General features: G+C 66.2%; 49 protein-coding genes and 2 pseudogenes (1 of these 51 running past the window's edge). 25 read left to right on the top strand and 26 right to left on the bottom strand.

What is annotated here, in order from left to right; translation table 11 throughout:
• On the bottom strand, positions 1-7 hold the 5' end (the start) of the coding sequence (gene gspF / locus WDB66_RS12160; protein WP_339398859.1) for a type II secretion system inner membrane protein GspF. The gene continues 1,205 nt to the left of window position 1, outside the view; the window shows 7 of its 1,212 coding nt (coding positions 1-7); the start codon lies at positions 5-7; the stop codon falls past the left edge of the window.
• A gap of 126 nt (positions 8-133) precedes the next feature.
• Here gspF and aceK point away from each other — a divergent pair, with 126 nt between their 5' ends.
• The 3 genes from aceK (at position 134) to WDB66_RS12145 (ending at position 3,291) form a co-directional block, all read left to right on the top strand.
• Complete coding sequence (gene aceK, locus WDB66_RS12155; RefSeq protein WP_339398858.1) at positions 134-1,879, top strand: bifunctional isocitrate dehydrogenase kinase/phosphatase; 1,746 nt, start codon at positions 134-136, stop codon at positions 1,877-1,879.
• A 50-nt stretch (positions 1,880-1,929) separates the two neighbouring features.
• Positions 1,930-2,823 carry a class I SAM-dependent methyltransferase gene (locus tag WDB66_RS12150; protein ID WP_339398857.1) on the top strand — a complete coding sequence of 298 codons (894 nt, stop codon included), beginning with the start codon at positions 1,930-1,932 and terminating at the stop codon, positions 2,821-2,823.
• Between the two features lie 171 nt (positions 2,824-2,994).
• On the top strand, positions 2,995-3,291 hold the full coding sequence (locus tag WDB66_RS12145) for a hypothetical protein (RefSeq protein WP_339398856.1): 297 nt from the start codon (positions 2,995-2,997) through the stop codon (positions 3,289-3,291).
• Between the two features lie 73 nt (positions 3,292-3,364).
• Here WDB66_RS12145 and WDB66_RS12140 read toward each other — a convergent pair whose 3' ends face one another.
• Positions 3,365-4,888 (bottom strand): YifB family Mg chelatase-like AAA ATPase, encoded by a 1,524-nt coding sequence (locus tag WDB66_RS12140; RefSeq protein WP_339398855.1) that lies wholly within the window; start codon positions 4,886-4,888, stop codon positions 3,365-3,367.
• An 88-nt stretch (positions 4,889-4,976) separates the two neighbouring features.
• A complete protein-coding gene (gene ubiK, locus WDB66_RS12135) occupies positions 4,977-5,222 on the bottom strand; it encodes a ubiquinone biosynthesis accessory factor UbiK (protein WP_339398854.1) in 246 nt (81 codons plus the stop codon).
• Positions 5,223-5,338: 116 nt separating this feature from the next.
• Here ubiK and glnK point away from each other — a divergent pair, with 116 nt between their 5' ends.
• Positions 5,339-5,677 (top strand): P-II family nitrogen regulator, encoded by a 339-nt coding sequence (gene glnK, locus WDB66_RS12130; protein WP_339398852.1) that lies wholly within the window; start codon positions 5,339-5,341, stop codon positions 5,675-5,677.
• 19 nt (positions 5,678-5,696) lie between these two features.
• Here glnK and WDB66_RS12125 read toward each other — a convergent pair whose 3' ends face one another.
• The 5 genes from WDB66_RS12125 to WDB66_RS12105 form a co-directional block, all read right to left on the bottom strand.
• The gene (locus WDB66_RS12125; protein WP_339398851.1) at positions 5,697-9,041 is read right to left on the bottom strand and encodes an ankyrin repeat domain-containing protein; all 3,345 of its coding nucleotides are present in this window, start codon (positions 9,039-9,041) and stop codon (positions 5,697-5,699) included.
• Entirely contained in the window at positions 9,038-9,325 is a 288-nt protein-coding gene (locus WDB66_RS12120; RefSeq protein ID WP_339398850.1) for a YcgL domain-containing protein, read from the bottom strand. Before WDB66_RS12120 ends, WDB66_RS12125 begins: the two co-directional genes overlap by 4 nt.
• A gap of 166 nt (positions 9,326-9,491) precedes the next feature.
• A complete protein-coding gene (gene pepP / locus WDB66_RS12115) occupies positions 9,492-10,814 on the bottom strand; it encodes a Xaa-Pro aminopeptidase (protein ID WP_339398849.1) in 1,323 nt (440 codons plus the stop codon).
• Positions 10,815-10,850: 36 nt separating this feature from the next.
• Positions 10,851-11,390: a UPF0149 family protein gene (locus WDB66_RS12110; protein ID WP_339398848.1), complete on the bottom strand. Its 540-nt coding sequence runs from the start codon at positions 11,388-11,390 to the stop codon at positions 10,851-10,853.
• Positions 11,391-11,430: 40 nt separating this feature from the next.
• Positions 11,431-12,447 (bottom strand): 3-oxoacyl-ACP synthase III, encoded by a 1,017-nt coding sequence (locus WDB66_RS12105; protein WP_339398847.1) that lies wholly within the window; start codon positions 12,445-12,447, stop codon positions 11,431-11,433.
• Positions 12,448-12,624: 177 nt separating this feature from the next.
• Between WDB66_RS12105 and WDB66_RS12100 the strand changes: the two genes are divergently transcribed.
• Together WDB66_RS12100 and WDB66_RS12095 are read left to right on the top strand one after the other, a co-directional pair.
• The gene (locus tag WDB66_RS12100; RefSeq protein ID WP_339398846.1) at positions 12,625-12,993 is read left to right on the top strand and encodes a BlaI/MecI/CopY family transcriptional regulator; all 369 of its coding nucleotides are present in this window, start codon (positions 12,625-12,627) and stop codon (positions 12,991-12,993) included.
• Positions 12,983-14,548: a TonB family protein gene (locus WDB66_RS12095; RefSeq protein ID WP_339398845.1), complete on the top strand. Its 1,566-nt coding sequence runs from the start codon at positions 12,983-12,985 to the stop codon at positions 14,546-14,548. Before WDB66_RS12100 ends, WDB66_RS12095 begins: the two co-directional genes overlap by 11 nt.
• Before the next feature lie 156 nt (positions 14,549-14,704).
• Here the strand turns inward: WDB66_RS12095 and WDB66_RS12090 are convergent, their stop codons facing one another.
• The 4 genes and pseudogenes from WDB66_RS12090 to WDB66_RS12075 all read right to left on the bottom strand — a co-directional run bounded on the left by WDB66_RS12090 (position 14,705) and on the right by WDB66_RS12075 (position 20,160).
• Positions 14,705-17,059 carry a DPP IV N-terminal domain-containing protein gene (locus tag WDB66_RS12090; protein ID WP_339398913.1) on the bottom strand — a complete coding sequence of 785 codons (2,355 nt, stop codon included), beginning with the start codon at positions 17,057-17,059 and terminating at the stop codon, positions 14,705-14,707.
• A 136-nt stretch (positions 17,060-17,195) separates the two neighbouring features.
• Entirely contained in the window at positions 17,196-18,398 is a 1,203-nt protein-coding gene (locus WDB66_RS12085; RefSeq protein ID WP_339398844.1) for a M24 family metallopeptidase, read from the bottom strand.
• A gap of 160 nt (positions 18,399-18,558) precedes the next feature.
• Positions 18,559-18,972, bottom strand: a pseudogene (locus WDB66_RS12080) (transposase); the annotation flags it as partial.
• Between the two features lie 181 nt (positions 18,973-19,153).
• A protein-coding gene (locus WDB66_RS12075; protein ID WP_489670859.1) for an IS5 family transposase occupies positions 19,154-20,160 on the bottom strand; the annotation gives its coding sequence in 2 pieces (ribosomal slippage) (positions 19,154-19,215 and positions 19,215-20,160; 1,008 coding nt in all).
• Positions 20,161-20,322: 162 nt separating this feature from the next.
• Between WDB66_RS12075 and WDB66_RS12070 the strand changes: the two genes are divergently transcribed.
• The gene (locus WDB66_RS12070; protein ID WP_339398842.1) at positions 20,323-21,069 is read left to right on the top strand and encodes a CAP domain-containing protein; all 747 of its coding nucleotides are present in this window, start codon (positions 20,323-20,325) and stop codon (positions 21,067-21,069) included.
• Positions 21,070-21,131: 62 nt separating this feature from the next.
• Positions 21,132-21,626: a TspO/MBR family protein gene (locus tag WDB66_RS12065; RefSeq protein WP_339398841.1), complete on the top strand. Its 495-nt coding sequence runs from the start codon at positions 21,132-21,134 to the stop codon at positions 21,624-21,626.
• A 278-nt stretch (positions 21,627-21,904) separates the two neighbouring features.
• On the opposite strand, the pseudogene WDB66_RS12060 reads toward WDB66_RS12065, so the two are convergent.
• Both WDB66_RS12060 and WDB66_RS12055 read right to left on the bottom strand, forming a co-directional pair.
• Positions 21,905-22,216: pseudogene (locus tag WDB66_RS12060) on the bottom strand (DUF4156 domain-containing protein); the annotation flags it as partial.
• A gap of 93 nt (positions 22,217-22,309) precedes the next feature.
• A complete protein-coding gene (locus WDB66_RS12055; RefSeq protein ID WP_339398840.1) occupies positions 22,310-25,141 on the bottom strand; it encodes a M16 family metallopeptidase in 2,832 nt (943 codons plus the stop codon).
• 150 nt (positions 25,142-25,291) lie between these two features.
• On the opposite strand from WDB66_RS12055, the gene trpD reads away from it, so the two are divergent.
• The 3 genes from trpD (at position 25,292) to WDB66_RS12040 (ending at position 30,229) form a co-directional block, all read left to right on the top strand.
• Positions 25,292-26,341, top strand: coding sequence for an anthranilate phosphoribosyltransferase (gene trpD / locus WDB66_RS12050; protein WP_339398839.1), 1,050 nt, complete (start codon positions 25,292-25,294; stop codon positions 26,339-26,341).
• Complete coding sequence (gene trpC, locus WDB66_RS12045) at positions 26,338-27,138, top strand: indole-3-glycerol phosphate synthase TrpC (RefSeq protein ID WP_339398838.1); 801 nt, start codon at positions 26,338-26,340, stop codon at positions 27,136-27,138. Before trpD ends, trpC begins: the two co-directional genes overlap by 4 nt.
• Positions 27,139-27,256: 118 nt before the next feature.
• Positions 27,257-30,229: a diguanylate cyclase gene (locus tag WDB66_RS12040; protein WP_339398837.1), complete on the top strand. Its 2,973-nt coding sequence runs from the start codon at positions 27,257-27,259 to the stop codon at positions 30,227-30,229.
• A 159-nt stretch (positions 30,230-30,388) separates the two neighbouring features.
• Here the strand turns inward: WDB66_RS12040 and crp are convergent, their stop codons facing one another.
• Positions 30,389-31,078, bottom strand: coding sequence for a cAMP-activated global transcriptional regulator CRP (crp, locus tag WDB66_RS12035; RefSeq protein ID WP_487932460.1), 690 nt, complete (start codon positions 31,076-31,078; stop codon positions 30,389-30,391).
• A gap of 174 nt (positions 31,079-31,252) precedes the next feature.
• Here crp and speD point away from each other — a divergent pair, with 174 nt between their 5' ends.
• Positions 31,253-32,083 (top strand): adenosylmethionine decarboxylase, encoded by an 831-nt coding sequence (speD, locus tag WDB66_RS12030; RefSeq protein ID WP_339398836.1) that lies wholly within the window; start codon positions 31,253-31,255, stop codon positions 32,081-32,083.
• Between the two features lie 126 nt (positions 32,084-32,209).
• Here speD and WDB66_RS12025 read toward each other — a convergent pair whose 3' ends face one another.
• Positions 32,210-32,953 carry a glycine zipper 2TM domain-containing protein gene (locus WDB66_RS12025; RefSeq protein ID WP_339398835.1) on the bottom strand — a complete coding sequence of 248 codons (744 nt, stop codon included), beginning with the start codon at positions 32,951-32,953 and terminating at the stop codon, positions 32,210-32,212.
• 147 nt (positions 32,954-33,100) lie between these two features.
• Between WDB66_RS12025 and trmL the strand changes: the two genes are divergently transcribed.
• On the top strand, positions 33,101-33,574 hold the full coding sequence (trmL, locus tag WDB66_RS12020) for a tRNA (uridine(34)/cytosine(34)/5-carboxymethylaminomethyluridine(34)-2'-O)-methyltransferase TrmL (RefSeq protein WP_339398912.1): 474 nt from the start codon (positions 33,101-33,103) through the stop codon (positions 33,572-33,574).
• Between the two features lie 20 nt (positions 33,575-33,594).
• Here trmL and WDB66_RS12015 read toward each other — a convergent pair whose 3' ends face one another.
• Both WDB66_RS12015 and secB read right to left on the bottom strand, forming a co-directional pair.
• Complete coding sequence (locus WDB66_RS12015; RefSeq protein WP_339398911.1) at positions 33,595-34,614, bottom strand: NAD(P)H-dependent glycerol-3-phosphate dehydrogenase; 1,020 nt, start codon at positions 34,612-34,614, stop codon at positions 33,595-33,597.
• 4 nt (positions 34,615-34,618) lie between these two features.
• The gene (gene secB / locus WDB66_RS12010; protein ID WP_339398834.1) at positions 34,619-35,134 is read right to left on the bottom strand and encodes a protein-export chaperone SecB; all 516 of its coding nucleotides are present in this window, start codon (positions 35,132-35,134) and stop codon (positions 34,619-34,621) included.
• A gap of 184 nt (positions 35,135-35,318) precedes the next feature.
• On the opposite strand from secB, the gene aroE reads away from it, so the two are divergent.
• Entirely contained in the window at positions 35,319-36,152 is an 834-nt protein-coding gene (aroE, locus tag WDB66_RS12005) for a shikimate dehydrogenase (protein ID WP_339398833.1), read from the top strand.
• A gap of 22 nt (positions 36,153-36,174) precedes the next feature.
• Here the strand turns inward: aroE and WDB66_RS12000 are convergent, their stop codons facing one another.
• Entirely contained in the window at positions 36,175-36,720 is a 546-nt protein-coding gene (locus tag WDB66_RS12000; protein WP_339398832.1) for a gamma carbonic anhydrase family protein, read from the bottom strand.
• Positions 36,721-36,797: 77 nt separating this feature from the next.
• Complete coding sequence (gene radC, locus WDB66_RS11995) at positions 36,798-37,472, bottom strand: RadC family protein (protein ID WP_339398831.1); 675 nt, start codon at positions 37,470-37,472, stop codon at positions 36,798-36,800.
• 210 nt (positions 37,473-37,682) lie between these two features.
• Here radC and coaBC point away from each other — a divergent pair, with 210 nt between their 5' ends.
• The 3 genes from coaBC to WDB66_RS11980 all read left to right on the top strand — a co-directional run bounded on the left by coaBC (position 37,683) and on the right by WDB66_RS11980 (position 41,794).
• The gene (gene coaBC, locus WDB66_RS11990; RefSeq protein ID WP_339398830.1) at positions 37,683-38,900 is read left to right on the top strand and encodes a bifunctional phosphopantothenoylcysteine decarboxylase/phosphopantothenate--cysteine ligase CoaBC; all 1,218 of its coding nucleotides are present in this window, start codon (positions 37,683-37,685) and stop codon (positions 38,898-38,900) included.
• The gene (gene dut / locus WDB66_RS11985; protein ID WP_339398829.1) at positions 38,897-39,388 is read left to right on the top strand and encodes a dUTP diphosphatase; all 492 of its coding nucleotides are present in this window, start codon (positions 38,897-38,899) and stop codon (positions 39,386-39,388) included. The genes coaBC and dut overlap by 4 nt, the downstream gene beginning before the upstream one ends.
• A gap of 96 nt (positions 39,389-39,484) precedes the next feature.
• Complete coding sequence (locus WDB66_RS11980) at positions 39,485-41,794, top strand: phosphomannomutase/phosphoglucomutase (RefSeq protein ID WP_489670861.1); 2,310 nt, start codon at positions 39,485-39,487, stop codon at positions 41,792-41,794.
• Between the two features lie 273 nt (positions 41,795-42,067).
• Here the strand turns inward: WDB66_RS11980 and WDB66_RS11975 are convergent, their stop codons facing one another.
• Entirely contained in the window at positions 42,068-43,759 is a 1,692-nt protein-coding gene (locus WDB66_RS11975) for a serine/threonine-protein kinase (RefSeq protein ID WP_339398827.1), read from the bottom strand.
• A gap of 150 nt (positions 43,760-43,909) precedes the next feature.
• Positions 43,910-45,340: a phospholipase D family protein gene (locus WDB66_RS11970; RefSeq protein WP_339398826.1), complete on the bottom strand. Its 1,431-nt coding sequence runs from the start codon at positions 45,338-45,340 to the stop codon at positions 43,910-43,912.
• Positions 45,341-45,449: 109 nt separating this feature from the next.
• Here WDB66_RS11970 and WDB66_RS11965 point away from each other — a divergent pair, with 109 nt between their 5' ends.
• Genes WDB66_RS11965 through WDB66_RS11945 form a run of 5 tightly spaced genes read left to right on the top strand, consistent with a single transcriptional unit; the run spans position 45,450 to position 48,750 of the window.
• Complete coding sequence (locus tag WDB66_RS11965) at positions 45,450-46,760, top strand: tryptophan--tRNA ligase (RefSeq protein WP_339398824.1); 1,311 nt, start codon at positions 45,450-45,452, stop codon at positions 46,758-46,760.
• 4 nt (positions 46,761-46,764) lie between these two features.
• Positions 46,765-47,058: a hypothetical protein gene (locus tag WDB66_RS11960; RefSeq protein WP_339398823.1), complete on the top strand. Its 294-nt coding sequence runs from the start codon at positions 46,765-46,767 to the stop codon at positions 47,056-47,058.
• Between the two features lie 42 nt (positions 47,059-47,100).
• On the top strand, positions 47,101-48,051 hold the full coding sequence (locus WDB66_RS11955) for an MBL fold metallo-hydrolase (protein ID WP_339398822.1): 951 nt from the start codon (positions 47,101-47,103) through the stop codon (positions 48,049-48,051).
• 46 nt (positions 48,052-48,097) lie between these two features.
• Positions 48,098-48,349: a hypothetical protein gene (locus WDB66_RS11950; RefSeq protein ID WP_339398821.1), complete on the top strand. Its 252-nt coding sequence runs from the start codon at positions 48,098-48,100 to the stop codon at positions 48,347-48,349.
• Entirely contained in the window at positions 48,346-48,750 is a 405-nt protein-coding gene (locus tag WDB66_RS11945) for a TA system VapC family ribonuclease toxin (RefSeq protein ID WP_339398820.1), read from the top strand. Before WDB66_RS11950 ends, WDB66_RS11945 begins: the two co-directional genes overlap by 4 nt.
• A 151-nt stretch (positions 48,751-48,901) precedes the next feature.
• Here the strand turns inward: WDB66_RS11945 and WDB66_RS11940 are convergent, their stop codons facing one another.
• Entirely contained in the window at positions 48,902-49,513 is a 612-nt protein-coding gene (locus WDB66_RS11940; RefSeq protein WP_339398819.1) for an OmpW/AlkL family protein, read from the bottom strand.
• A 165-nt stretch (positions 49,514-49,678) separates the two neighbouring features.
• A complete protein-coding gene (locus WDB66_RS11935) occupies positions 49,679-50,473 on the bottom strand; it encodes a S1/P1 nuclease (protein ID WP_489670860.1) in 795 nt (264 codons plus the stop codon).
• A 336-nt stretch (positions 50,474-50,809) separates the two neighbouring features.
• Here WDB66_RS11935 and WDB66_RS11930 point away from each other — a divergent pair, with 336 nt between their 5' ends.
• The 3 genes from WDB66_RS11930 to WDB66_RS11920 all read left to right on the top strand — a co-directional run bounded on the left by WDB66_RS11930 (position 50,810) and on the right by WDB66_RS11920 (position 54,506).
• Entirely contained in the window at positions 50,810-52,591 is a 1,782-nt protein-coding gene (locus WDB66_RS11930; RefSeq protein ID WP_339398817.1) for an acyl-CoA dehydrogenase C-terminal domain-containing protein, read from the top strand.
• 114 nt (positions 52,592-52,705) lie between these two features.
• Entirely contained in the window at positions 52,706-53,926 is a 1,221-nt protein-coding gene (locus WDB66_RS11925) for a plasmid pRiA4b ORF-3 family protein (protein WP_339398816.1), read from the top strand.
• A 61-nt stretch (positions 53,927-53,987) separates the two neighbouring features.
• Positions 53,988-54,506, top strand: a complete 519-nt coding sequence (locus WDB66_RS11920) for a TnsA endonuclease N-terminal domain-containing protein (RefSeq protein ID WP_339398815.1) — start codon at positions 53,988-53,990, stop codon at positions 54,504-54,506.
• 28 nt (positions 54,507-54,534) lie between these two features.
• On the opposite strand, the gene WDB66_RS11915 is transcribed toward WDB66_RS11920, so the two are convergent.
• Together WDB66_RS11915 and WDB66_RS11910 are read right to left on the bottom strand one after the other, a co-directional pair.
• The gene (locus tag WDB66_RS11915) at positions 54,535-55,359 is read right to left on the bottom strand and encodes a rhomboid family intramembrane serine protease (RefSeq protein WP_339398814.1); all 825 of its coding nucleotides are present in this window, start codon (positions 55,357-55,359) and stop codon (positions 54,535-54,537) included.
• 125 nt (positions 55,360-55,484) lie between these two features.
• Positions 55,485-56,462: a TerC family protein gene (locus tag WDB66_RS11910; protein WP_339398813.1), complete on the bottom strand. Its 978-nt coding sequence runs from the start codon at positions 56,460-56,462 to the stop codon at positions 55,485-55,487.
• Positions 56,463-57,155 lie beyond the last annotated feature (693 nt).

The raw sequence follows: 57,155 nt of genomic DNA, 5'->3' as shown, positions 1-57,155 counted from the left end.
CGGGCATGGCGCGCAGTCTATCCGCTCCGCCGCCGTGCGATCAGGCCACATCGCGATGGATTCGCACCGCGTGCCCGCCGGCGCGCGGCGAGGGCTGCGGTAGCATGGCCCCGCGCCCCACCAGGACTTCCCCATGCAGGTACTTGCCGATGGCGTCGCGGCCCGCATCCGCAACGGTTTCGAGGATTACCACGCGCGTTTCGCGGCGGTCACGCGGCGCGCGAAATCACGCTTCCAGCAGCGCGACTGGGCCGGCATGCGCGCCGATCTGGTGGAACGCATCGAGCTGTACGACGTCTGCGTGGCGCAGATGCAGGGCTGGCTGGAACACGTGCTCGGCGACCAGGCCCAGACCCGCCCGTTGTGGGCGAAGATCCGCGACGCCTACGCGCTGGAAGTGGCCGGCCTGCTGGACCAAGAGCTCTACAAGACCTTCTACAACACCCTGACGCGGCGCTTCTTCGGCACCCGCGGCGTCGACCCGGCGATCGAATTCGTGGCGTTGGACATCGAGCCGACCGACCAGATCAGCCACCCGGTCGCGCGCCACAGCCACGCCGTGCACGGCGATATGGCGGCCGTGTTCCGGCGCGTGCTGGACGGCTACCAGTTCGATCTTCCCTACGCCGATCCACAACGCTGCGCCGAAGCGATGGCGGCCACGGTGCACGCACGCTTTGCGCACTGGGGCGAACACCCGCTGGTGCAGGTGGAGCTGCTGGAAACCGTGTTCTACCGTGAGCAGCGCGCCTTCCTGGTCGGGCGCGCACTGGGCGAATACCGGCACACGCCGTTCACCATCGCGCTGGCGCATGGCGAAGACGGTCTGTATGTGGATGCGCTGCTGACCGATCGCGATCATCTGGCGCAGCTGTTCGGCTTCACCCGCAGCTATTTCTTCGCCGACCTGCCGACCGTGGGTGATGCGGTGGTGTTCCTGCGAGCGATGCTGCCGCACAAGCCGCTGGACGAGCTCTACACCGTGCTGGGCCGCGCCAAGCAGGGCAAGACCGAACGCTATCGCGCCTTCTTCCGACATCTGGCGCAGCGCCCGGACGAGCAGTTCGTGCATGCCGACGGCGAGCGCGGCATGGTGATGCTGGTGTTCACCCTGCCCTCGTATCCGCTGGTGTTCAAGCTGATCCGTGACAGCTTCGCCTGGCCCAAGGAGATGGCGCGCGAGGAGGTGATGGAGAAGTACCGCATCGTCTCGCGCCACGACCGCGCCGGCCGGCTGGTGGACGCGCAGGAATTCAAGTTCCTGCGTTTTTCCCGCGACCAGTTCGCGCCCGAATTGCTGGATGAACTGTTGCAGGGCTGCACCGCCAGCGTCTATGCCGAGGGCGAAGACATCGTCATCGCGCACTGCTACATCGAGCGCCGGCTGCGGCCGTTGAACCTGTATCTGAAGGAAGTGCCGCGCGAGGATGCGCTGCGTGCCGTGCTCGACTACGGTCAGGCGATCCGCGACCTGGCGCGTTCGGATATTTTCCCTGGCGATCTGTTGCTGAAGAACTTCGGCGTCACCCGCAACCACCGCGCCATCTTCTATGACTACGACGAGCTGTGCCTGGTACGCGACTGCCGCTTCAAGCGACTGCCGCAGGCGCGCAACGACGACGAGGAAATGCGCCACGGCGCCTGGTACTACGTCGATCCGAACGATGTCTTCCCCGAGCAGTTCCCGCGCTTCCTCGGGCTGGACCAGGAACAGTTGCAGGCGCTGCTGGCCGAACACGGCGAAATCTTCGACATCGACTGGTGGACCACGCTGCAGGAATCCCTGCGCCACGACGGCCATGCCGATGTGCCACCCTATCCGGATGCCACACGGCTGCAGCGGACCGGCACGCCGGCCACCGCTGGCGGAACGCGATGACGCGACCTTTCGACCCACCACACCACCGTTTTTTCCAGGAGAACCTCACGATGCGTCCTTCCCATTCCCTGCTCGCCCTGGCCTGCGCCCTTGGCCTGGCCGCCTGCCAGCCGCAGGCCGAAACACCCGTGCCGACAGCGGCGCCTGATCCGGCTCCGGCTCCGATGCCAGAACCCGCGCCGGCCATGGTTGATGCCAGCCAGGAGATGCGCCAGCGCCTTGAAACCGTGGCCGCCGGCGAGCACCGCAAGGACACCGACCGCGCCCGCGACCGCTACCGCAACCCAGTTGAGACGCTGCTGTTCTTCGGCCTGAAGCCTGATTCCACGGTGGTCGAAATCACTCCCGGCGGCGGCTGGTACAGCGACATCCTGGCGCCGTTCCTGCGCCCGCACGGCACCTACATCGGCGCAATCTGGGATGACACCCTGCCCGACCAGCCGGCGTATTACGCTCGCCTCAACACCACCCTGAGCGAGAAGATCGCCGCCGCGCCGGAGGTCTATGGCGAACCGACGCTGCTGCGCTTCAACCCGCAGGCACCAGCCTTCGGCGAGCCGGCATCCGCCGACATGGTGTTGACCTTCCGCAACGCCCACAACTGGATCGGCGCCGGCACGGCGGAGGCTTACTTCAGCGCCTTCTTCGACGTGCTCAAGCCCGGCGGCGTACTCGGCTTCACCGACCACCGCGCCAAGGGCGACACGCCCACCGACGGCAAGTCCGGCTACGTCACCGAACAGCAGATCATCGACCTTGCCACCGCGGCCGGCTTCCAGCTGGCCGAACGCAGCGAGATCAACGCCAACCCGAACGACAGCGCCGACCACCCGCGCGGCGTCTGGACCCTGCCGCCGAGCCTGGCGCTGGGCGACGAGGACCGGGAAAAGTACCTGACCATCGGTGAATCGGATAGGATGACGTTGAAGTTCGTCAAACCCTGATGTCGATAAATCCTGACGGAAGCCGCAGCTGAAGGTTCCAGCCGCGCCAGAGATCGGAGTGGCAAGGTTGCAGATCGGCGGTGGGCGAATGCGCACTGCCGATCAACCCGCTGAAGCTCCGCATCCGCAAGACCGGCACATCACACTTTTGCCAGCCCAGGAGTCGTGGCAATGCAGGCCTTCCAGACCAGACGATCCATACCTTCCCGGGTCATGATCGTGAATGCCGTGCTGGCGATATCGGGCGCCCTGCTGTTCCTTGGGTATTTCGGAGGTTGGCTTGAAGGATCCGGCTTCGTCGGAGGGCTGCTGCTGTTGTTTGGCTCAGGGTGTGCGGCAGAAGGCGTGTTGAGGCGCATTGGATGGCTGGCTGGGTCGGGTCATCCAACATCGCGGATAGCACCGTGGCTGGTCCTGTTCGGGGCGAGCATGATGGTTGGGGGCGTTCTGATGCTGCTTGGGAGCTGAGCAACGCCTCCAGCGCGGGCTTTGCCATTGCCGGCTTCGCGCACCGTCGGTGAACCAGGGCCAGGCGCGAATATCAGCCACCACCATCCAGCCTGCGGTAGCCGATCGCTTCGGCCAGATGGGCGCTGCCGATGTTCTCGGCGCCGGCCAGGTCGGCGATGGTGCGGGCCACGCGCAGGATGCGCTGGCTGGCGCGGGCCGAAAGATGCAGCTGGTCGATGGCGCGTTCCAGCAGTTGCCGGTCGCGCGCTGCGAGCAGGCAGTCGCGTTCGGTCAGGGCCTGCGGCAACGCGGCATTGGGCACGCCGGCGCGCTGTTGCTGACGCTGGCGCGCGGCCTGCACACGGGTGCGCACAGTGGCACTCGATTCGCCGGGAGTGCCGTCCGGTCGCAGTTCGGCGGCGGCCACGCGCGGCACTTCGATCTGGATATCGATGCGATCCAGCAGTGGGCCGGAGATGCGTCCGCGATAGCGCGCGATCTGTTCGCGGCTGCAATTGCAGCGGCCGGACGGATCACCGGCCCAGCCGCAGGGACAGGGATTCATCGCCGCGACCAACTGGAAGCGGGCCGGGAATTCGGCCTGACGCGCGGCCCGCGAAATCACGATACGGCCCGATTCCAGCGGCTCGCGCAGCACCTCCAGCGTGCGCCGCTCCCATTCGGGTAATTCGTCCAGGAACAACACACCGTGATGCGCCAGGCTGATTTCGCCCGGGCGCAGCGACGCGGCACCCCCACCGCCGGTCAGCGCCACCGCCGTCGCGGTGTGGTGCGGCGCGCGGAATCCGGGACGGCGCCAGCGTGAAAGATCCAGCGGCTGGCCGCAAAGCGAAGCGATCGCAGCACATTCCAGCGCCTGGGCTTCGTCGTTGAGCGGCAGCAGCGTCGGCAGGCGCATCGCGAGCATGGATTTGCCACTGCCCGGCGGGCCGACCATCAACAGGTTGTGGGCGCCGGCCGCGGCCACTTCCAGCGCCCGTCGCGCGAGCGGCTGACCACGCACTTCGGCCAGATCCGGCGCATGGCTGTCCGTCTCCGGCTTGGCGCCGATGTCTTTGAACGACGCCGGGCCGGGCAGTTCGCGCCCGCTCTGCAGCAGGGCGCAGACTTCCAGCAGGGTGCGTGCGAACCGGCTGCCCGGGTGTCCGACCAGCGAGGCTTCTTCGCGATTGGCGGCCGGCAGGATGATGTCGCGCCCGGCGCGCGCGGCCGCCAGTACCGCCGGCAACGCGCCTTCGATTGGACGCAGTTCGCCGGTCAAGGCCAGTTCGCCGTAGAACTCCACATCGCGCAGCGCCTCGCGCGGCAACTGCCCGGAGGCCGCCAGGATGCCGAGCGCGATCGGCAGGTCGAAGCGGCTGCCGTCCTTGGGCACGTCGGCCGGTGCCAGGTTGATCGTGATGCGGCGCTGCGGCAGTTCCAGCTGCGCGCATTGCAGCGCGGCGCGCACCCGGTCGCGGCTTTCGCGCACCGCGGCATCCGGCAAGCCGACGATCGACACCGCCGGCAGACCACCGGCGATATGCACTTCCACGCGCACTTCCGGCGCCTGGACGCCGGCCTGGGCGCGGCAATGGACAAGGGCAAGCGACATCGCGGAACTCCGGGCAAGCGTCGCCCGTCGCGGGCCGGAGCGGCCCACGTATGGCAACAGGAAAAAGGAAAGGATTCGCGGCGGGCGGTCAGCCCGGTGGAACCTGCTGTTCGGCCAGCTGGCGTTCGAGCGCGTCGAGCTTTTCGCGGGTGCGCAGCAGCACCGCGCGTTGCACTTCAAATTCCTCGCGCGTCACCAGATCCAGGCGTTGCAGCCCGGCCTGCAGCGCGGCGCGGAAGTTCTGTTCCAGGTCGGAACGGGCCTCGGACAGGCCCGGCGGCAGCAGCGCGCCGAGGCGGCGGGCCAGGTCGTCGATCAGTTGCAGGTTCACCATTGCGAAGATTCCTTGGCGGTCAGGATCATCCTGCCACGCGCGCGGCATTGCCGCAGTCGGAGGACGTACTAAAATCGTCTGGGAAAATTCCTAACCGGCCCAGACGGGGACACAACATGAAAATGGTGATGGCGATCATCAAGCCGTTCAAGCTCGACGATGTGCGCGAGGCTCTGTCGGATGTCGGTGTGAACGGCGTGACGGTGACCGAGGTCAAGGGTTTCGGTCGCCAGAAGGGCCACACCGAGCTGTATCGCGGGGCCGAGTACGTGGTCGATTTCCTGCCCAAGGTGAAGATCGAGGTGGCGGTGACCGAGGACCAGCTGGAACGCGTGGTCGATGCAATCCAGCGTTCGGCCAACAGCGGCAAGATCGGCGACGGCAAGATCTTCGTATCACCGTTGGAACAGGTGATCCGCATCCGCACCGGCGAGCTGGACGCGGACGCACTCTGATCCGGCAACCGCCGGCAGCTCAGTAACGCGGGTCGTCGCTGTCGCGCGGCTCGCGCAGGAAGCGGGCAATCGACGGCGCTGGCGCGCTTGGCGCGAATTCGCCGGCGATGTCGATGTAGCCGCGCATCAGCGCGATTTCGGCCGGGCGCCGGTTCAGCACATCGCGCTGATCCGGATCGGCACCGGCCGCCAGCAGACGCCGCACCACGCGGCCCAGGCCATGCAGCGCAGCCAGGTGCAGGGCGCCGAAGCCACGCCGTTCGCGCGCACGCAGGTCCACGCCGTGCGACAGCAGCACATCCAGTTGCGCCAGGATCACGTCCTCACGGCAAGCGGTGCCCGGTTCAAAACTGGCACCCAGCAGCAGCAGTAGCGGGGTTTCATGCACCGCATTGATGGCGTTGACATCGGCATAGGCGGCCAGCAGGGATTCCCAGGCCGCCACGACGGATTCCGCATCCCGGGTACCGAATCCGAACTGCGCCAGCGCGTGCAGCACGGTGCCGCCATGGCTGTCGCTGGCGCGCGCGTCGGCGCCGTGTGTCAGCAGGGCGCCGATGGCTTCGTGCTGACCCAGCGCGGCCGCGATCATCAGTGGGGTGATGTCGCCGGGCAGGCGCTGGTCGACCTGCACCCGGTTTTCCAGCAAGGCCCAGACCACTTCGCGCTGGCGCGCGGTCAGCGCAACGCTCAGGCAGGTGGCGCCGGAATTGGCCGCGACGCCAGCATCGGCACCGCGTGCCAGCAGGCGCCGCACCAGTTCCACATGACCGCCGCCACAGGCGCGTAGCAAGGCGGTGCAGCCCTGCGGATCGGTGGCGTTCAATGACAGGCCAAGATCGAGCAGACGCTCAACCGCGTCCGCATCGCCGCGTTGTGCGGCCGCGACCAGATCGGTATCGCGCAGCGCGCGACGCGGCAGCCGCCAGTGCGACCAGTCCATCCAGCGCGCCAGATGCGGGCGGCCCAGCGCCAGCGCCAGACCATGCGCGGTCTGGCCGTCCGGGGTGCGGGCCGAGGGTTGCGCGCCGTGCACCACCAGACGCCGCACCGCGTGTTCGTTGTCGAGCTGGCAGGCCAGCAGCAGCGCGGTGACGCCATGCGCATCGCGGGTTTCCGGATCGACGCCGCAGGCCAGCAGCGCATCGAGCAAGCGACGCCAATCCAGCCGCAAGGCCTGCAACAGCGGCGCGGCGCCATCGGCACCAGCGCCGAAAGGGTCGGCGCCACGGGCGAGCAATTCCAGCGCCAGCGTTTCGGCATCCGGGCGCAATTCGGCATCCAGCAGTGCTGCATTCAAATAGCGCGCCAAGCTGCCATGACCGACCGGTGCCGCTCCCTTTTCCAGCAGTGCCACCAGTGCCGGCCCGGCGCCCGGCCCCAGGGCCAGCACCTGCCAGACCAGCGCCTGGCCGTCTTCATCGCAGGCGTGCGGGTCGAGCGCATCAGCCAGCACCTGGGCGGCGCCACGTTCCAGCCCCGGTGCCTGATCCAGATAGAAGGCGACACGTTCGGCCACAGTGCCGAGTGCATACGGAAGCAGCTCGCGGGCGGTGGCGTAACTTTCCCGGTCCAGTGCCAGGCGCAGGCGCATCAGCGGTGGCGCGTCCTGCAGTTCCTCGTCGTTCTCGGCCAGACAGGCCGGCAGCACGTAACCCGGATCCAGTAGCGCGACATGCGCCCAGCGTCCGGCCGATACTGCGTGGTCGATGGCGCGGCGGCCATCGGCTGCGGGTTGCTGCGGGTCCACGCCCAAGGCCAGCAGCGCCTTGACCGTAGCCGTATCGCAGCTGGCGGCCTGGCAGGCGATCGCCAGCGCATTGCGGCCATGGGCATCACGGGTATCGGGTGCGACACCGGCAGCGGCCAGCCGTTCGACGCAGGCGCTGGCACCGGCGCGCACCGCTTCCAGCAACGGAGTGACGCCTTGTTCGTCGGCCAGATCGGGATTGGCGCCGGCATCCAGCAGGGCTTCGACGATGCGCAGATTGGCGTTCAGGCAAGCGGCATGCAGCGCGGTGCGTCCGAGCCGGCCGCGTGCATCGAGGCGAGCCTTGTGGCGCAGCAGCAGATGCAGCATCGCCGGCTCATCGTCCTCACGCGCGGCCGCCAGCAACAAGGCCGGTTCGCCACCGCGCGGCTCGGTGCCGGCGCGGCGTTCGAGCAGGTAACGGGCGACCTCCACATTGCCGTGCCCGACCGCGATGCCAAGCGGGCTGACGCCCTGCGCATCGAGCGCATCCAGCGGTGCGCCGGCATCCAGCAACAAGGCGGCAATCGCCGGATCGGCGGCACGCGCGGCAGCATGCAGCGCGGTCTGCCCTTCCGCATCGGCCGGGCGCGGATCGGCGCCATTGGCCAGCAGCATCAGCACCGCATCCGGGCGGCCGTGGTAGCTGTCGCGCACGGCGGCCAGCAGCGGTGTCAGACCACCCTGGACCAGATTCAGATCGACCCCGGCGGCGATCAGCGCGCGCAGCAGGCGAAGATCGGACAGCACCGCGGCCAGCATCGGCAGGCTGCGCTGGTCGCGTGCGTCGGCTGCCGGCAACGCCCAAGGATCGGCGCCCATGTCCAACAGCGCCAGCGCCTCGTCGACCCGGCCGGCACGCGCGGCGGTATACAGCGCGGCGTCGACGCTGGGGCCGGGGGCATAGGAGGTCAGCGGCGTCTGCGCCGCGACCTGCAGGGCCAGATCCTGTTCGACCTTGGCGCGGGCCTGCGCCAAATGGCGACGCGAAGCCGCCAGCGCCAGCCATGCCAGTACCGGCGCCAACAGCAGCGCGTACGCCAGCAGCGCCACGCTGCGCATGCCCGTCTGCGGCCACAGCGCTGGCCAGAGCAGTGCCAGCGTCGCCAATGCCAGCGCCATGATCCAGATCGCGCAGAGCCAGCCATGGGCGCCGGTAAGCAGCAGCGGCGCGAGCGGACGCAGGCGCGCCAGACCGGTCTGTTCGTCGGCTTCGGCCAGCAACGCCGGCAACGCGGCGAAACGGAACACCAGCACCAGCCCGATACCGATGCCGGCACTGCCCATCAGTACCGCACCCAGCCCACCCCCCTCCAGCAGGCGCTGGGCCGGCCAGTACAACCAGGCCGCCAACGCCAGGATCAGTGCCAGTGCCAGCCAGGCGCCGCCGTGCAGCGGCCGCAACCAGCCCGCCAGCACCGGTTCCGGGCGCGAACCGGTGGCGGCCGCCATCAGGTACAGCGCGAACGCCGGCAGCAACGCGACGGCAAAGGCCGGATGCCACGGCGCCAAGGCTAGCAACGCCACTGCGATCGCCGGGAAAAAGGCCACGATGCGCCGCAGCAGGCCCGGAGCATCCGCTGGATCAGGCGGCAGCGACGGCATCGGGTTCATTCCGGCTCGAACGGGGAAGGCGGCAGTTGCAGATAACAGCCGCTCTCGCGCAGTGCACGGATCACGCTGTCCGCATCCGCGCGCGCCAGCTTCCGGCCCGGCAGCAGATCGAATTCCAGCGCCGCCTCCAGCACGCCCAAGCGTTGCCGCAACGGCTCGGGCATCGCCTCGAAACCGTCCTTCTGCGCGAGATAGACATAGGTATCCGGCCGGGTGCGGCTCTTGTAGACGTAGCAACGCATGGGAACAGGCACGACAGTCAGACGAATGGCAGCGGGCAGCATAGCGGTCGATCCGCCCACGGTGAAATCCGGATTGCGCGATCCGGGCGGAAGGCATGTCCGCAGCCCGGCACTGCACAGGGCACGGCGCATCGAAAAGTTACAGGCATGCCGGCAACACAAGCCGATTGTCGCCCGGTGCCGGAAGCGGCGGCCTCGTCGCAGGCGCTCAGGCTTGCGCCATCAGTTCCTGGATCTCATCGGCATCGCGCGGGACATCGCCGGTGATGATCTGCACGCCCTGGCGCGTCACGATCACATCGTCTTCGATGCGGATGCCCTGGCCGCGCCATTTGGCTGCCACACCCGGCGCGTCGGGCGGGATGTAGATGCCCGGTTCGATCGTGAATACCATGTCCGGCTCCAGCAGGCGGTATTCCCCATCAATGCGGTAATCGCCGACATCGTGCACATCCAGCCCGAGCCAGTGGCCGGTCTTGTGCATGTAGAAGCGCAGATAGGCCTGATCCTTCAGGCATTGCTTCAGCGTGCCCTTGAGCAGGCCCAGGCGCAGCATGCCCTCGGTCAGCACCTCGACCGCGGCCTCGTGCGTGGCGATCCATGACACACCCGGCGCCACCACCGAAATCGCCGCCGCCTGAGCTTCCAGCACCACGTCGTACAGCGCGCGCTGGGCCGGGCTGAAGCGGCCGTTGACCGGGAAGGTGCGGGTGATGTCCGAGGCGTAGCCGTGCACTTCGGCGCCGGCGTCGATCAGCAGCAGGTCGCCGTCTTCCATCTTCGCGTCGTTGCTGACGTAGTGCAGCACGCAGCCATTGGCGCCGGCGCCGACGATCGGGGTGTACGAGGGCACCGCGCCGTGACGGCGGAAGCGGTACAGCAGTTCGGCCTCGATCTCGTATTCGTACATGCCCGGGCGCGCGGCCTTCATCGCATCCACGTGCGCCTGCGCCGCGATGCGCGCAGCTTCCTTCATCAGGCGGCGCTCGGCAGCGCTCTTGAACAGGCGCAAGTCGTGCAGCAGGTGCCCGAGTTCCTGGAATTCGTGCGGCGGCTGCGCGCCCTGCTTGACCTGCGAGCGCACCCGCTTGACCCAGCCGATCAGGGTCAGATCGAAATCGGTATCGCGGCCGAAGTGGTAATAGACCCGGTTCCGGCCTTCGATCAGGCGCGGCAGGATTTCATCCATGTCGGCCCAGGGATAGGCATCGTCCATGCCCAGGGTTTCGACCGCGCCTTCCGGCCCGAGCCGGGCGCCATCCCAGGTTTCGCGCTCGGGATTGCGTTCACGGCAGAACAACAGGGTTTCTCCGGCGGCGCGGCCGGGCACCAGCACCAGCACGGCTTCCGGTTCGTTGAACCCGGTCAGATACCAGAAATCACTGTCCTGACGGTATGGGTAATGGCTGTCGTTGCTGCGCACCTTTTCCGCAGCAGCCGGCAGGATCAGGATCGCGTCCGGGCCGGCCATGCGCATCAGCTGGCGACGACGGCGGGTGAACTCGGCAACGGTGATTCCGGTGATCGGCATGGCGGTGTTCAGAAGGATCGGCAGGCGGGAACGGGATCAGTGCAGGCGGGTGTTCCCATCGCGCGGCGGGCGGGTGTCGCCGTGGATCAGCAGCACCGCGACACGCACGAATTCGGCGATTTCCATGAATGCCTGTTCGTCCTGATCCTCATCGCTGACCCGGAACGCTGCGATGCGGCTGATGTCTTCCAGCGCTTCACGCGCGTCCTCGTCCAGCGATGGCGCGACCGGCACCAGCGCGAAACCGGCAACGAAGCCCTGACACCACAGAAACAGATGGTCGATGCGCTCGGCCAGCGCCGCTTCGTCATCGGGCAACAGCAGCTCGAAACCCAGATCCGGGTCTTCCAGCGCGAAACGCGTGACCTGCAACAGAGTCTGGAGGATCGGCTCGATCGGGCCGCCGGCATCCGCATCCACATGCAGTTGCGCCAGCCAGCCATCCTCGTTGAGCGCACCACCGGCGGCCAGATAGCCGCTCATCAGGCCATGCAGTTCAGGTGCATCGACACCCAGGCGCTGGCGCACCAGCGCGGCATCCACCTGATCGAATCCGGGCAGTTCCCTGTTGGGCATCAGAACGCTCTCCGATATCGCCGCCCGGTGTGCAACCGGTTCACCACACCACTTCGGCCATCGAACAGTTCAGGCCTGAGCCGATACCCAGCAGCGCGATGCGGCTGCCCTTCTTCAGGCGACCCATTTCCTTGAGCTTGGACAGCACGATCGGCACCGAGGCCGGACCGATGTTGCCGTGCTCGGCGAAGATCGTGAAGACCTTCTTCGGATCGATGCCGATGGTCTTGATCAAGGTGTTGGTGTGCACCTGGCTGACCTGGTGGATCACGAATTCGTCCAGTTCATCGACCGCCCAGCCCAGCGCCTGGCGCGCCGCCTGGAAGGTCTTGGCGGCCAGCTTCATGCCTTCGATCATCAGCATGCGGGTGTCGGTGACCATGCGGTCCAGATTGCCGCGGCACAGCGTGTTCCACTCGGTGGCCGCGCGCGAAATGCCGCCCTTGTACTGCGGTGCGTCCGGCGCCAGATCACGGCGCGACAGCACCATCGCCACGGCACCGCAGCCCAGCGTCAGCGTGGCCAGCTCCTGGCGGAACTGCTCGTCGGTGACATCCGGGGCGAGCAGGCGCTCCATGGTCTTTTCGTAGGCCAGATTGGCGGTTTCGCCATCGACCACCAGCGCGTATTCGATCTCGCCGCGCTCGATCATGCGGCTGGCGATGTCCATGCCGTTGAGAAAGGCCAGACAGGCGTTGGCCACGTCGAAATTCTGGCACTGGTCGGACAGGCCGAGGTTGCCGCAGACGATACTGGCGGTGGACGGCTCCAGATAGTCGCGGCTGACCGAGGTGTTGATCAGCAGGCCGATCTTCTCGCGCGGGACATCCAGTTCGGCCAGCGCCTTCTCGGCCGCGAGCGTGGCGGCATCGGAAGACTCGGTGCCGTCTTCCCAGAAGCGGCGCGAATGGATGCCGGCGATATCACCCAGCACATCGGCGCGGATGCCCAGACGGTCCAGCGTCGGGCGCAGCCGCTCGTTGATTTCCACAGAACTGAGCGTGCGCGGCGCATCGATGTGCGCGAGGCTGGCGATGGAAACGTTCTGGAACAGCATGAGCCTGCCGAAAATGAGGAAAACAGCCGCAGAACGCTACAGGCATACGCCCGAGGGCGCAACCCAAACCCCGTGACGGATTGGGCCACAGCGGCACAGCGCACGGTTCCGGCAGGCTTGACAGGCATCGTTTACAGGCGTAAACATTGAATCATCGATTACACACGTAAACACGACATGCAGATCAGCGAAGCCGAAAGCCGGGTGATGCAGGTGCTCTGGGAACGCGGCCCCAGCACCGCCGACGAAGTGATGCAATCGCTGAGCGGCGTCAGCGACTGGCAGGACGCCACCGTCAAGACCCTGCTCAACCGGCTGTTGAAAAAGGGCGCGCTGGCCGCCGACGCCGAAGGCCGCCGTTATCGCTACCAGCCGCTGCTGGCGCGCGAAGCCTATGTGCTGGAAGAAAGCCGCAGCCTGGTCGAACGCCTGTTCGATGGCCGCATCGCGCCGCTGGTGGCGCATTTCTCGCGCCACGGGCAACTCGATGCCGATGACATCGCCGAATTGCGCCGCCTGATCGAGGACATCGACGATGAGCGCTGAACTTCTCGCCCTGCTGCGCGACAGCAGCATCGCCATCACCTTGGCGCTGCTGCTGGTGCTGGCACTGCGCCGGCCGATCCGTTCCGCATTCGGTGCCGGCTGCGTGCCGCTGCTGTGGGCACTGGTGCCGCTGGCGCAACTGGCGGTGCTGCTGCCGGCGCCACGCACTTCCCACACCGCCAACTGGATCACAGTGCCGCTGGAAACGATGCCCGGTGCGGTCGTCACGGAAGCCATGCCGGCACTCGTGCAGAACTGGTCGTGGCAGCCGTGGCTGCTCGCGATCTGGTTGGCCGGTGCGCTGGCGATGACGCTTCACCTGTGCCTGCTGCAACGCCGTTTCCTGCGCAGCCTTGGTCCGCTGACGCCGTTGTCGCCGGGTGTTTTCATCGCCGCACATGCCGATGCCGGTCCGGCGGTGATCGGCCTGCTGCGCCCGCGCATCGTGCTGCCGGCCGATTTCCACCAGCGCTTCACCCCGCAACAACAGATCTTGATCCTGAGCCATGAACGCAGCCATGCGCGTCGTGGCGATGTGATCGCACAGGCCATCGCCAGCGTTTTGCGCTGTATCCACTGGTTCAATCCGCTGCTGCATGTCGCGGTGCCGCGCCTGCGCCACGACCACGAACTGGCCAGCGATGCCGACGTGCTGCGGCAATACCCCGATTCGCGCCGGCGCTATGCCGCCACGCTCCTCGATGCGCAACTGGCCGTCCCTGGACTGCCGGCCGGTTGCCTGTGGCAGTCCAGCCATCCCTTGAAGGAACGCATCATGCTCCTGAAGAACGTCCAACCCTCGCGCCTGCGCCGCCACAGCGGCCTGGTCCTCGCACTCACTCTGGCTTGTGGCGGCTCGTTTGCCGTCTGGGCCGGCCAACCGGCGCAACCTGCGGCCAGCACCGCGCCAACGCTGTACCTGGTCAATATGGAAGTAGCGCTGGGAGATTCGGTATCCACACCGGAACTGGTTGTCACCGCCGGCAAACCGTTTTCCATCGGCATCGGCAACAACACCGACGGTGGCGGGTGGCGCGGCGAATTCGTCTACGACGGCGACACCGGGCAGCTGACCCGGGCCGATATCGAAGTGGACGGCACGCTCGAAGTGGACAGCACGTTGCTCGACGCGCTCAATGCCGGCCATACCGTGCAGCTGACCACGACAGGCGGTGAGGAGTTGTCGTTGCGTATCGCGGTATCGGTGCCGCCCGACAGCGACATCCGTCAGGTGGACACGCCCGCACCAGCCTACCCGGCACAGGCCGCAGCGCAGGACCAGGGCGGCCGCATCCTGCTCAAGGTCAAGGTCGATGAGCTGGGCCGCGCAGCGGATATCGAGGTCGAAGCCTCCGAGCCTGCCGGCGTGTTCGATGCAGCGGCGGTGTCAGCGGTGCAGGATTGGCGCTTCCGCCCCGCGATCCGCGATGGCAAACCGATCGAAAGCTGGGTACGGGTGCCGATCTGCTTCGCTCCAGATGGCGCCTCGGAGGAATCCTGCGAAGTGGCACAGTTCGGAAACCCGCCGGAAAGCCCGGCAACCAGCGGCAGTTGAGATGTCCGCCCACAGTTGAGCCGGCAACCCACGCACCAGGTAGCCCGGGTCAGGCGTAGCCGCACCCGGGAGTGGCTTTCCCGATAACGCTGATTCTGGCTGTGACCTTCCCGATAACGCTGACCCCGGGTGCGGCTACGCCTGACCCGGGCTGCGTCACTGCGGTTTGTTCCAATCCGGCGTTTTGGCGCCCATCAAATGCCGTACGAAGAAGTCGAACATGCGCCGGTGCACATAATCGATCGGTTCTTCCGAACGGCCCACGGCGTGGCCGCCGCCGGGCACCACGAGCAGGTCGAAATCCTTGCCGGCGCGGATCAGTGCGTCGGCCACCTGGTAGGTGGAGGCCGGATCCACGTTGGCGTCCTGTTCGCCCAGGATCATCAGCAACTGCCCTTGCAGCCGGTGCGCGTTGTCCACGCCGGAGGCGCGCGCGTAGCTTTCATCCACCGGCCAGCCCATCCACTGCTCGTTCCAGCTGAGCTTGTCCATGCGGTTGTCGTAGCAGCCGTTCATGCCGACCGCGACGCTGTAGACATCGCCGTGGAACAGCAGCGCCGACAACGCATTCTGGCCGCCAGCCGAGGCGCCGTAGATGCCGATGCCGCCTTCGATGTCATAAGAAGAATCGCGCGCGGCCAGCGCCCGGTGCCAGGCGATACGGTCCGGAAAACCGGCATCGCCGAGGTTCTTCCAGGCCACATCGTGGAAGGCCTTGGAGCGGTGCATCGTGCCCATGCCGTCGATCTGCACCACGATGAAACCCAGATCGGCCAGCGCCTGCATGCCGATGGGCTTGTCGCCACCGCTGTGATAGCCGAACGGCCACCAGGTCTTGGGAACGAAGGCATCGTGCGGGCCGGCGTAGATGTTTTCGATCACGCGGTAACGCCGCGCCGGGTCGTAATCGGCGGGGCGCACGATGATGCCGTGGATCGGCGTGACGCCATCACGCCCCGGTGCGACGAACGCCTCCGGCGGGCGATAGCCGGCTGCCGTCAACGCCGAGACATCAGCCTGTTCCAGCGTGGCGAGCAGGCGCCCATCGCGCGCATCGCGCAGCTGCATTACATCGGGCTGGTCGATGCGCGACCAGGTATCGGTGTAGTGCAGCCCATCCGGCGACAGTACGACCTCGTGCCAGCCGTGGTCCGGGGTCAGATGCAGCAGGTTTTCGCCATCGAAATCCACGCGGTAGACATGCTGCAGATACGGATCGCCCGGCTCGCGGCCGCTGGCGGCGAACCACACTTCGCGCCGCTCCTCGTCCACCCGCAACACCTGCCGCACCACCCATTCGCCACGCGTGAGCTGGCGCGGCTGGCCGGTTTTTCCGTCGAACAGGTACAGATGGTTCCAGCCGTCGCGCTCGCTCATCCACAGGATTTCTTCACCGCGCCTGCCCACATCGTGGAAGAAGCTGCGGTGCCACCAGTCGTTGACGAAGGTATCGGCGGTTTCCTCGATGACGCTGCGGGTCTTGCCGCTTTCCGCGTCGATTTCGATCAGCCGCACGCGCTTGCGGCTGCGCTCCACATAGCGAAACGCCAGTGTCGCGCCATCGGCACGGAAGTACAGCGGCGAGAGCTGGTACGGCAGCGGGAACAGCGCGTTATCCACCTCGATCCGGCTGCCGTTTTCGATGTCGAACAGCACCGGCGTTTCGATATCCACCGCATCGCCGGGCTTGGGATACAGCTGGCTTTGCAGGTGCGTGTGGAGCTGGCCGGCGGGCGCACTTTCCACCCGGAAAACCTTGCGCTGGCTGCCCGGTTTCACCCGGTAGATCGCCACCCGGCGCGAATCCGGCGACCACACCAGCGATTGCGGATCGTGGAAATCGCGTGCGCTGCCGTCATCGCTCAACGTGCGCACTTCACCGCTGTCTCGCTGGCGCAGCATCAGATTGTGGTTTTCGACGAAGGCCTCATAACGCCCGTCCGGCGAGAGTTTCGGCGTGCCATCGGCCAGCACCGTCAAATCCCGCACTACACCCCAGGCGCGGGGCTGGCCGCGCGTTGCGGCGACAGATTTTTCGCAGGACACAGGTGCCAAGGTGCAGCGCCAGCGGCCATCGTCCAGCTGGAATTCGATCATGCGGCCCTCATCCACCGACTGGAAACCGGCGAACGGCAAGCGCAGCGGGGCAATCGTTTCACCGCGCGCCTGCCCCAGCGCCCGCGCGAGCGCGGCATGGTCGAACGCGGGCCGTGCGCCCTCCTCGCCTACACGCCGTTCGACGAACTCGAAGCCGCCGCGCACGCTGCGCCGGTAGACGAAACGCTGCGCATCCACCCACGTCACCGCACCGGGAACGCCTTCGGTCAGATACATCCAGTTTTCGCGCAGGCCGAGCGAACGCGCGTAATCCGCCGCATCCGGCCCCGCGCCAGGCGAAGCCGGCGTGTCAGGCGCGGCCGCCGCGACGGTGCCGACGCACATCAGCAGACACGCCAAAAGAACCGCGCCGAATCGCAACCGGCCGACGGCCACTTCTTCCCTTCTTTCCATATCCATCGGTTCCAGACCCATCGTTGGAGCGGCGCTGCCACCCCGGCGCGGCGTCACCACCACCGGGATCATCGCATCACGCACCGCGCTGAGAAGCTGCCGCATCAAGCCGCGTGTCCCTCGCCACGTGCCGACTTCATGCAAACGGCTGGTCGATCGCCACCGACAGCGGCGTGAACCACTGCGCGCCATCTTCGGTGACGTGGAAGTGATCCTCCAGCCGCACCCCGAATTTGCCCGGCAGCCCGATCATCGGCTCGTTGCTGCAACACATGCCTGGCGCCAGCGGCAGGGTGTTGCCGCGCACCAGATACGGCGCTTCGTGGATCGACAATCCACAGCCGTGGCCGGTGCGGTGCGGTAGTCCGGGCAGCCGATAATCCGGGCCAAGACCGGCCGCTTCCAGCACCCGGCGCGCGGCTGCGTCGATATCTTCACAGGCGATGCCGGGACGCACCGCATCGAACGCCGCCTGCTGCGCAGCGCGTTCCAGATCCCAGATGCGGCGCTGCTCAGCGTCCGGCTCGCCCCAGATCCAGGTACGCGTCACATCCGAGTTGTAGCCCTGCACGCTGCAACCGGTATCGATCAACACCAGCTCGCCTTCGCGCAGATGCTGCACACCGGGCACGCCGTGCGGAAACGCAGTGGCCTGCCCGAACTGCACGATGCAGAAGGTGGAACCGCCATCGGCACCGAGCGCGCGATGCGCCTCGTCGATGAAGCGCACCAGCTCATCAGTGCCGATGCCTTCGCGCGTGATGCCGGCCGCCAGCCGATGCACTTCCAATGTCATGTCGCAGGCCTGCTGCATCAGCGCCAGCTCGGCCGGCGATTTGCAGCGGCGGCAACCCTCGATCACCGGCGCGGCATCAACAATGGCCGCCGCACCCAGCTGCGCAGCAAGCCCGGTATGGATGCGGAACGCCGCGTCCGGGTCCAGCGCCAGCGTGCCCGCGCCGCGATCGGCCATGACCTGCGCCACCAGCGCGTGCGGATTCTCGTGTTCTTCCCACAGGCGCTTTTGCACCGGAATGGTCAGCACCGCATCGAGCGAACCTTCCTCGAATACCGGCGCGATCAACACCGGCTCGCCGCTGGCCGTCAGCAACAACGCCACCAGCCGCTCGCTCGCACCCCACGGCACCCCGGCGAAATACCGCAGCGACGCACCAGCACTGACCAGCAACGCATCCACACCCAGCCCGTGCATCAAGCGACGCGCGTGTTCCAGCCGTTGCAGATACTCATCGGCCGCAATCGGCGCCGCGCGATTCGTCCAAGGCACAAGCCGCGTCCGCGCCTGTTCGGGAGTGAGGTGACCAATCTGTGTATTCATCGCTTCGCCTGCCGTGCCCTAAGGAAAAACCTGACGCCGCCGCCACTGCCCGCGCAGCACCACCCGCCATCCTCGCCGCCGATGCGTTGCATGGCTAGAGGAATTGCACAGTGATGGCGGGAAAATATGCACGAAACCTCTTCCCCGGCTTGCTTGCCGCACCCTTCTGAAACGTCAGGCCGCGTGCGTGCAGGTGCGCATTCACTGCGGCGAACATCTGTGCGGCCAAGTCGTGTGTTTCCAGCAGGCGGCGGAAGTTGAGGGTCGTGGTTTCATCCGGCATGGCGCCGGTCATCGGCAGCCGCGCGAACTGGCGCAGCGGCACGATCTCGTACAGCGCTTCCTCCATCCCCGGATCGCTCAGACCGAACCAGTTCTGCATCAGGTGAACGCGCAGCATCGTCGCCAGTGGATACGGCCTGCGACCGCGACCGGCCTTGGGGTACACCGGCTCGATCAGTGCCAGCAACGCCTCCCACGGGATGACCTGTTCCATTTCCTCGAGGAAAATCTCGCGTCGTGTACGCTTGCGCTTGCCAAGGTACTCGGCATCGCCAAAAGTAAGCTGGTTCATGTGGTCATTGTCGCCCATCCGGGCTGGAAGTGGTGGGGGGCAAGGGCTGGAGACTTGTTCAGACCTTCCCTAAGGAAGGTCTGAACAAGCCCCTCCGCTCCGCGTCCATGTCCTCTTCGGATCATGGTTGAAGCGGCCTTTCGCGATATTGGTCAACCCTTGACCAAATATCGACCGTTTTTCATGTTCCCGGGCGTTCTTTCGCCCGGTGTGCGCCCATCAGGCGCAACTTCCCTGCAGATACAGCAGTTTCCGCCGCGCCATCCACAGGTTCGACAGCGCGAACAAGGTCAGCACTTGGCCGTGGTTCTTCGCCAGTCCCTTGAAACGCACTTTCACATAGCCAAACTGCCGCTTGATCACCCGGAACGGGTGTTCCACTTTCGCCCGAACCTGCGCCTTGCGCCGTTCCAGTTCGCGCCAGGCACCTTGCGCGATCCCTTCCGGCAGCTGCTTTTGCTTGCCGCGCTTTTCGGCAATCGAATATTTCAATTTCCGCTTGATCCGCTTCTCCACACCCGTGAAGCCCGCGTCGCCGTGCAAGTGCGTTTCCTTGCCATGCAGAAGATGCTCGGCCTGGGTCACATCGGCCACGTTCGCGGCCGTAGTCGTCACCGTGTGCACCATGCCGGAATCTGCGTCTACGCCAATGTGCGCCTTCATGCCGAAGTACCACTGATTGCCCTTCTTCGTCTGGTGCATCTCCGGGTCGCGCTTGCCTTCGCGGTTCTTGGTCGAGCTGGGCGCGTGGATGATCGTGGCATCCACGATCGTGCTCTTCTGAAGGGTCAGGCCGCGTGCGTGCAGGTGGGCATTCACCGCAGCGAACATCTGCGCGGCAAGGTCGTGGGTTTCCAGCAGGCGGCGGAAGTTGAGAATCGTGGTTTCATCCGGCAGCGCGTCGGTCATCGCCAGCCCCGCGAACTGGCGCAGCGGCACGATTTCATACAGCGCCTCCTCCATCCCCGGATCGCTCAGGCCGAACCAGTTCTGCATCAGGTGGACGCGCAGCATCGTCGCCAGCGGATAGGGCTTTCGGCCACGACCGGCCTTGGGGTACACCGGCTCAATCAGCGCCAGCAGCGCATCCCAAGGGATGACCCGTTCCATTTCCGCGAGAAACACTTCCCGCCGTGTGCGCTTGCGCTTGCCGAGGTATTCGGCATCGCCAAAAGTAAGCTGGTTCATGCGGTCATTGTCGCCCATCGGGCTGGAGGTGGTGGGGGGCAAGGGCTGGAGACTTGTTCAGACCTTCCCTAAAGTGCTGGAGCTTGCGACATTCGGGGTTTAAGCTGGACTTCTGCAGGCCTGACTGACAACTCGCACGGGTGTCGGGGTTCGGCTGTTTTGATGGATGTGATCTGCATTTACCCGGGGGTTGTTGAGATGCGTATTCTGCTAATGATTTTTCTGTTATCACCGCTGTTTTCAGTGATGATGCCAAGTGATGCGCGAGCACAAATGACGGATGAAACCCGTGATTTCATTGTCTCCGAGCACAATCGTCTTCGTCGCGACGCGATCGGACCCGGCGGGCCCGATGTTGTTTCTACCGTCACAGCGACAGCCATGCGGGAGATCGAGTACGACATGAAGCTCGAATGCGTGGCCCAGGGCTACCTCGATTCATACCCCGGCGGAATTCCCGGGCACAACTCGAACAGAGATGCCGATTACTTTGCTTGCGGTGGATCCGGCTACGTCGGTGAAAGTCATTACAGCGGCCATCCGCAATATGGTGTTGCCGGCGGCGCAACCCGCGCGTGGGTTGATTTCATCTGGCCGATGGCTTGGGGCGGTAACGACTGTTCCGAACGGCAAAACTATCATGGAGACGGGGGTTGTTCCGGCAGTACTGGCCACTATACCCAGGTGCTTTGGTCGAGCACATACAAGGTCGGCTGCGGCTATACACCTGCCGTTGGCACCGTGTGCAACTACTCGCCCGGCGGTAACCACGTGGGCCAGTCGCCTTTCACCATTGGAGAGGCGTGTTCGGCCTGTCCGACGTCCCACCCATTTTGCAATGACGGCCTTTGCTCTTCGGTACCGTCGGGTGACCCGATATTCTTGAATGGTTTCGAGCTGTTGCCCTGACGTCAGTGTACATGCCCGTATCGTGCAATGATGTTTTCCGATAGCAACGGAAGGAGTGCGATATGGGATTTTCCACCAAGAAGCAGGTCGGCGGTCTGTTGTTCTGGCTGGGTGTGACGTGCGTGGCGACGGTGATCGGCAGCATGGCGTCGATCCAGGCGGGCAGTTTCTACCTCGGATTGGAACAACCCTCATGGGCGCCGCCGGGCAGCGTGTTCGGGCCGGTGTGGACGGTGTTGTATCTGCTGATGGGCATCGCGGCGTGGCTGGTGTGGCGCGAGCGCGGCTTTCAGGGAGCGCGCACGGCGCTGGTGCTGTATCTGGTGCAGCTGGTGCTCAATGCGCTGTGGAGCTGGCTGTTTTTCGCGTGGAAGATGGGTGGGCCGGCGTTCGCCGACATCCTCGTGCTGTGGGCGTTGATCGTGGCCACGCTGATCGCGTTCTGGCGGATCAGGCCACTGGCCGGCGCGCTGTTGCTGCCGTATCTGCTGTGGGTGAGCTTTGCCTCGGCACTGAATTACACGGTGTGGCAGCTCAACCCGCAGATTCTCGGATAGCGCGCCGCGCTTTCCGCCAGCGGGCGCGTGCCGGACGTTCCGGCACGGCTGCAAGCAGTGCTGCGCTGCTTGCGGTGTGTTTGAAGCGGGGGTTCCCGCTGCCGGACCGGTGCGGTCCCGCTCATGCGGTCGTGTGTGGGGGTGGTTGGCGGAACTGAAGTGCCGGCAGCACGTCAGTCCTCGCGCACCGGGTAGGTTTCGGCTTCTTCCAGCTGCAATGGCTGGCTCGCGGGCGGTGCCGGGCGCTGCGTCGTGTTGCGGGTGGGCATGGCACTGCCGCAGCGGAAGGCGGTGAAGCGCTGTTCGCCGGCGACCGGTTCGCCCAGCGGCTGCACCGCGTCGGCGCCGAGGCCAACGGCTTCGTTGCGGGCCATGGTTTCCAGTTCGTCGCGCACCTTCAGATCGCTGCGGCGGTACAGGCCGACCTTGTCCTTGACCGAGACGCCGATTTCACCGCGCGTGGTGCAGGCGCTGGTGACGGCATCAGCAGCAAGTACCCGGATGCGCGCGCCTTCAGGTTCCATCTTGACCCAGGTGCAGGCACCCAGCGTCAGCGTGGCTGCGGCGATGACGGGAAGGAATCGGTTCATGGCGGGCTCCGCAGGTTCTGGAAAAAGGACGGGCGGAGTATGTCACTCCGCCCGTCGCGCCACATGGCTGTGTGATGAATTGTCGGCGGCAGCTCAGCGCAGTTTCTTGCCGTCCGCATCCAGCACGGTGACCTCGCCCAGTTCCAGTTCGCGGACCGGGGCTTCGATCGTGGACAGGTCACCAACGATCACCCAGGTCAGCGCCTGCGGCTTGATCTGAGCGGCGGCGGCGCGAACCGCAGCGGTGTCGATGGCTTCGGTGCGCTGCTTCTGTGTGATCACGTAATCGTCCGGGCGCTCGAAGCGCACGATGCCGCCGATCGCGCCCATCACCGCACCGGCGGTTTCGTAGGCACCGGGGAGGCGACGCACGTTGTTGAGCTTGATCGTTTCCACTTCGGCATCGGTGGCCGGTGCGCTGCCGCTGGCAAAGCCGGCGATTTCATTGCGCATCTCGACGATGGCATCGGCGGTCTTGTCGATTTGCACCGGCGCGTAGGCGATCCACGGGCGCTGGCCACGGGCGCCGCTGGTGTAGCTGTAGGAACCGTAGGCCCACTGCTTTTCTTCACGCAGCTTCATGTTCAGGCGCGCGCTGAACATGCCGCCGAGCACGCCGTTGGCGATGTCGAATTCCAGCGCTTTGGGATGCATCGTGGAATCCACGACCTGGCCGACGAGGATGTTGGCCTGGATCGCACCGGGCTGGTCGACCAGGAACACGCGCGTGGCTTCGGGCAGTGCGACCGGCTCCACCTTCGGCAGCTTGAGTGCGCTGCGCGGCGCCTTCCATTTGCCGAAGCGGGCGTCGAGCAGCGGCAGGATCTCCTTGAGCGTGGTGTCGCCCACGACGATCAGGGTGGCGTTGTCGGCGCGGATCAGGTCGCGGTGGAAGGAAACCAGATCGTCACGCGTCAGCGCGCTGATCGATTCCTCGTCGCCGGTGCCGCTGAACGGGATCGCGTAAGGGTGGCCGGCGCCGTACATCAGCGGCGGCAGCAGGCGGTTGGCGACGCCGTTGGGACGGGTCTTTTCCTGGCGGATGCCGGCCAGCCAGGTCTGGCGCACGCGCTCGATTTCCTTTTCCGCGAAATCCGGGCGCAGCACCACGTCGGCGAGCAGGTCGAGCGAGGGCGCGAGCTTGTCCTTGAGCGCGGACAGGTAGACGTTGCTGCCGTCCAGCGAGGCACCGGCACCGATGTTGGCGCCCAGCAACTGGGCACGATCAGCCAGCGCGAGTGCGTCCATGCCGGCGGCGCTTTCGTCCATCATCGCCATCGCGAAACTGGCGGTGCCGAGCTTGCGCCCGACATCGGCGGTGTAGCCGCCGGCGAATTCCATGCTGACCTGCACCACCGGGATTTCATGGCGTTCGGCCAGCACCACTTCGATGCCATTCTTCAGCTTGGCGCGCTGCAGCGGCGGGAAGCGCAGATCCGGGAAGCTCTCGGTCGCCGGCACTCCCTTGGAGCGGTCGACATCGGTCTTGATGACGGTGAACTTCGGGTCCGGGGTCAGCACGGTGCTGTTGTCGGCCGCATCTTCGCTGGCCACGTGCGGGGCGTCTTCGGGTGCCGGTGGCTTGTCGCCGGGCAGCACGACGAGGGTGTGGTCGCCCTTCGCCAGCCAGTCGGCGGCGGCTTTCTGCAGCGTGGCCGGGGTGGCCTCGCGCAGGGTCTTCATGCTGTCGCGGAAGCAGCCGGGGTTGCCGCTGAAGGTGGCGCATTCGGCCAGGGCGTCGGCCTTGCCGCCGAAGCCGCCGATGCGTTCGATGCCGCGCACGAAGCCGGCTTCGAACACGGTGCGCACGCGCTCCAGTTCTTCCGCGCTGACGCCGTCGGCGATCAGCTTGCTGATTTCCTCGTCGAGGATCTTCTCGATCTTCTCGACATCGGCCGGGTCACGCGCGTTGACCATGACGATGAAGTTGGAGCCCAGTTCCGAACCCCAGGCGCCAGCGCTGACGCTGTCGGCCAGACGCTCCTCGTGCACCAGGCGCTTGTCCAGACGCGAGGATTTGCTGCCACCGAGCACCTGCGCCACCAGTTGCAGTGCGGTCAGGTCCGGGTGGCCGTACTGAGGCACGTTCCAGATGCGGTGGATGCGGGCCTGGGCGACGCGGTCGCTCATGGTTTCGCGGGTGGAGGTGGTGCGCGCGGCGATCTGCGGCTGCATCTTCGGCACCGTGATGCTGGCCGGGATGTCACCGAAATAGCGCGTGACCTTTTCCTTGGCGGTGGCCACGTCGATGTCGCCGGCCAGCACCAGCACGGCGTTGTTGGGGCCGTACCAGTCGCGGAACCAGCGCTTGACGTCTTCCAGCGAGGCGGCGTTGAGATCGGACATCGAACCGATCACCGAATGGTGGTACGGATGGCCCTTCGGATAGGACGCGCGCGACAGCGCATCCCAGACCAGACCGTAAGGCTGGTTCTCGCTCTGGCGCTTTTCGTTCTGCACCACGCCGCGCTGCTCATCCAGCAGTTCCTGCGTGACCGCGCCGAGGAAATGACCCATGCGGTCCGATTCCATCCACAGCGCCATGTCCAGCGCGGTGGTCGGCACGTTCTGGAAGTAATTGGTGCGGTCCTGGTTGGTGGTGCCGTTCTGGCTGGTGGCGCCGACCTTTTCAAACGGCTCGAAGAATTCGCCGCGATGGTTTTCCGAACCCTGGAACATCAGGTGCTCGAACAGATGCGCGAAACCGCTCTTGCCGGCCGGCTCGTTCTTGGAGCCGACGTGGTACCAGATGTTGACTGCCACCACCGGCGCCTTGCGGTCCTCGTGCACGATCACGCGCAGGCCGTTGGGCAGGGTGAATTCCTCGTAGGCGATATCCACCTTGACGCTGGCGGTCACCGGTGCGGCACCAACGCCGAGCACCAAAGCGAGCGCCAGGCAGGCGCTGCGGGAAAAACCAATCATCAAATTGCTCCGGTAATCGGGTTCAGGTGCGGATTCTACCGGTGTACCGGCCCGGCCCGCGTGGGCCATCGGTCATTGTGGGCACGGCAGGGCCTACAATGGCGGTTTCCGTTTCCGCCTGCTGGCGGCCCATCTGTTCCGGACCCGACCATGACCATCACGCCCCAGGAAGCACTGCAACGCACGATCGAACACCGCGAGATTTTCCACGATGAAATGGTGCAGCTGATGCGCCAGATCATGCGCGGCGAAGTGTCTGCGGTGATGACGGCGGCGATCCTGTCCGGGCTGCGGGTGAAAAAGGAAACCGTCGGCGAGATTGCCGGCGCGGCGCAGGTGATGCGCGAGTTCGCAGCGAAAGTCGAGGTGCCGGACGTGGAGAACTTCGTCGATATCGTCGGCACCGGCGGCGATGGCGCCAACACCTTCAATATTTCCACCGCCAGCATCTTCGTGGCCGCCGCCGCTGGCGCCAAAGTGGCCAAGCACGGCGGGCGCAGCGTGTCCTCCAGTTCCGGCAGCGCCGATGTGATCGAGGCGCTGGGCGCGGTGGTCGATCTGCAACCGGCGCAGGTGGCGCAGTGCATCGAAGAAGCGGGCATCGGTTTCATGTTCGCGCCGATCCACCACCCGGCGATGAAGAACGTGGCGCCGGTACGGCGCGAGATGGGCGTGCGGACGATGTTCAACATCCTCGGCCCGCTGACCAATCCGGCCGGCGCGCCGAACATCCTGATGGGCGTGTTCCACCCGGATCTGGTCGGCATCCAGGTACGCGTGCTGCAGCGCCTCGGCGCACAGCGCGCACTGGTGGTCTGGGGCCGCGACGGCATGGACGAGATTTCGCTGGGCGCCGGCACCCTGGTGGGAGAACTGCGCGATGGCGTGGTGCGCGAATACGAGATCCATCCGGAGGATTTCGGCATCGCGATGGCGGCCAGCCGCAACCTGCGGGTGGAAAGCGCCGAGCAGTCGCGCAGCATGTTGCTGGAAGCGCTCGACAACGTCGACGGCCTGCCGCGCGAGATCGTGGCGCTCAATGCCGGCGCGGCGCTGTATGTGGCCGGGCGCGCCGATTCGATCGCCGACGGCATCGCGCTGGCGCGGCAGACGCTGGCGTCGGGCGCGGCGCGCCAACGCCTGGACCAGTTCATCGCCACCACGCGCCGGCTGCGCGATGAGGAAGGAGCAGCGGCATGAACGACATCCTGGCGCGGATCATCGTGCGCAAGGTCGAGGAGGTGGCGCAGCGGCGCCGCACGGTGTCGCTGGACTCGCTGCAACAGCAGGCCGCCACGATGCCGCCGGCACGCGGTTTCGCGGCTGCGCTGGAGGCCAAGATCGCAGGCGGCAAGGCGGCGGTGATCGCCGAGGTGAAAAAGGCCAGCCCGTCCAAGGGGCTGATTCGCGCAGATTTCGATCCGGCGCAGATCGCCGCCAGCTACGAGGCCGGTGGCGCGGCCTGCCTGTCGGTGCTGACCGATGTGGATTTCTTCCAGGGCGCCGATGCCTATCTGCAGCAGGCCCGCGCCGCGTGCGCGCTGCCGGTCCTGCGCAAGGATTTCACCATCGACCCGTATCAGGTGGTCGAGGCGCGCGCGCTGGGCGCCGATTGCATCCTGCTGATCGTGGCGGCGCTGGACGACGAAGCGCTGCACGCGCTGGCCGCACTGGCGCTGTCGCTGGGACTGGACGTGCTGGTGGAAATGCACGACGCCGAAGAACTGAGCCGCGCGCTGGCATTGCCGGCGGCGCCGGGTCTGGTGCTGGGCATCAACAACCGCGATCTGCGCAGCTTCCGGGTATCGCTGGACACCACGCTCACGCTGAAGACACAGGTGCCGGCGGGGCGCCTGATCGTCACCGAGAGCGGCATCCTGGAGCGCTCTGACGTGGCGAAGATGCGCACCGCCGGCATCGATGCCTTCCTCGTGGGCGAAGCCTTCATGCGTGCGCGCGAGCCGGGGCAGGAACTGGCGCGCCTGTTCGGCGAGTGACACACGGCGGGGTGCGGCGGCCGGCATGAATCGACAGCCGCAGCACTTCCTGCAACCATTCCTCACCGCCGAGTGTCAAGCCACGGCGCCCGCAATCGCCGCCTGATTCGATGCAGCCATGCTCCTGTTCCGGATGATCCGCCTGCTGCTGACCGCCAGTGTGTTCCTGGCCTGTCAGGCGCATACCGCGTGGGCGCTGGACCCGAACCGCGGTGTCGACGAATACACCGTCACTTCCTGGTCGATGGAAGACGGCCTGCCGCACAACCTGGTGCACGACATCGTGCAGGACCGCGAGGGTTATCTGTGGGTGGGTTCGTGGGAAGGCGCGGCGCGCTTCAACGGGCGCCAGTTCAGCCGCTTCGACACCGAACACCTGCACGGCCGCTCAACGGTCGGGGTGCGCAAGATGGTGGTCGATGCCGATGGCAGTCTGCTGATGGGCACCGCCCAGTTCGGCGTGATGCGTTTCACCAACGGTATCTGGTCGGCACTGGAAGCCACCGCCACGCAGCGGCTGCGCGTGCTGAGCCTGGCCCGGGTCGCCGATGGCGCGCTGTGGATCGGGACCGAGGATTCGGCCTGGCGCCTGGCAGCGGACGGGGAGCTGGTGGATGCGGCCACGTTGGGGCTGCCGCAGGGCGCGATCTATGCGCTGCTGGATCTGGGCGCCGAGGGCGTGCTGATGGGCGGCGATGCCGGGCCGTTCCTGTGGCGCGATGGCGCGATCCACCGTTACGGCGAGGATCTGGACATCGCGGACATGCATGTGCGGGCACTGTTGCTGCGCCGCGACGGAAGTCTGGTGCTGGGTGGCGACCACGGTGCCGTGGAGCTGGATGCGGCACGTTCTTCGGTACGGAAAATCCTCGATACACGGGTGGAGTCGCTGCTGGAAGACCGCGACGGCATGCTCTGGCTGGGCACCTCGGCCGATGGCCTGTTCCGCTACCACCAGGGCCGTACCGAGGTTATCGACCGGCGACTGGGCCTGTACGGGCGCGGCAGCCCGGCACTGATGGAAGACCGCGAAGGGCTGTTGTGGATGGGCACCACCAACGGCCTGTTCCGCATCGCCGACGGCCCGGTATTCGGGCTGGATGCCGAACGCGGGCTGAGCGACAACTATCCGCGCGTGATCCTGCCGCATGCCGATGGCGGGGTCCATATCGGCCATGCCGGCGGGCTCGACCACTGGTACCAGGGCCGGACGGTCGCGGTGCCGTTCGGGGTGCCCTCGTCCTCGGTGCTGTCGCTGGCGCCGGCGCGCGATGGCGGGCTGTGGGTCGGCACCTACGACCAGGGCGTGGTGTACCTGCCGGCCGATCAGGATCTTGCCCGCATCCGGACCATCGACAGCGACGACGGCCTGCCTTCGCGCCATGTCCGTGGCCTGTGGGAGGACGCCGATGGCCGGCTCTGGATCGGCACCACCAATGGGCTGCTGCGGCTGGATCCGGATGGCGGACGCAAGCTGATCGACAGCGACGACGGGCTGCCGGGCAGTTTCATCCGGGGTCTGATGCCGGCTCGCGGCGGCGGGCTGTGGATCGCCACTTCCAGCGGCATGGCGCGGCTGCACGCCGATGGCCGGGTCCAGGCCTGGAGCGTGGACAGCGGATTTCCCGGCATCGGCAGCTTCGATTTTCTCGAAGAAGAAGACGGCGACCTCTGGGTCGGCACCGATACCGGCCTGCTGCGCCTGCGCGACGGCGCCTTCACCGTTTACGACCGCACTGCCGGGCTGCCGAACGAATCGATCTTCCGGGTGCTGAAGGACACGCGTGGCGCGTTCTGGCTGTGCAGCAACCAGGGCGTGTTCCGGATCGAGGCCGGGCAGTTCGCGCAGTACGACCAGGGCCGGCTCGAACGCCTGCGGGTGGATGTGCTGCAACACGCCGACGGCATGCCCAGCAGCCAGTGCAACGGCGGCAGCGCACCGGCCGGCAACCGTGATGTCCAGGGCCGTCTGTGGATGCCCACCGCGCAGGGCGTGGCGGTGATCGACCCGGACCTGACGGTGTCGCAGGCGCTGGTCAAGGTGCCAGTGCAGATCGAACGGGTGCAGCTGGATGCGCGCGAACTGCTGCCGCAGCCGCAGTTGACCCTGGGCGCCGGCGTGCGGCGCGTGGTGATCCACTACGCCGGGCTGCATTTCCGTGCTCCGCTGCGGGTCCGTTACCGCTACCGGATGCTGGGTTTCGATCATGACTGGGTCGAGGCCGGTGACGCGCTGGAGGCGGTCTACACCAACCTGCCCTCGGGCCGGCTGCGCTTCCAGGTGCAGGCCGCGATGAGTCCAGCGGACTGGAGCCAGGTGTCCGATGCCGCGACCGCCAGCATCGAGCTGGAAGTGGTGCCGCCGTTCTGGCAGCGGCCGTGGTTCGCCGTGCTGGCCGGTCTGGCCGTGCTCGGCGTGATGCTGGGCGTGTTCGCCTGGCGCTCGGCGCGCTATCAGCGGCGCCAGCTGGCGCTGACCCGCACCATCGAGGAACGCACGCGTGAACTGAGCGACAAGAACCGCGCGCTGGAACTGGCCGACCGCGAACGCGAATCGCTGCTGGAACAACTGGCCTACCAGGCCAGCCACGACGCCCTGACCGGCCTGCCCAACCGCCGTGCCGGCGAGGCCCGGCTGGCCGACGCGGTGCAGCACGCCGCTTCCGGGCGCGGCGGGCCGTTGTGCGTGGCGCTGCTGGATCTGGACCGCTTCAAGCAGATCAACGACGAACACGGGCACGAGGCCGGCGATGGCATCCTGCGCCAGGTGGCCGAGCATTTCGCGCAGTCTTCGCTGCTCGGCTCGGCCCACACCTCACGCTACGGTGGCGAGGAGTTCCTGCTGCTGTTGCCCAATACGCCGCTGGCGCTGGCGGTGGAACGGCTGGAAGCGCTGGCTGCCGCGATCGCGGCGCAGGTGATGCTGCGCGAGGACGGGCTGGAGCTGGGCTGCACGGTCAGCATCGGTGTGGCGCAGTGGCGGCCGGGCATGAGCCCGAGCCAACTGGTTGCCATCGCCGACCGCCGCCTGTACCTGGCCAAGCAGACCGGGCGCAACAAGGTGGTGTGGGAAGAAGACGGAACGGACTGACTGCGCGACGGAGCCGCTTGCGGCGCTGGCTGCGGAAACGCAGCGACAAGGTAGGGAACGGAAAATCCCGGCAAGCCAGGGCCGGTGTTTTAAGCTTTCCGTGCAAGACCACCGGCAAGTGGCGCGCGATCCCCGTGAGGGCGCGGCATGCGCCGCCGATCAGCCGCCGGCCGGATGGCTTTCGGCGAACACCACGATGGTCTTGCCGCGCGCGCGCAGCATGCCCTGCTCTTCCAGCTGCTTGAGCACGCGCCCGGCCATTTCGCGCGAGCAACCAACAATGCGTGCCAGCTCTTGGCGCGAGACCCGGATCTGGGTGCCCTCCGGATGCGACATCGCGTCCGGCTCGCGGCACAGATCCAGGATGGTGTTGGCGATGCGGTTGAGCACGTCCATGAAGGCCAGACGGCTGGCCTTGCGCCCGGTGTGCAGCAGGCGCCGGGTGATCTGGCTGCCGATCGCGAACAGCAGCCGCGGGCACTCGTCCTGCAGCGTGGTGTTGAGCAGGGTCAGCAGGCGCTCGTAGCTGATCTCGGCCAACTCGCAGACGGTGCGGGTGCGCAGCACCACTTCGCGCTGCGGCGCACTGATGAAGATGCCGGTCTCGCCGACGAACTCGCCGGCATTGATGTAGGTGAGCACCAGCTCGCGACCTTCGTCCTCCTCGCTGATGACACTGAGCGAGCCGCTGATGACGTAGTACAGCGTCATCGCCGCATCGCCGGGACGGAACACGTCGGTACGCGCGGCGTAGCGGCGGCGGTGGCAATGGGCGAGGAAACGCTGGATGGTCAGTTCGGTGGCGGTCAGGAACTCGGGCTGCTGCGGTCGGCGTGCCGCCTGCTGCAACGGAAACTGGACGTTTGACAAGGTAACCCCCTGAGCCTGCACTGCGTCTGCGCAACGGCCTAGCTTAAGTGTGACACCAGCACGGATCAATCCGTGTTCAGGTTTCGATTCCATTTGCACCCGGGTTTGCCCGATAATTCGCCTCTTGCCTTTTTTTCGTCCGAGGATGTCCTGGTGGTCAAACCACTGCCGCGCCTGAAGCTCCAGGGCTTCAACAACCTGACCAAGGCCCTGAGCTTCAACATCTACGATGTCTGCTATGCGGTCACCGAAGATCAGCGCCAGCGCTACATCGAGTACATCGACGAGGCCTACAACGCCGAGCGCCTGACCCAGATCCTGACCGACGTGGCCGAGATCATCGGGGCCAACATCCTCAACGTGGCACGCCAGGATTACGATCCGCAGGGTGCCTCGGTGACGATCCTGATCTCCGAAGAACCGATCATCGACAAGAAGGCGGCCGGCAAGGAAGTGCTGTCCGGTGCGATGCGCGAACACCTGGATGCCGAGCATCTGGATGCCAGCGTGGTGGCGCATCTGGACAAGAGCCACATCACCGTCCACACCTACCCGGAAACCCATCCGCAGAACGGTATCGCGACCTTCCGCGCCGACATCGACGTCGCCACCTGCGGCGTGATTTCGCCGCTGAAGGCGCTGAACTACCTGATCGAGAGCTTCGAGTCGGACATCGTGGTGATGGACTACCGGGTGCGCGGCTTCACCCGCGACGTGAAGGGCAAGAAGCACTTCATCGACCACCGCATCAACTCGATCCAGGACTTCCTGGCCAAGGGCATCAAGACGCGTTACGAGATGTTCGACGTCAACGTGTACCAGGAGAACATCTTCCACACCAAGATGCATGTGAAGGATTTCGATCTGGACACCTACCTGTTCGAGGAAAAGGCCAAGAACCTCTCGTTCAAGGAGCGCCAGCGCATCGAGATGCAGCTGCGCCAGGAGATCGAGGAACTGTTCCACGGCCGCAATCTGGGCTGAGCCCTGCGCCAATCCGGCCGGGCAACGGCATGGACACGCTTCAACGCACGAAGGCCCGGGGATTCCCGGGCCTTCGTCGTTTTCGTAAGAAGATTTGGTTTCGCAGAGAGGCTGCGGCAGCCCGGTTCACTCGTCGATGCTGCGCACCGGCAGGCGGATGCGCTCGCCCGGGTCTTCGGCCACGCGCGCGCTGTGAGTCTGGCCGGCGTAGCTGTAGACGATGTCGTAGGCCACGGTGGTGAAGGTCGGGTCGTTGACGATTTCGCACTGGCGCTCGATCCGGGTTTCGGTCTTCTTGTTCTGCTGGTTTTCCTGGATCTTGCGCCCGGCCACGCCACCGGCGATGGCGCCGGCCACGCGCGCGGCGTCGCGGCCACGGCCGTCACCGACCTGGTTGCCGATTGCGCCGCCGACGATCGCGCCGATCGCGGTGCCTGCGATCTTGTGTTCGTCCTTGGGTTCGACCTGATAGACGACCTCGACGTCGTGGCAGACCTCCTGCGGGTTGTCCTGCGACTGGCGCACCGGGGTCACGCTGACCACCTGCGCATACTGCACCGCCGGTGTCGCCGGAGCGGCAGGCTTGGGTGCCGGTGCGGAGGCTGCCGGTGCAGGCGCCGGAGTAGCTGGGGTTGCCGGTGCGGCAGGTGCAACGGGCGCCACCGGCGGCGGTGCCGGTTCGGCCGGAGTTTCGACTGCGGCAAGATCGGCCGGTGCGGTGGCCGGATCAGTCGGCGCGGCCGGTTCCGCTGCGGCCTGCGGGGGTGTTTCGACCACCGGCTGGTTGCGGTCGCCCTGACAGGCGACGGCGAGCAGGCAGGCCAGGCCCAGGGTCGTGGCCTGGATCAAGGTGCGGGTGGAAGCATTCATGGCAAGGCACTCCTGGAAGATGGAAGGGACGAACGCCGGGAAGAATCGTTTTCCGGCGCGGTGCAGGGCGACATTAACGGGTTCCGGCTGAATGCCAAACCGTTGCTGTGGCAACGGCCCGACGTGCTCCAGTGCGACAATGCCGCGATGTTCGATATCGTCCTTTACCAGCCGGAAATCCCGCCCAACACCGGCAACGTGATCCGTCTGTGCGCCAATGCCGGCGCACGCCTGCATCTGATTGAGCCGCTGGGTTTTGCGCTGGACCACGCGCGCATGCGGCGCGCCGGGCTGGACTACCACGAGTTCACCCGGATGACGGTGCACAGCGATCTGGACGCCTTCCTCGCCGCAGTGGCGCCGACGCGGCTGCTGGCATTTTCCAGCAAGGCCACGCAGCGTCATGACAGCGTACGGTTTGCGCCCGGCGATGCACTGATGTTCGGCCCGGAAACGCGCGGGCTGCCGGCCGACGTGGTTGAACGCCTGCCGCCATCGCAGCTGCTACGGCTGCCGATGATGCCCGGCAACCGCAGCCTGAATCTGTCCAATGCGGTGGCGATCGCGGTGTATGAAGCCTGGCGCCAGCAGGGGTTCGCCGGCGCCGATCTGCCGGCCTGAATGTGCCGGCCTGAACCGGATCAGGCTTCGTCCGGAAACTCGGGTTTCTGCTCGCGCGCCATCAGTTCGTGCAGGCCCTGTTCGGGCGTGATCTCGCCGTGCAGCACGCGCTGCACGCCCGCACTGATCGGCAGTTCGACATTGTGGCGGCGGGCCAGTCGCATGACTTCATCGACGGTCTGCACCGATTCGACCACCTGGCCGATTTCGCGCACGGCCTCGCCCACGCTCTTGCCGCGTCCCAGTGCCAGACCGAGGCGGCGGTTGCGGGAAAGATCGCCAGTAGCGGTCAGCACCAGATCACCGAGCCCGGCCAGACCCATCAGGGTTTCGGCCCGACCACCGAGTGCGGCGTTCAGGCGCAGCATTTCATTCAGGCCGCGGGTGATCAGCCCGGCGCGCGCGTTCAGGCCCAGCGCCATGCCATCGGCCACACCGGTGGCCACGGCCAGCACGTTCTTCATCGCGCCACCCAGCTCGGCACCGAGCATGTCGTTGCCGGTGTAGACGCGGAAAGTCGGGCCATGCAGCGCCCTGGCGACATCGAGGGCGAACGCCGCATCATCCGAATGCACGGTGATCGCGGTGGGCAGGCCCATCGCCACCTCACGCGCGAACGAGGGGCCGGTGGCGATCGCCAGCGGCACGCCATCACCGAAGGCTTCCTGCGCCACTTCGTGCAGGAATCGGCCACTGCCGGGCTCAAAGCCCTTGCTGGCCCAGGCCACACCGACCTCGGGCCGGCGCAGCGGCGCGATTTCACGCGCGATGCCGGTGAACGCATGGCTGGGAACGACGATCAGGATCAGGTCGACCTGACCCACGGTGTGGGCCAGGTCGGCACTGAAACGCAGGTTGTCCGGCAGCGGCAGATCCGGTAGATAGCGCGCGTTGCGATGCGTGGACTGCATCGCGGCGATCGCATCCGGATCGCGCCCCCACAGGACGGTATCCAGGCCGTTGCGTGCGGCCTGTACCGCGAGCGCGGTTCCCCAGGAACCGGCGCCCAGTACGGCAATCCGCAGTGGATTGCGAGCCATGCCGTCAGGCGTTGCCGGCGGCCGGCTGCTGCTCACCGGCAGCTTCCTGCTGGCGGCGGCGGAGGGCTTCAGCGTAGATCTGGTCGAAGTTGATCGGCTGCAGCAGGAACGGCTGGAAGCCGCCATCCTGGACCAGATCGGCGATCAGGCGACGGGCGTACGGGAACAGCGCGTTCGGCGCATAGGTGCCGAGCAGACCATCGGTGTTCTGCGCGTCCAGGCCGCTGATGTTGAAGATGCCGGCCTGCTGCACTTCGGCCAGGTAGGCATTCTTGCTGTTGATGGTACAGGTCAGCGACACCGTCAGCACGACTTCGAACACGCCTTCGGAGAGGTTGCTGACCTTCTGGCCGAGGTTGAGCTGGAGTTCGGGCTGGCCCTGTTCCTGGAAAATCTGCGGAGCGTTGGGGGCCTCGAAGCTCGCGTCCTTCACATAGATGCGCTGCAGTCCGAACTGCGGCTGGGGGGCGGCGTCGGTGGCGGCGGCGCTTGCGGCGCCATTGGCGATGTCATCGGCCATGATTCACTCCGGTAAGGTTCAAATGGAAACAGCAAAGGGCGGGGATTATCCCACGCCCTACCCAGATGGGCCAGTGAAGCGCCGATTCAAGTCTTGCGTGCACGCTCGCAGAACTGGCAGACCCGGTGCGGCATAGGGTGCAATGCGGTGCTAGGGTGGCGACATCGTTCCGCCCGCGCCTGCCATGTCCGACCTCACGCTTCCGCCGCGCTTCGCGGTCTTCGGCCAACCGATCACGCACAGCCTGTCGCCACGCATCCACCGGCATTTCGCGCAGGGGCTGGGCATCGCGCTGGACTATCAGGCGATCGAAGCGACGCCCGAGCTGTTCCCCGCCACGCTGGCGCGCTTCGCCAGCCAGGGCGGGATCGGCGCCAATGTCACGCTGCCGCTGAAGGAACAGGCCGCCACGCTGTGCCTGGAACTGTCACCGGCCGCGCGCCGGAGCGGTGCGGTCAACACCCTGGTGCGACGCGACGACGGCTGGTTCGGCGACAACACCGACGGCAGCGGACTGGTGCGCGATCTGGAAGCCCATCTCGGCCTGGCGCTGGCGCAACGACAAGTGCTGCTGCTGGGTGCCGGCGGCGCGGCGCGGGGCGTGGTGTCGGCCCTGTTTGAAGCCGGTATCGCCGAACTGGTCGTGGCCAACCGCAGCATCGAGCGCGCCCGCGCGCTGGCGCATGACCTGGCCGCCTGTGGCCCGATCCAGGTCTGCGACTGGCAGGAACTGGATCAGGCCGGCGCCTTCGATCTGGTTCTCAACGCGACCTCGGCCGCACGCCAGGGCGTGGTGCTGGCCTTGCCGGCCAGCCTGCTGGGCGCCGATGCCTGCGCCTACGATCTGTCCTATGGCGATTCGGCCCGGCCTTTTCTTGAATGGGCCACGCAACACGGCGCCGGCCGTGCCAGCGACGGGCTGGGCATGCTGGTGGAACAGGCCGCGCAGGCTTTCCTGATCTGGCATGGGCTGCGCCCGGACAGTGCCGCGACGCTGACCTGGCTACGCGAACAGTAGCCGTGCCCGCGTCGTCGCCTTTTCAGGCCTCGGCCATGCCCAGATAGCGGTCCTTGAGCCGCACATAATGCGCGGCGCTGTAGCGCAGGTTTTCCAGCTCGCGTTCGTCCAGCTTTCGCACGCAACGGGCCGGATTGCCAAGCCACAGCTCGCCCTGCCCCACGGTCTTGCCTGGTGACACCAACGCGCGGGCGCCGACGAAACCGTAATCCTCGACCGTGGCGCCATCCATGATCGTGGCGCCCATGCCGATCAGGCAGAAATCGCCAATACGGCAACCGTGCAGGATCACGCCATGGCCGATGGTGGTGTCGCTGCCGATCACGGTGGCAAAGCCGCCCGGACGGGTGAACGGACCATCGTGCGTGACGTGCACGATGCTGCCGTCCTGCACGCTGGTTCGGGCACCGACGCGGATGCTGTTCACATCACCGCGCAGCACCGCGCCGGGCCAGATCGACACATCGTCTCCCAGTTCCACATCGCCGATCACGCTGGCGGCCGGGTCGACATAGACACGCGCGCCCAGCACCGGCGCGGTTTGCAGAAAGGGACGCAGCGGGCTCATGGGATCCTGCAGGCTGATGACGATGCGATGCAGTTTAGCCGGCTGTCCGGTTGCGGCGACGATGGCGGTCACGGCGTTCACAGCCAGCCCCGCTCGGCAAAGCTCAGCGGCGGCCCGTCGCCGACGATGAAGTGATCCAGCACCCGCACCCCGACCAGCGCCAGCGCATCACGCAGGCGCAGCGTGATGGTGCGATCGGCTGCGCTGGCTTCGGTCACGCCGCTGGGATGGTTGTGCGCCAGCATCACCGCCGCGGCGTTGTGCGCCAGCGCGCGCTTGACCACTTCGCGCGGATGCACTTCGGCGCCGTCCAGGGTGCCGTGGAACAGTTCCTCCATCGTAATCGGCCGGTGCCGGGTATCCAGGAACAGGCAGGCGAACACCTCGCGCGGGCGATCGCGCAGTTTGGCGTGGAAATATTCGCCGGCGCGGCGCGGATCGCTGATCGCCTCGCCCCGTGTCAGGCCGGATGCAAGATGGCGACTGGCCAGTTCCAGCGCCGCCAGCAGGCGCGAGGCGCGCGCCAGCCCAAGGCCGGGTTCGCGCACCATCTCGTGGCAGGGCCGGCGCAACAAGCCACTGAGGCCGCCATTGCGCTGCAACAGGTGACGGCCCAGTTCGACCGCGTTCTGCCCGCGCAGGCCCGAACCCAGGAACACCGCCAGCAGTTCGGCATCGCTGAGCGCCTGTGCGCCCTGCGCCAGCAGCCGCTCCCGCGGGCGCTCGTGTTCGTCCCATTCGCGTATGGCCATTGTTCGGCTCCTCGTTCCCACCGGCCCCGGTCGGGGCATGCCGGACCAGTGTTGCCGCCTGCCGCGTGCAGCGGCATCAGGAAAGGCCGAGGATTGAAGTAAGCTCTTGCGCGGATTTTCCGTTAGGACTTTTCTGATGCCGCCGTGCTCCCTGCCCGCCTGCAGCCTGCCGCCCACCGCCACCTGCCGCCGCTGTGGACCGGTGCACCAATGAGCACGCGTCCGGAACGCATCCTGCTGGGCGTGGGTGGCGGCATCGCTGCCTACAAGGCCGCCGAACTGGTGCGCCGGCTGCGCGAGCGTGGCGTGCAGGTGCGCGTGGTGTTGACCGAAAACGCCGCACGCTTCGTCACCGCGACGACCTTCCAGGCACTGTCGGGCGAAGCGGTACGGCATTCGCTGTGGGACGAGGCCGCCGAGGCCGCGATGGGGCATATCGAACTGGCCCGCTGGGCTCAGCGCATTGTCATCGCACCGGCTTCGGCCGATCTGCTCGCGCGCCTGGCCCAGGGCCAGGCCGATGACCTGCTGACCACGCTGTGCCTGGCCAGCGAAGCGCCGCTGTACGTGGCACCGGCGATGAACAGAGTGATGTGGGCGCATCCCGCCGTGCAGGCCAACGTCGCCACGCTGACCGCGCGCGGCGTCACCCTGCTCGGCCCGGATGCCGGCGATCAGGCCTGCGGCGAAACCGGCGCCGGGCGCATGTGGGAAGCCGAGGCCATCGCCGGCGCGCTGCTGGAACCGGACCCTGATCCGGACAGCGCCGCAGCGCTGTCCGGCAAACGCCTGCTGCTGACCGCAGGGCCGACGTATGAAGATCTGGATCCGGTGCGCTATCTGGGCAACCGCAGCTCCGGCCGCATGGGCTACGCAATCGCGACCCAGGCCCAGCGTCTGGGCATGGACGTGGTGCTGGTATCCGGCCCGGTAACGCTGCCGGCACCGGCCGGGGTGACCCGCATCGCCGTGCGCAGCGCTGCGCAGATGCATCAAGCAGTGATGGCGCAGCTGCCCGGCACCGATGTGTTCGTGGCCACTGCCGCAGTCGCCGATTTCCGCCCCAGCCAGCCCAGCAGCAGCAAGATCAAGAAGCGCGACGACGGCGGCCTGACGCTGGAGCTGGTGCAGAACCCGGATATCCTGGCGCAGGTCGCGGCGCATTCCGAGCGCCCCTTCGTGGTCGGTTTTGCCGCAGAAACCCATGATGTGACGCATTACGCGCGCGACAAGCTGGAGCGCAAGCGACTGGACATGATCGCGGCCAACCGCGTCGGCCAGGAAGGCAGCGGCTTCGATGCCGACGCCAATGCACTGAGCCTGATCTGGCCCGGTGGCGGACGCGAGATCGCGATGGCATCCAAGGCCGAGGTGGCACGGCAATTGCTGCATGCCATCGCGCAACGCCTGCAGGAACGCGACCGATGAATCCGGACCCATCCCGGCACGCCCATCGCGGCGCGCTGGACGTCGAACTGAAACTGCTCGACCCACGCCTGGGCCGCGATTTTCCGCTGCCCGGCTACGCCACCGCCGGTGCCGCCGGACTGGATCTGCGCGCCATGCTGGAACAGCCCTTGTCGCTGCAACCCGACCAGACCGAACTGGTGCCCTCTGGTCTTGCGATCCATATCGGCGATCCGGGCTGGTGTGCACTGATCCTGCCGCGCTCGGGCCTGGGCCACCGCCACGGCCTGGTGCTGGGCAACCTCACCGGACTGATCGATGCCGATTACCAGGGCCCGCTGATGGTCAGTCTGTGGAACCGGAGCGACACCGCCTTTACCATCGAACCCGGTGACCGCATCGCGCAACTGGTGTTCATGCCGGTCGGGCGCGCACGTTTCACGCAGGTCGAGGATTTCCAGCGCAGTCAGCGCGGCGAGGGCGGCTTCGGGCATACCGGACTGCGTTGAGCGCGCCGCTGCGGCGTGCTGACGTTTCAGGGGGCATCAATGGCAAAGCACAAGAAAAACGTGGAACGCCCATCCATCCAGCTGCCACCGCAGGTGATGGCGGCCGTACTGGGTGTGATTGCCGCGCTCGCGCTGCTGGGCGGATTGGCGATCCTGTGGCAGGTCTGGCGCGCCTCCGATACCAGCGCCTCGCAGCCGCAGCTGGAGCAGCTGCGCGCCAGCCTGGCCAGCAGCCTGGAGCAGCGCATCGAAGGCCACCGCACGCGCATGGACGAGGCCGTGACCGATGCCTATCTGCGCGCCGATGCCGAAGCCCACGCCTTCGATGACGCTGCCAGGCGGCTACACGAAGCCTGGCCGGAACTGACCGACGTCACGCTCTACGATGCACAACTGGACGAAGCCTTCGGCGCCGACATGGCCGAACTGGGCTACGGCAAGCTCGCGCTGCTGACCGCCGCTTCCACCGAACGGCGCAGCGTCGCCGGCGTGATCGGCAGCGGCAATGCGCTGGCCCTGGGGCTGGCGGCGCCGGTGATGCGTGACGGTCTGGACGACGAGGGCGTCATCGCCATCGCCATCGGCCACCTGCCGCTGGACACGATCACCGCACCGGCCGACAGTGCCGCCCTGCCCGGCGGCGGCTACCTGGAACTGCGCAGCGGCCAGAGTGTGCTGGCCCAGCGCGGCGATGCCAGCCTGCGGCGCAACGCGCAGTACACCCCGGTTCCCGGCATTCCACTGCGGGTCGGCAGCGCCGCACCGGAATTCGTCTCGACCCTGCCGTACTCGGCCACCACCCAGCTGCTGATGGGCCTGGGCGCGCTGGGGCTGGGCGTGGTGCTGCTACTGAAACTGCGCAACACGCTGCTGCGCAAGGACGAGGCCGATGCGCCGCTGGAGACTTTCGCCGACACCCTCAAACAACTGAAAACCGCGCCCGGCGCCGAAGGCGATGCGACCGCCACCGGTGCCGCCGCAGCGGCAGCGAAACCTGCGGCCAAGCCGGCCGCGCCCAAGACCCCTGCGCTGGCGGTGGACCGCAGCATCTTCCGCGCCTATGACATCCGCGGCGTGCTCGGCAAAACCCTGGACGAAGGCATCGCCAGCCTGATCGGCCAGGCCATCGGCACCGTGATGGCCGAGCGCGGCTTGCAGGAAATCGTGGTCGGCCGCGATGGCCGCCTGTCCGGGCCGGACCTGTCCGAAGCCCTGATCGACGGCCTGCGTCTGGCCGGGCGCGATGTCATCGACATCGGTCTGGCGCCGACACCGGTGGTGTATTTCGCCAGCTACCAGCTCCAGACCGGCTCCTGCGTGGCGGTGACCGGCAGCCACAATCCGCCGGACTACAACGGCTTCAAGATCGTGCTCGGCGGCGAAACGCTCTCCGGCGATTCAATCGAGGATCTGTACTTCCGCATCGTCGACGGCCTGCTCGACCGCGAAGGCGGCGGCGGCCTGCAGAGCATGGATGTGGCGCCGGACTACCTTTCGCGCATCGCCAGCGACATCCAGCTTGAACGCCCGCTCAAGGTGGTCGTGGACGCCGGCAACGGCGTCGCCGGCGGCATCGCGCCGCAGGTGCTGGAAGCCATCGGTGCCGAAGTGATCCCGCTGTACTGCGAGGTCGATGGCGAGTTCCCCAACCACCATCCGGACCCGAGCAACCCGGACAACCTCGAAGACCTCAAGCACTTCGTCGACAAGTTCGAAGCCGACATCGGCCTGGCCTTCGATGGCGATGGCGACCGCCTCGGCGTGGTGACGCGCGAAGGTGAAATGATCTTCCCGGACCGCGTGCTGATGCTGTTCGCGCGCGACGTGCTCAGCCGCAACCCCGGCGCCACGATCATCTACGACGTGAAATGCACCGGCCATCTGGCCGGCCAGATCCTGCGCAATGGCGGCAGCCCGATCATGTGGAAGACCGGGCACTCGCTGATCAAGGCCAAGATGATCGAAACCGAGGCCGAGCTGGCGGGCGAAATGAGCGGCCATTTCTTCTTCCGCGAACGCTGGTTCGGGTTTGATGACGGCATCTACTCGGCCGCACGCCTGCTGGAAATCCTCGCCGCCGACGACCGCAGCCCGCAGGAAATCTTCGACGAACTACCCAAGGGCGCCAGCACGCCGGAACTGAAGGTGGAGATGGAGGAAGGCGCGCACTACGCCTATATCGGCAAGTTCGCCGCCGCCGCGCATTTCGAAGGTGCGAAGATTTCCACCATCGACGGCATCCGCGCCGACTGGCCGGATGGTTGGGGTCTGGTGCGCTGTTCCAACACCACGCCCTCGCTGGTGCTGCGCTTCGACGCCGACAGCGAAGATGCGCTGGAACGGATCAAGAACACCTTCCGCGAACAATTGCTCGCCGTGGATTCGGGCCTGAACCTGCCGTTCTGAGGCCCGCCCGGCATGCCGAAGCATGGGCCGCATCCAAGCGGCCACACATGCTATGAATCATCCATAGGTTGGCGGTGAGCACAGCGAACCCCAACGCCGGGAACCGCCCGCCACCGTGAAGCACATACGCGGGTGGTGACACACAGGATCTCGGGCATCGCTGCGCTTAGCCCGACCCGCGACCATGCATCTGGCGGGCCTTCACGTGTGCTGCACATGGTTTCGCCGCGCCAGCCCGGCACCCGCAAATGAATCACCCGGCCCGCACGCCGATCAATCCGCGCTGGAATCCCCCATCACCGCCTGGCACTGCGCGCGTACCGCACGCGCATCGTCCAGTGCGGCCTGGTGATCGCTGCGGCCATCTTCCAACCAGTCGAACACAAGCATCACCTGCGCGCAGGCTTCTTCCGACTGGCCGCGCCGCTGCGCCAAGGTGGCGCGGTAGATCTGCGCCTGGGCCTGCAACAGGGTCGGGGTGTCGGCGCTGCGGTCCTGATCGAACATCGCCAGCAGGCGCGCGGCGGAGGCATCGTCACCGATGCCCAGATGGATACCGGCCAGTGCCACGCGCACCTGCTGCCGGCCTTCAGGGTCATCAGCAAAGTGCTGCCCGATCCCGTCCACCGCGCGTTGCAACACCGCACGCGCACTGTCATCGCCAGGCCGCGCACCGCTGAACATTTGCGCCAGATATTCGCTCACCGCATGCGAATGCTGCGCCTGGCGCCGTGCCGCGTCGCGCTCGGCGGTGATCTGCTGCGCACGCCAGACCACACCGGCCAGACCGGCACCCAGCGCCAGCGCGATCGCCGCCAGCGTCACCGCCACCAGCCAGTGGCGGCGCAGCCATTTGCCGCTGCGGTACTGCCAGCTCTGGCGCCGCGCCAGCACCGGGCGATCACTCAGATGACGCCGCACATCCTGCGCCAGCGCCTCGGCACTGGCATAGCGTGCCGCCGGATCACGCTGCAGCGCCTTGGCCGCGATCGCATCCAGATCGCCCTGCAGCAAGGCCGGTTCCAGCGCTGGCGCCACCCTGTCGCTCGCTGCCCGGCTCACGCGCGGCGCATCGACATTGCTTACATGATCGATATACCCGGCCCAGTTGCCGTCGAAACGCGGATGCGGTGAGCGTCCGCACAGCAGCAGATACAGCAAGGCGCCCAGTGCATAGACATCGGTGCGCGTGGTCACCGGCTCGCCACGAAGCTGCTCGGGCGCGGCGAATTCCGGGGTCAGTGCGATGTGCCGGGTGCTGCCGCGCTGGGCATCGGAAGCCAGCAGCTTGGCGATGCCGAAATCCAGCAGCTTGACGCTGTCATCGGCCGCTACCCGGATGTTGCCGGGCTTCAGATCGCGATGCACCACCAGCGCCGCATGCGCATACGACAGCGCATCGCAGATCGCCATGAACACCGCCAGACGGCGTGCCAGTGATGGGCGCTCGTTGGCCAGCCACAGGTCCAGCTCGCAGCCCTCGGCCAGCTCCATCACCAGCCAGGGTTGGCCATCGGGCAGCACACCGCCATCGATCAGGCGCGCGATGCCGGGATGATCCAGCCGCGCCAGCATGCGCCGTTCGCGTTCCAGCTGTTCCTTGAAGCGCGGATCGTTGCCGCGCAGCAGCTTGATCGCCACGCGCTTGTCGAACGCCCCGTCGGCGCGCTCGGCCAGGTACACCGTGCCCATGCCGCCCTGGCCGATCTTTTCCAGCAGGCGCCAGGCGCCGGCGCGCAATCCGCCGCGGTTGGTCGTGTGCTCGCGCGTGAGCTCTTCGGCCAGCCCGCCCAGTGCCGGCAACTGCGCATCGTCGGCCAGTGCGCGGCGCAGATCGGCAACCAGATCCGGGTGGATTTCCGCACACAGCGCCAGAAACCGCTCACGCCCCGCACCCTCCAGCTCCAGCGCACGGTCGATCAGTGGCTCAAGTCGGGCGAAACGGGCTTTGAGGGCATCGTTCACAGCAGGCACCGGACGGGTCCAGCGACCAATTGTGCGCCGGTGGGGTGGAGATTCCCAATGATTGCACGCGTTCAGACCTTGCCCACTGCGCCTGTTGTCGACGCCGCCGCAGGCAATGCAAGGGCCCATCGCGCAACTGCGGCCACCTCATCACCAGGTGGAAAACCCTGCCGCTTCACCGATGCGGTACCAGAGGCGGCGCAGCAGCGCGTCGTCCTGGTAGTGCGCGTAGGTGGTGCTGAAGCGGCGTCCGGGTTCGTTCGTCCAGTTCAGCTCGAACCAGTGCAGCGCGTCGTCGATGGCCGGGTGCCCGGCGCCCGCGACCAGCTGCATGCTGGTTTCCAGATTGAGGTTGTCCAGATTGCGGCGGGTGAAGTTGGCCGAACCTGCGATCAGCGTGGTGTCGTGCCGGCCGCGATGCAGCAGCAGCTTGGCATGGCATTGTTCGCCGTGGGTGTCGCACCAGCGCACCGGAATACCGGCGGCGACCAGTTCGCGCGCGACCTGGCGATTGGGCACGCCGTTCTTCTTGCGACCGAAGGCGTCCTCGTTCGGATCGAGCAGCACGCGCACATTGACACCGCGCGCATGGGCGGACTTCAACGCGGCGATCAGGCCGCGATGGGCGAGGTAGAACACCGCGACATCCAGCGCGTCGCCGGGCGCGGCACGGTCGGTGGTGTCGATCAGTGCGCGTGCAATCGCAGCTTCGGTCAGCACCCGCAGGCGTGGTCCTGCGGAAACCGGTGGCGCGTTCGCAGCCGGCAAACCGTGCAGCGGCACGCCGGAAAACGCTGCGACCGCCGCTTCACTTTGCAGCAGATCCAATGCCGCCGCACCAGAAAAACGCAGCGCGATATTGCCGTGCGCGCTGCTGGCATCGTGCGGATTGGCCGAGGCCACCAGCGCCTGCCAGCCCGTACCCTGATCCACGATCAGCGTCTTGCGGTGGTTGGCGCGGAAGTTCGGCAGTGCCAGCCAGCTTCGCAACGTGATCTTTTCGGCCGCGAAAGGATTGGGCAGCCAGCCGCCGGCAGCACGGTTGCCAAGCCAGGCGCAGCACAGCGCCCACGGCCCGGACCAGGCCGGATTGGAGGCACGCAACGCGGCAAGATCGGTCTGGATCACCTGCGCGCCGGCCATTTGCAGCGCTTCAAGATGCGGAGACGCCACGCCACCGTAGACGGTGTTGATCGGGTCGGTAACGACGATCACGCGCAGGCCCGGCACCTGCGCCATGCGCGCCAGCAATGCCCGGCTCAATTCGCCGCTCAATGGCCGCAGGATCGCGCTTTCCGCGCCGGCGAAATCGTTGAACAGGAACATGTCCAGCACGATCAGCCTTTCCGCCTGCGCGATCATCGCGAACGCGGCATCGAAGATCGCCTGCTCGCTGTGACGGCTGCCGGCGGCATCGACGAAGGTCAGATCAGCCAGGAACGATACCTCCTGCGCAGCCCGCCACGGTCCGGTCACATCCACGCCCGGCGGCAACGGCTTGTACGTCTGCCACAGCGCACTGCCCAGCCACACCAGACCCAGCGCGAACAGGATTTTCAGCCAGCGACGGGATCGGAACACGCGGCGCTCTCGTACGGGGATGAAGGATTCAGCATGCCACGGCGGAAGGCTCGGCACGCAGCCGGCGTTGCTACACTGCACAGTCCTTTCGCCCACTCACTGCGTCACCATGACCAAGACCCGCATCCTCACCGGCATCACCACCACCGGCACCCCGCATCTGGGCAATTACGTGGGTGCGATCCGACCGGCGGTGGAGGCCAGCCGCGATGCGCAGACCGATGCGTTCTTCTTCCTGGCCGACTACCACGCACTGATCAAATGCGACGATCCGGCCCGGATCGAGCGCTCGCGCCTGGAAATCGCCGCGACCTGGCTGGCGGCGGGGCTGGATCCCGAACGCGTCACGTTCTACCGCCAATCAGATATCCCGCAGATTCCCGAACTCACCTGGCTGTTGACCTGCGTCACCGCCAAGGGCCTGATGAATCGCGCGCATGCCTACAAGGCCAGCGTCGATGCCAATCTGGCGCAGAACGAAGACCCCGATGCCGGCATCACGATGGGCCTGTACAGCTATCCGATCCTGATGGCGGCCGACATCCTGATGTTCAACGCGCACAAGGTGCCGGTCGGGCGTGACCAGATCCAGCACATCGAAATGGCGCGCGATGTGGCGGCGCGTTTCAACCACCTGTTCGGCAAGGGACGCGAGTTCTTCGTGCTGCCCGAGGCCCTGGTCGAGGAACAGGTCGCGACGCTGCCCGGGCTGGACGGGCGCAAGATGTCCAAGAGCTACGACAACACCATCCCCTTGTTTGAAGGCGGCGCGAAGAAGCTGAAGGAAGCGATCAGCCAGATCGTCACCGACTCCACCGCGCCGGGTGAACCGAAGGATCCGGACAGCAATGCGCTGGCAACGTTGTTCCAGGCGTTTTCCGATGCCGAAGACACCGTCACCTACCGCGCTGCACTGAGCGCTGGGCTGTCCTGGGGCGAGGCCAAGCAGCGTCTGTTCGCGCGCATCGACGGGCAACTGGCGCCGATGCGCGAGCGCTACGAGGCACTGATCGCAAAGCCGGCCGAGATCGAGGAAGTTTTGCAGACCGGCGCGGCAAAAGCGCGTGCGGTCGCCGCGCCGCTGCTGGAGGAATTGCGCGAAGCGGTCGGGCTGCGTTCGTTCAACCGCGTGGCCCAGACTGTGGCTGGTGACGACAAAACCGCGCCTGCGGCCAGCAAACCGCCGCTCTTCAAGCAGTACCGCGAGGCCGATGGCCAGTTCCATTTCAAGCTGCTCGATGCCGATGGTCGCCTGCTGCTGCAAAGCCCGGGCTATGCCTCGCCGCGCGAGGCCGGGCAACGCGTCGCAGCGCTGAAGGCCGATGCCGCCAACGCCTCGCTGCTGCCGGGCGAACAGCTGGGCGAAGGGGTCGAGCTGACCGCTGTGCATGCCGCGCTGGCGCGTTTTTCCGAGGACTGATGCGATGGCTTATCTGAGTGTGATCCTGTTCTTCCCGTGGTTCGCTGTGGTCGGCGCCTGGTTCATGTTGTTCCCGCGCAGACCCGGCGGCGCGGTGCGTCGCCTGTTCGAACTGGCGACGCTGGCCGTGGCGCTGGTGCTGAGCATCTGGGCGATGCTGTGGGGCATCGAGCATGGCGACCCCAGCGCCGGCCCCATCTGGAAGCAGGTGCTGGCCACACTGCTGGCCTACGGCGCCTTTCTCGGCGTGATCCTGCTGGCCTGGCCGCTACGCAGCGCCCTGCTGCGCAGCAAGTAATCGCCGCCGCCTGCCACATCTTTTTCAGAATCAGGAAACACCATGTCCCCGTTTCACGGCATCCACACCATCGACACCGGCTTCCACCGCCCGCAGTTCGATGCGGCCTATCTGGTGGTGGAAAACGGCCGCGGCGCGTTCATCGACAGCGGCACCTCGCATTCGGTCCCGGCCCTGCTGGCCGCCGTTGCCGACGCCGGACTGAATCCGGCCGATATCGACTGGCTGATCCTGACCCATGTGCATCTGGACCACGCCGGTGGCGCCGGTGCACTGTTGCAGCATCTGCCCAACGCGCGCGTGGTGCTGCACCGGCGCGGCGCACCGCACATGATCGATCCGGCCAAGCTGATCGCCGGCGCCACCGCGGTCTATGGCGAAGAGGAAGTGACGCGCAGCTACGGGCGGATCGTGCCGATTCCCGCAGAGCGCGTGGACATCGCCGATGAAGGCCACGTCGTGGATCTGGCCGGCCGCGCGCTGCTCTGTCTGGATACGCCCGGCCACGCCGCACACCACATCAGCATCTGGGACGAAAAAAGCCGCACCGTCTTCAGCGGCGATACCTTCGGTATTTCCTACCGCGAACTGGATTCGGAAAACGGTCTTTTCATCTTCCCGACCACCACGCCGGTGCAGTTCGACCCGCCCACGCTGAAGGATTCGATCCGGCGCCTGATCGCGTTGCAACCGGACGGCATCTGCCTGACCCACTACGGCCGCATCGGCGATGTGGAACGCCACGCCACCACTTTGATCGAACAGATCGATGCAATGGTCGAACGCGCCCTGGCCTGCGCCGACGCCCCCGACCGCCATGCCGCACTGGTTGCCGCGCTGGACGATCTCTACATACCGCGTGCCGCCGCGCACAGCGGCCAGAGCAGCGAACAGGTGCGCGAACTGCTGCACATGGATATCGAACTCAATGCCCAGGGCCTGGGTGTGTGGCTGGACCGGCAGCAGCGGCGCGCCGCAAGACCGTCATCATGATGCACTGATGATGTGATGCGGTGCGATCCTGCAATCGAGGCCCGATATGCGCACCACCATCGATATCCCCGAACGCGAACATCAGCTGTTCAGCAGCCTTGCGCGTGAGCAGGGCACCACGCTGGGCAAACTGCTGGTGGAGCTGGCGCATCGTGGCTTGCGCGCGCCGGCGCAGGGCATCGAAGACAACAGGAGCCATTACCCGGTGGATCCGGACACGGGGCTGGGCATATTCCGCTCCGGCCGCCCGGTCGGGCCGGACGACGTGCGCGCCGTACTGGATGAGACGCCTGAATGAGCCGTCGCCTGTTGCTGGACGCGAACATACTCGTCGCCCTGTTCGATGCCGACCACATCCACCATGCCCGTGTGCGCGAATGGTTCCTGCGGCATGGTGACGGATTTGCCACCTGCCCCATCGTCGAAGGCGCGCTGGTGCGCTCGATTGCCCGCCTCGAAGGCCGGGATGGGTTCGCCATCGCGGCACGGGAACTGGAGAAACTGGCCGCCGACCCGCGCCATGCCTTCTGGCCCGACGCGCTGCCCTATACGCAGGTACGCCGCCATGGCGTACTCGGACACAGCCAGGCAACGGACGCCTACCTGGCCCAGCTCGCGCGCTATTTCGAAGGCGGCATCGCCACGATGGATCGCGGTCTGGCGGCCCTGCATGACGATGTGGCGATGTGGATCGGCTGATCTTTGCCACGCTGGAATGAAAGCCGGACGACGACCACATCCGCTACCGACCCGGACGCAGTGCGAGACAAAACTACGCAGGACCAGAAACAACAACGCCCCGGCAGATCCCTCCGCCGGGGCGTTTTCATGCACTAATCGCAGGCTGCGATCAGAAGCGGAAGTTGACCGCCACGCCGTACACCAGCGGGTTCACGTCGACCTTGCCGATCTCGGCGCCATTGAGCTTCACCTTGGCGTCGATGTCGATGTAGCGCACATCGGCCACGATGTCCCAGTTCTTGCCTACCTGGAACAGCAGGCCGGCCTGCGCCGCCAGACCCCAGGAGTTCTCGATGCCGACCTTGGTGCCGGCGATCGGGCCCTTGGTTTCCTCGTCGTAGGTCCAGGTGTAGTTCACGCCGGCGCCCAGGAACGGGTTCACCTTGGCATCCGGGGCGAAGTAGTACTGCAGCGACAGGGTCGGCGGCAGGTGGGTGAATTCGACGGCCGGATCGCCGTTGAGGCTGACTTCGTGCTTGAACGGCAGCGCCGCCAGCAGTTCCACCGCCAGGTTCGGCGACAGGTGGTAGCCGAAGGCGATCGTGGGCTTGATATCGGAATCGATCGTGGCATCCAGGGTGCCGGCCAGCGTGCCGCTGTTGGACTTGGGATCGACGTTGTGGGCGCCGACACGGACAAACCAGCTGTCGTTGGCGCTGGCAATGCTCGGGACCAGGATTGCGGCAGCCAGGGCAGCGGCCAGCAGATGACGATGGGACATGGAGAAACTCCTTTTTCTTGTGGGGGTGAATCGGGGGCAGTCAGTGTCCTTCCCGACCCGCGGAGTCTGTTTGATCCCAGTCAACTGCCCGCTGTACGGCGAAATGGCAGCTAATAAAGTGTTCAGCCTGATCCTGTTTGGCACCCTGCTTCACAACGGTTCGACTCAGTGCGAAGATCCGCCGGTTTCCACAGCAGGGGCCGCCAGCGCGCGTTCCAGCAACGCCGCCAGACGCGCGGCCGCCAATACCACGCGCTGCTCCGCGAACGGGCGATGGGCTTCCAGATATCCGGCAGGCAGGCGCCCGGGCCGGGCCGGATAGACGCCCGGCACGTCCAGCACCGCACACGATTCACCGGCCCAGGCCGCCACCTGCATCGTGGACACCTGCGCCTGTGCCACCTGCGGCGCGAGCCTTTCACGCCACTGCCGCATCCTCAGTCCGGCGCTGTTGAGCAGGTGGAAATCCCAGACCGCATGCAGGTTGCTGCCCTTGCCGTCGATATTCACCTGGAAGCGGTTGCCACCACGATCGCCACGGTTGCCGGCGTGCATCGGCTGATGCACATCACCGGTGAAATGCACGACGAATTTCAGCGCCTCGCGCCGGACTTCCAGCGGTTGCGACACATCGGCCAGCACATCGCGATAACGCTCCAGCGCCGCGATGATGCAGGCACCTTCCGGGCAGTCACGCGCGGGCTGGTAGTCACAACTGTGCAACGGGAAATTGACGTAATGGAACGGTGCGGTGAAACGGTATTCCGGCTGTTCGCGGATCTCATCGGCCCACGCGGCGATGGTGCCCAGATCGGCGTCAGGCTCATCCGCCAGCAGCATATCGACCTGCGCACGCGCGTCCTCCGACAGTTGTTCCTGCGCCAATAGACCCACCAGCCGGTGCCCGAAGCCGGACCACGCCTGCACCGGCGCGGACGCCAGCATCGTCAACGCCGCCATCACCATCACCGCCACTGTGCTGCGCATCGCCATCCCGTCCGTGGAAGAACAAAGCCGCCATCCTAGCCGGCGACGATGGCGGAATGTCGCGTGCGCGGGAACGGCAGTCATGCGTGGTGACGTTTCAAGCACGGCTGGCGGTATCGCCCGGCGCCGCAGGTTATGTAAGCGCGCCGGATTGTTCTTCGAGCAACGATGCCCGAAGACATCCAAACCGGCCTGCACCTGCCCCGCACAGGGCACTGGCGACCGCTCGCCACCTTCCGTACCATACGGCACAGTACGCTAGTTTGGCCCACCCCATCGCGCGCCTTCGCGCCGCATCCGGAGACCGTCATGAGCACCAGCTTCACCCCCCCCGTGGAAGACATCCGCTTCGTGCTGAACCATCTGATCGACCTGCCCGCGATCCAGGCCCTGCCCGGCCAGTCGGAACTGGGCGGCGAGCTGATCGATGCGGTGCTGGACGAAGCCGGCAAGTTCACCGCACAGGTATTGGCCCCGCTCAATCGCGGCGGCGACATCCACGGCAGCCAGTGGAAGGATGGCGAAGTCACCACCGCGCCCGGTTTCCGCGACGCCTACCGGCAGTTCTGCGAGGCCGGCTGGAACTCGCTGCCGTTCCCCACCGACTGGGGCGGTCAGGGTCTGCCGAACGTGGTCTCCAGCCCGGTGTCGGAAATGCTGATGGCGGCCAATCTGTCGTTCTCGCTGTGCCCGATGCTGACGGCCGGCGCGGTGTCGGCGCTGGTGCTGGTGGGTTCGGATTATCTGAAGCAGACCTACCTGCAGAAGATGATCGAAGGCCGCTGGACCGGCACCATGAACCTGACCGAGCCGCAGGCCGGTTCGGACCTGTCACTGGTGCGCACCCGTGCGGTGCCCGAGGGCGACCACTACCGCCTGTTCGGGCAGAAGATCTTCATCACCTTCGGCGAGCATGATTTCACCGAAAACATCGTGCATCTGGTGCTGGCGCGCCTGCCGGATGCGCCCGAGGGTGTGAAGGGCATTTCGCTGTTCGTGGTGCCCAAGTTCCTGGTCAACGCCGACGGCTCGCTGGGCGAACGCAACGATGTTCGCTGTGCCTCTCTGGAGCACAAGCTCGGCATCCACGGCAGCCCGACCGCGGTGCTGGCTTTTGGTGAAAAGGACGGAGCGCTCGGCTATCTCGTCGGCGAGGCCAACCGTGGTCTGGAATACATGTTCATCATGATGAACGAGGCCCGCTATGCCGTCGGCGTGCAGGGCATCGCCATCGGCGAACGTGCCCGGCAGCAGGCCAGCGCCTACGCGCATGAGCGCATGCAGGGCCGGGATCTGGCCAATCCGCGCGGCCCCACCGTGCCTATCGCCCGGCATCCGGACGTGCGCCGCATGCTGCTGACGATGCGCGCGATCACCGAGGCCAACCGCGCCTTGTCGATGCATCTGGCCGCCCTGCTCGACCTCGGCCATGCCGGCAACAAGGAGGCCCAGGCGATGGCCGAATTCCTCGTGCCGATCCACAAGGGCTGGGCCACCGATGCCGCGGTGGAAGTCACCAATCTGGGCATTCAGGTGCACGGCGGCATGGGCTTCATCGAGGAAACCGGCGCCGCACAGCACATGCGCGATGCACGCATCACGTCGATCTATGAAGGCACCACCGCGATCCAGGCCAACGACCTGATCGGCCGCAAGCTGGCACGCGATGGCGGCACCGTGGCCACCGCGCTGGCCAAACAACTGCGCGCCACCGTCGATGCGCTGGCCGGCAGCGACGACGCCGACATCAAAGCCATCCACGCACGGCTGCAGGCGGCGGTCACTGATTACGAAACCTCGGCGGTGCATATCGCCACCCACTACGTCAGCCACCCGCTCGACGTGCACGCCGCCTCGGTGCCGTTCCTGCACCTGTGCGGCATCGTCTGCGGCGGCTGGCAGATGGCCCGCGCCGCCGAAGCGGCACGCCGTCTGCTCGATGCCGGCCAGGGCGATGCAGCCTTCCTGACTGCCAAGCTCAAGACCGCCCGCTTCTACGCCGACCACCTGCTGACCCGCGTGCGCGGCCTGCGCGAAGTGGTGCTGGCAGGCGCCAGCGCCGTGGTGGAGTTTCCCGAAGACCGCCTCTGAGCGAGACAACCCCGCCGCGTCGGGCGACAATCCGTAACATGCAACGGCGGCCGGACCTCCCGGCCGCCATTTTCGTGTCCGCCTTCCGTCCTTGCCCGTCAGTTCGAAACCCCCATGCATACCGCCCTGCACCGCCTGTCGATCACGCTGGATGATGTCAGCCCTGCGGTGCATCGCGATCTCGTCGTTCCTTCGAACCTGCGCCTGGACCAGCTGCACCAGGTGCTTCAAACGGTGATGGGCTGGGACGACAGCCACCTGCACATGTTCATCGTGGAATCCGGTCAGGATGTGCTGCGTTACGGCGCTCCCGATCCGGATTTCGAAGACTTCGGCATGCCGGTCAAGACAGAGAACCGATACACCCTGGAACAGTTGGCACCAGCAGCCGGCAGCGGTTTCGACTACTGGTACGACTTCGGTGACGACTGGCATCACAGCATCGAAGTCACTGCCGTGATGGACGCCGCGTCGCTGGAAGCGGGTGAAGGCATCCATTGCATTGCGGCACAGGGCGCCTGTCCGCCGGAAGATTGTGGCGGCCCTCCCGGTTACACACATCTGCTCGAGTGCTTGCGCGACCCCGCCCATCCCGAACACCGTGATGCAAAGCGATGGGTCGGCGGCCCGTTCGATCCGGACGTCGTCGATCTTGACCAGATCAACCGCAACCTCGCTGCTCTGGCGGCCGCCTTCACCGCCGCGCGTATAGCCCACGCCAATCGCCCGGCCACCCGCCGCTCCCGCACCGCTCAGGTCACCGCGCGCAGGAGCACTGGCCGGGCAACGGCGGCGCCTGCCCTGATGCTGGAGCCCCTTCTCGCATCCGAGTTCATCACGTACTACCGGGGCATCCTGCTCGACATCGCCGGGCCGCCCGGAAAGCGGCGGAACGTCATCGAACACCTGATTCACGCACGCAATCTGCTGGCGCGTGAGCCCGAACGACTGGCGGCGACGCTGGAGCGCCTGCGCGGCACCGACGAAAATCCCCATGAAGACGTGATCGACGCGCTACAGGATTTCCGCGCCCAACGCTGGATCTATCTGCGCGACACCCGCAGCCACTCGATCTTCCTGGAACCGGATGGCAGCGCCGCGTATGGCGTACTCGGCCTGACCCAGCGCATCCGCGAGATCAGCGGCGGTTCCGGCGTTGTGGTCACGGCCGCACTGCTGAACTTCCGCGGCTGCATCATCTGCGATGGCCTGATCGCCACCGGCGCCACCCTGGGCCCCGGCATCCGCCGCGACTACACCGCACAACTGGCCCAGGCACGAGCGGACGGGCGCTATTCCACCACCGCACTGTTTCCCCGGACTCAGGGCGACTGAAATATCCGCGCTGGGCGGCAGCCGCAGCTCAACTGCGCAGGGCCGCAATGATCGCGCGCACATGCTGCCGCAGCGGTTCGGGCAGGGCGAGATAGGGGCGCTGGAGGTCGGCAAGTGCATCTATCTGCGCTTGCCCTACCCCGCTCGCAACGGCGGACTGGAGCGGGCGTTCATCGAGTGGGCGGATAGCGATGCTGGCGTCGCGGCCTTCTGCAAGGTGCATGAGCAGCGCCATGATTTCATCCGGCTGCGCTATGTCAAAAACGATGGGATGGCGGCCAGCTACAGTCCGGACTTCGTGGTGCGGGTCAGTGATCGCGTGTATCTGGTGGAGACGAAAGCCCAGCAGCAGATACTTCACCCCAACGTGCAACGAAAGTTGCGGGCAGCTGCGGCATGGTGTGAGCGGATCAATGCCATACCGGGCGATCTGCGCAACGGGCTGGAATGGCATTACGCGCTGGTGGGTGAGGATGTGTTTTTCGAATGGCGTCAGCGCGGCGCCCGGCTTGCCGATCTGCTGGATTTCGCACGGGTGCGAACGTCCGGCAGAGAGTCTCAACAGAAACTGCGGCTTTGACTCTGTGACCGGTGCATAGCCACCCGAATCAGTGCTTCACATCCGGATCCGAACCAGCCGACGGTCGCGGCGGAAAGCGGATCACGGTGGCTCCGGTGTTGGGTGGCAGCTGTGGCCGCACCCAGAGCACGGGCACGTCCCTGGGCGGCGGCGGCTCGTACATGCTGCGCTCCTGCGCCGCCAGGGCTTCTTCCAGCGGCTCGACGGTGTCGTCCTCGTCTTCCCAGCTGTAACGCTTGCGCGCTGGTGGTGGATCGCGCCGGAACCAGAGCAGCGCCGCCAGCACGCCACAGACGGCGCCACTCATATGCGCCTCCCAAGAAATCTGCGGGTCACCCGGCAGCACCGTCAGCAACATGCCGCCATACAGGAAGAAGGCGATCATCGCGGCCGCGATGGCCGGGCGATCACGGCGCAGCAGGCCCAGCACGAACAGGAAGAACATCAGGCCGTGCGACAGGCCGCTGGCGCCCAGATGACTGGATTCGCGCCCGATCAACCAGATGCCCAGCCCCGAGCCGAGCCAGATCAGCGCCACAGCGGGCCTGGCGGCACGTGGATAGATCGAGATGGTCAGCGTTCCCAACACCAGCAACGGCAGGGTGTTGTTGATTAGATGGCCAATTGAGCCGTGCAATACCGGCGCGGTCAACACGCCCACCAACCCCAGCACGGTGCGCGGATGCACGCCCAGCGCCGAGAACGAGGTCCCCAGCCAGGTTTCGATCATCTTGATCCACCACAGCACCGCGATGAAGCCGGCACTGATCAGCAGGCCGCTGACAAAGCGTTTGCGGTCGCGCCGCGCCTGCGCTTTCGGATCGATCGAAGGATCGTGCAAAGGGATATCCATCGCCCATGGATGCGGGCGATGGGCGGTGGTGTCAAGGCTTGACGGCTTTCCCGGGCAGGAAGCCGATCATCCACACTGGCTGGCAGCGGTGTCAGGCCACCGCCAGAGCGGATGACCTTCCGGCCTCAGGGCGAGTCGGAAGGCTTTCCACCGCCTTCGTCGCGGGGCGTAATCAGCACGCTGGCGATCATCGACGCTGCGATCGCCACCGCCACCACCACCAGCGCCGCCCCGATCGGGATATGCCAGATGTCGGCGATCAGCATCTTGGCGCCGATGAAGATCAGCACCGTTGCCAAGCCGTACACCAGAAGATGGAACTTGTCGGCCATCCCGGCGAGCAGGAAGAACAGCGCGCGCAGGCCGAGCACTGCAAACACGTTCGAGGTCAGCACGATGAACGGGTCGTCGGTGATGGCAAAAATGGCCGGGATCGAATCCACCGCGAAGATCACGTCGGTGATGCCGATCATCACCACCACCACGAACAGAGGGGTGAACCAGCGGGTGCCGTGCTCACGGATCGTGAAGCGGGTGCCGTGGTAATCCGAGGTGATAGGAAACCGCTTGCGGATCCAGTTCAGCAGCGGATTGGCGCCCACGTCCATTTCCTCGCCCGCACCCCACAGCATCTTGACCCCGGTGAACACCAGGAATGCGCCGAAGATGTAGAGCACCCAATGGAACTGCTGGATCAGCGCGGCACCGATGAAGATCAGGATGGCGCGCAACACGATCGCACCAATGATGCCGAAGATCAGCGCTCGCTGTTGCTGCACCGGCGGCACCGCGAAGTACGTGAACAGCATCAGGAAGACGAAGATGTTATCGACCGCCAGCGCCTTTTCCACCAGATAGCCGGTGAAGAACTGCAGCGCAATATGTTTGGCCTCCTCAGGTGGCATGACCCCGTTCAGGTACCACCACAGGCCGAGGTTGAACAGCAGTGCCAGCGCAATCCAGCCGGCGCTCCACCACAGCGCTTCACGGGTGTCGACCTTGTGGGGGCCTTTGCTCTTCATCATCAGCAGATCGACCGCCAGCGCCACGACAACGACGACGCTGAAGCCGATCCACATCAGAGGGGTACCAATGGTATGCATTGCTGCTCTCCGGAAAGGGGTTCACCCCCGACGCGATGCGGTCGGAGCCCAAATTCCAGGCACACCTCCGCCGTCGTCGGCGAAGGTCTTGCTCGCACCGGGCCCTTGGGACCTGGTACCTGCCGCACCGGGATCGCATGACGATCCGTGATGACGATACGACAGCGAAGAGCTACTCCCCTTCAGGGTTCCGGCACGAAAAGCCGGAAAGGCGTGACTTATGGCATGGGATTTGAGGCGCGTCAAGCGCGTGTTAGCGTTTTTGCACTTACTTTGGCAATTTTCCGGAGAGCTGCTCAGGTCGGGCTCATGCGCTCGCGCCGTCCAGACAATATGCCCGCTCGCATCGTTGAAGCCGGTCGGTGGATGTTCTGGAGAATGCGGATACGTTATGCGCCTCTGGCGCGAACAGTTCGATCCGCAAAGCCGGTGTGAGGAAACAGAAGCGCTGCAAACTTCCCTCTCGAATCACGGCTGTTCGCGAAAGCAGTCGGTGCCTACGCACTGACTCAGAGTGAGCCTGCGACGTCCAGACCTCGCCGTGCGCTCTCCCCATCCTGATATTTCTTTCGAGCAAAGAAAAGCCCCCGACGAATGTCGGGGGCTTTGTTATAAAACCCTGGCGATGACCTACTCTCGCATGCGCGGGGCACACTACCATCGGCGCGTCTGCGTTTCACTTCCGAGTTCGGG

The sequence above is a fragment of the Denitratimonas organivorans genome (assembly GCF_037478135.1).
In the GTDB taxonomy this organism is placed as follows: domain Bacteria; phylum Pseudomonadota; class Gammaproteobacteria; order Xanthomonadales; family Xanthomonadaceae; genus Denitratimonas.
This window is presented reverse-complemented; position numbering and strand designations above follow the sequence as displayed.

Bases quoted from the DNA above. Each gene is read 5' to 3' on its own strand.
- WDB66_RS12145 (WP_339398856.1), top strand. From the start codon at position 2,995: ATGCAGGCCTTCCAGACCAGACGATCCATACCTTCCCGGGTCATGATC.
- coaBC (WP_339398830.1), top strand. From the start codon at position 37,683: ATGAGCACGCGTCCGGAACGCATCCTGCTGGGCGTGGGTGGCGGCATC.
- WDB66_RS12070 (WP_339398842.1), top strand. From the start codon at position 20,323: ATGGATGTGATCTGCATTTACCCGGGGGTTGTTGAGATGCGTATTCTG.
- dut (WP_339398829.1), top strand. From the start codon at position 38,897: ATGAATCCGGACCCATCCCGGCACGCCCATCGCGGCGCGCTGGACGTC.
- trpC (WP_339398838.1), top strand. From the start codon at position 26,338: ATGAACGACATCCTGGCGCGGATCATCGTGCGCAAGGTCGAGGAGGTG.
- WDB66_RS12100 (WP_339398846.1), top strand. From the start codon at position 12,625: ATGCAGATCAGCGAAGCCGAAAGCCGGGTGATGCAGGTGCTCTGGGAA.
- WDB66_RS11915 (WP_339398814.1), bottom strand. From the start codon at position 55,359: ATGGATATCCCTTTGCACGATCCTTCGATCGATCCGAAAGCGCAGGCG.
- radC (WP_339398831.1), bottom strand. From the start codon at position 37,472: ATGGCCATACGCGAATGGGACGAACACGAGCGCCCGCGGGAGCGGCTG.
- WDB66_RS12025 (WP_339398835.1), bottom strand. From the start codon at position 32,953: ATGAATGCTTCCACCCGCACCTTGATCCAGGCCACGACCCTGGGCCTG.
- WDB66_RS12140 (WP_339398855.1), bottom strand. From the start codon at position 4,888: ATGTCGCTTGCCCTTGTCCATTGCCGCGCCCAGGCCGGCGTCCAGGCG.
- WDB66_RS12150 (WP_339398857.1), top strand. From the start codon at position 1,930: ATGCGTCCTTCCCATTCCCTGCTCGCCCTGGCCTGCGCCCTTGGCCTG.
- ubiK (WP_339398854.1), bottom strand. From the start codon at position 5,222: ATGGTGAACCTGCAACTGATCGACGACCTGGCCCGCCGCCTCGGCGCG.
- WDB66_RS11930 (WP_339398817.1), top strand. From the start codon at position 50,810: ATGAGCACCAGCTTCACCCCCCCCGTGGAAGACATCCGCTTCGTGCTG.
- trpD (WP_339398839.1), top strand. From the start codon at position 25,292: ATGACCATCACGCCCCAGGAAGCACTGCAACGCACGATCGAACACCGC.
- WDB66_RS12055 (WP_339398840.1), bottom strand. From the start codon at position 25,141: ATGATTGGTTTTTCCCGCAGCGCCTGCCTGGCGCTCGCTTTGGTGCTC.
- WDB66_RS11940 (WP_339398819.1), bottom strand. From the start codon at position 49,513: ATGTCCCATCGTCATCTGCTGGCCGCTGCCCTGGCTGCCGCAATCCTG.
- WDB66_RS12040 (WP_339398837.1), top strand. From the start codon at position 27,257: ATGCTCCTGTTCCGGATGATCCGCCTGCTGCTGACCGCCAGTGTGTTC.
- WDB66_RS12015 (WP_339398911.1), bottom strand. From the start codon at position 34,614: ATGGCTCGCAATCCACTGCGGATTGCCGTACTGGGCGCCGGTTCCTGG.
- secB (WP_339398834.1), bottom strand. From the start codon at position 35,134: ATGGCCGATGACATCGCCAATGGCGCCGCAAGCGCCGCCGCCACCGAC.
- WDB66_RS12110 (WP_339398848.1), bottom strand. From the start codon at position 11,390: ATGCCCAACAGGGAACTGCCCGGATTCGATCAGGTGGATGCCGCGCTG.
- WDB66_RS11910 (WP_339398813.1), bottom strand. From the start codon at position 56,462: ATGCATACCATTGGTACCCCTCTGATGTGGATCGGCTTCAGCGTCGTC.
- WDB66_RS12125 (WP_339398851.1), bottom strand. From the start codon at position 9,041: ATGAACCCGATGCCGTCGCTGCCGCCTGATCCAGCGGATGCTCCGGGC.
- WDB66_RS12095 (WP_339398845.1), top strand. From the start codon at position 12,983: ATGAGCGCTGAACTTCTCGCCCTGCTGCGCGACAGCAGCATCGCCATC.
- WDB66_RS11980 (WP_489670861.1), top strand. From the start codon at position 39,485: ATGGCGGCCGTACTGGGTGTGATTGCCGCGCTCGCGCTGCTGGGCGGA.
- WDB66_RS12090 (WP_339398913.1), bottom strand. From the start codon at position 17,059: ATGGAAAGAAGGGAAGAAGTGGCCGTCGGCCGGTTGCGATTCGGCGCG.
- WDB66_RS11945 (WP_339398820.1), top strand. From the start codon at position 48,346: ATGAGCCGTCGCCTGTTGCTGGACGCGAACATACTCGTCGCCCTGTTC.
- WDB66_RS11935 (WP_489670860.1), bottom strand. From the start codon at position 50,473: ATGGCGGCGTTGACGATGCTGGCGTCCGCGCCGGTGCAGGCGTGGTCC.
- WDB66_RS12105 (WP_339398847.1), bottom strand. From the start codon at position 12,447: ATGCTGTTCCAGAACGTTTCCATCGCCAGCCTCGCGCACATCGATGCG.
- aroE (WP_339398833.1), top strand. From the start codon at position 35,319: ATGTCCGACCTCACGCTTCCGCCGCGCTTCGCGGTCTTCGGCCAACCG.
- WDB66_RS11960 (WP_339398823.1), top strand. From the start codon at position 46,765: ATGGCTTATCTGAGTGTGATCCTGTTCTTCCCGTGGTTCGCTGTGGTC.
- glnK (WP_339398852.1), top strand. From the start codon at position 5,339: ATGAAAATGGTGATGGCGATCATCAAGCCGTTCAAGCTCGACGATGTG.
- WDB66_RS11920 (WP_339398815.1), top strand. From the start codon at position 53,988: ATGCTGCCGCAGCGGTTCGGGCAGGGCGAGATAGGGGCGCTGGAGGTC.
- WDB66_RS11955 (WP_339398822.1), top strand. From the start codon at position 47,101: ATGTCCCCGTTTCACGGCATCCACACCATCGACACCGGCTTCCACCGC.
- WDB66_RS12000 (WP_339398832.1), bottom strand. From the start codon at position 36,720: ATGAGCCCGCTGCGTCCCTTTCTGCAAACCGCGCCGGTGCTGGGCGCG.
- WDB66_RS12085 (WP_339398844.1), bottom strand. From the start codon at position 18,398: ATGAATACACAGATTGGTCACCTCACTCCCGAACAGGCGCGGACGCGG.
- WDB66_RS11965 (WP_339398824.1), top strand. From the start codon at position 45,450: ATGACCAAGACCCGCATCCTCACCGGCATCACCACCACCGGCACCCCG.
- WDB66_RS12120 (WP_339398850.1), bottom strand. From the start codon at position 9,325: ATGCTGCCCGCTGCCATTCGTCTGACTGTCGTGCCTGTTCCCATGCGT.
- WDB66_RS12065 (WP_339398841.1), top strand. From the start codon at position 21,132: ATGGGATTTTCCACCAAGAAGCAGGTCGGCGGTCTGTTGTTCTGGCTG.
- trmL (WP_339398912.1), top strand. From the start codon at position 33,101: ATGTTCGATATCGTCCTTTACCAGCCGGAAATCCCGCCCAACACCGGC.
- pepP (WP_339398849.1), bottom strand. From the start codon at position 10,814: ATGCCGATCACCGGAATCACCGTTGCCGAGTTCACCCGCCGTCGTCGC.
- WDB66_RS11925 (WP_339398816.1), top strand. From the start codon at position 52,706: ATGCATACCGCCCTGCACCGCCTGTCGATCACGCTGGATGATGTCAGC.
- WDB66_RS11950 (WP_339398821.1), top strand. From the start codon at position 48,098: ATGCGCACCACCATCGATATCCCCGAACGCGAACATCAGCTGTTCAGC.
- aceK (WP_339398858.1), top strand. From the start codon at position 134: ATGCAGGTACTTGCCGATGGCGTCGCGGCCCGCATCCGCAACGGTTTC.